This is a genomic window from Bifidobacterium sp. KRGSERBCFTRI (genome assembly GCF_025908335.1).
On record NZ_CP109653.1, the window covers coordinates 2778890 to 2836560 of the forward strand.

The following is a 57671-nucleotide window of genomic DNA, read 5'->3' on the forward strand; positions in this document are numbered from 1 at the left end:
CCCCAACCACCCCCCCCCACGACACCCACAAAGACACAAACCAATCCACAAACACACAAGGGAGAAACCACCACAGGAGACAACCCCCACCCCACCTTTTCCCCAGACGTGAAAGGAGACGAAACCCACGCCCCAAACGACCCAAATTACGCAGGCTGACACAGCCAAGAACAGGACGCACAACCAAGAAAATCCCTCCAACAGGCGCCCCGCGAACAGACGACCACTGCAGAACAGACGGCCGTCGGGCGGGATGCCGACGGAGCCGCAGGCTCACCGCCAAGAAGCACGCCAGCCCCCGCCACGGCAGTATCGCCCACCGAGGAGGCGGATCCCACAGCAGCCATCACCCGCATCCGTACACCACAGAAAAGTCACCGCAGGTGTTGCGCCTCGAATGCGCGGGCAGAGTTGCTCACACCCAGATTCGTGGAGGAGAAGTGCAAGTTGCGCCCCGGATGCGCGGGGCAGAGTTGAGGAACGTAAGGGAGCGTGCGACAGTGACGAAACTCTGCCCCGCGCATCCGGGGCGCAACACTTGGGGCAATACCGGGGGCAACGCCAGGGGCACAATCTGAGGTCGGCAACATTCCAACCATGCACACAAAACCGCCATATCGTCCCTCGAACCAATGATTCCAAAGGCTCACCACATGCCTCACGCGTGTCGGCGGGGACATTGCACTTGCACTTGTCCGCCAGATGACGTATGTTGTTACTCGCCTCGGGCGGTTGGCGCAGTGGTAGCGCACTTCCCTGACACGGAAGGGGTCACAAGTTCGAATCTTGTATCGCCCACCAGGCTGCACACCGTGCACTGCCTTAGCGGACATAGCTTAGTTGGTAAAGCGCGACCTTGCCAAGGTCGAGACCGCGGGTTCGAGTCCCGTTGTCCGCTCTCTTTTTCTCACTGTTCCAGACGGTTTATGCCAACTCCCCTGCGCATTGGCACATGGCAGAATTCCGGCACTTTGTACCACTTCACCGTGTATCCAGCGCCATGCGCGCAGAACACCGAGTCCGGCGTATGCTCCAGATCGGCCTCCGGGTCGTAGCCTGCCCCATCCACGACCGTCTGCTCGTCATGGCATTCCCTGTATCCGCCGAACATCAGCGCCAGACGCCCTTCGCCGTGCGTATATGCGTTCACGTCCATCGCATAGTCGCGCATTTCGCTCACCGGCGCCGCGCCTTCCACCACGGCAAGCCCATCCTCAATCTGCGGGGCCGCGCTCTCGCCGCCCATCCGCTGCACGTCGCTCAACGCGCGCCCGAGCATCTCCTGCGGCAACTCAAGACGGAACCGGTACCACGGTTCGAGCAGCACGGCATGCCCCGCTTCGCGCGCCTCCATGAGCCCCTGACGCACCGCGCGGTATGTCGCCTGCCGGAAATCGCCGCCTTCGGTGTGCTTCAGGTGTCCGCGCCCGCCGATGAGCGTCAGCCGCATGTCGGTGATCGGCGCGCCGATGAGCACGCCCGGATGCTCGGTCTCCTGCAGATGCTGCATGATGAGCCGCTGCCAATTGCGGTCGAGCTCGTCTTCGCTCACATCGGTGGCGAACTCCAAGCCACTCCCCCGCTCGAGGGGCTCGATCAGCACATGCACTTCCGCATAATGGCGCAACGGTTCGAAATGCCCCACGCCTTCGCCGGGCGCGGTGATCGTCTCCGCATACAGGATCGACCCCGGGCCGAAGGCGATGTCAAGACCGAAACGGTCATGCATCAGCTGTTCGATGATCTCCAGCTGCACTGCGCCCATGAGCTGCACATGTGCCTCCTGCAGCCGCTCCTGCCACACCACGTGCAGGAGCGGCTCCTCGTCTTCGAGCTCGCGCAACGCCTGCAGGCACGCGTGCATATCGTTGCCCCCAGGCAGCAGTGTGTAGGTGAGCACCGGCCGCAATACCGGCTGTGCCGCATTGCGCGCCGCGCCGAGCCCTTCGCCGGGGAATGTGTGCGCCGGTCCGGTGACCGCGCACACCGTGCCCGCGGGCACCGACTCGACCGTGGTGAATTTCGCGCCGGAGTAGACGCGCACTTGGTCCACTTTCTCGGCGCCGCCCGCTTCGGGCAGCATCATCTTGGCGGTGAGCTCGCCACCGGTCACTTTGATCCAGCTCAGGCGATTGCCCTGCCGGTCGTGCGAGATCTTGAACACGCACGCCCCGAATTCGGCAGTATAGTGCGGTTCGCGCGTGAAAAACGCAAAGCCTTCCACGAACTCACTGATGCCCTGCATTTTGAGCGCCGAGCCAAAATACACCGGCACCGCCGCGCCGTCGGCGATCAATGCGCGCACTGTGCGCACGTCGATGCCGCCTGTCTCGAGATATTCGTCCATCGCGGCTTCGCTCTGCATCGCGAGCGTGTCGAGCTGACGTTCGGACAGCGCATCCGCCGCGCCGGTGAAATCGATGCACGCGTCCGAACAGCGCGCGTGCAGCTGTTCGAGGATGCGCGCGCGGTCGGCGCCCGGCGCATCCATTTTGTTGACGAACACGAACACGGGCACATGGTAGCGCCGCAGCAGCCGCCATAGCGTAAGTGTATGGCCCTGCACGCCGTCGGCCGCAGACACCACGAGAATCGCGTAGTCGAGCGCCTGCAACGTGCGCTCGGTCTCCGCGGAAAAATCGACGTGGCCGGGGGTGTCGAGGATTGTGAGCTCCGCTTCGCCGACGCGCATCACCGCAGGCTCGGTGTAGATGGTGATGCCGCGCGCGCGTTCCATCGCATCGGTGTCGAGGAACGCGTCGCCGTGGTCCACACGGCCCAGTCTGCGCGTGGTGCCAGTGGCGTACAGCAGTGCCTCGGACAGCGTGGTCTTGCCGGCGTCCACATGCGCCACGATTCCCGTTACGATCCGCTTCACCGAAGTCTCCTTTCCGTGCGCAATGTGCGTCATGCCACCCCGAACACGCCACCGTGCACGGTGTAGACGAGACCGCACACACCCAACACCACGATAAGCGACAATACAACCCAGCCCCTATGCGAAAACAGCTGGCGCAGTGGCACGCCAGGGCGGCGCTGCCGGCGCGCCACCACGAGCAGCGGCAGGCCAATCGCATACAACGCGCACGCCATCATCAGATACCGCAGGCCCGCGGAGTAGACGAGGAACAGCGAGAACAGCGTGCCGAGCACGCCGGTGGCGAGCGCACGGCGGCGGGCTGCCGCACTGGGGAATGCCGGGGGCTCACGTACGGCGATTTTCCACAGATACACGCAGCACAGCAGGTAGCATGGCATCGCCATGACCGAGGTGATGGAGATCATGACATCCCAGGCGTCGCCGTTGACGAAATGGCAGAGAATGAGCAGCAGCTGGCAGGTGACGGCGGTCCACACCAGGCCGGTGGATGGGGCGCCGAAGCGGTTGGTGGCGAGGAAGGACCTCGGGTAGATGCCATCGCGCGCGGCATACAACGGCATCTGGCTGATCATGATCATCCAGACGAGCCATGCGAACACCACGGAGATGATCACGCCGGCATTGACCATGATGGAGCCCCCCTGGCCAAAGCACTGTTCCATGATCACCGACATCGAGGGATTGGGCATCCGCGCCACCTGGCCGGAGGAATATACGCCGAGCGGCAGCAGTGAAACGAGGATGTAGAGCACGAGCACGGTGAGATAGCCGGCGGTTGTGGCACGGGAGACGTCACGCGGATGGCGCGCCGAACCGGAGACCACGACCGCGCCTTCCATGCCGATGAACAGCCATAGGGTGACGAGCATGGAGTCGCTCACCTGTGCACCGATACGGTGCACGTCGAACCCGAGCGGCGTGCCTTGGGCCCCCAGCCCCCAGAACCCACGCAGGAATACGCCGGTTTTGAATACGGCGGCGAGGGCCACCACGAACACGATGACCGGGATGATCTTGCACACGGTGCCGGCGACATTGATCAGTGCACCCGTTTTGGTGCCGAGCAATGCCACGGCGAGCATGAGCCACAGAATCAGCGACGAGCCGATTGTCGCGGCCACATTGTTGCCGTTGGTGAACGTGCCGGGCATGAAGATGTCGAGCGTGGACATGATGAGCACGCCATAGGCCACCAATGAGAAGCAGTTGCACAGCCAATACCCGTAGGCCACAAGAAAGCCGACGAAATCGCCGAATCCGCTGCGCGCGTAGGAGTACAGGCCGTCTTGCATATGGGGTTTGACGTGGGTGAGCACACGGAACGTGTTGACGATGAACCACATGCCCACGCCGGTGATCGCCCATGCCACGATCTGGCCTCCGGCGGACGCATGCTGTGCCATGTTCTGCGGCAGGCTGAAGATGCCGCCGCCGACCATCGCCGACACCACAAGCGCGAACAGGCCGACGAACCCCACTGTGCTGCGCGGCCCCGCGGCCGCCGCACCGGAACCCTCCACCATCGCCGGCGCATTGGATGCGTGTTGCCCGCTGTCCGCCATCGTCAATCCACTCCTGTTGTGTGCATGCATGCCGACATCAGAGCGTAACAGATAGTTCGTTCCGCCCGGCCGGTTGTGCGCCCGGCGCAATGTGCCATGGTGTCACACCCAACCGCGCACCGCGTAGAAGCGCAGTGTGCACAGCACATCCACGAGGATGTCGTTGAGCGGCCCGGCGGTGTAGTCGACCATGGCGTAGGACGCATACCCGTCTTCGAGACGCCATATCGTGGCGCATGAAAACCCGTTGGCTGCCGTGCCATGGAACCGCAGCAAGGCCGCGTTCGGCGCCGCGTGTGCATCTGCGCTGTGCAGTTCGAACGCGCAGGGGTCTTCCGCGCTCGCGGCCACACGCACCGGCGGTGCAATTCCGAGCTGAGATTCAGGCAGCACAATGGGCGCGATCCGCACGATGCGCTGTTCGAGTAGATCAACAGTCACGGCAGGCGGATTGCCGACGGTGCCGATGAGGTCCCGGTAGGCGTAGGCGATGCGCCGTGCGGCTGACGCAGAAGGCGTGTCCGCGCGCATCGTCGTCAGGATGCGCTGCGACTTTGGCGCGTCGGCCGCTTGCTCGATGAATGTGGCGGTCAGGCCTTCGGCGTCATAGTCGCAGTCGAGCGTGACCACGTGCCCATGGTTCGCGCGTGCTTGCATGTGCAGTCGAGCGTGGTCATCCGGACCGTCGCACAGGCGCATCAGTGCGGCGGTGAGTTCGTTTTCTGAAGGCATGCACTCCATATAACAGTATCCCGCCTCCAAACGAGGCGGGATACTGTTGCAATATAATTCCCCATGTGAATTACACGGTGTGGGGCCGTATGACTCACACGCTTATGGTTTCCTCACCAATGGGAACAATATATGGGGAATCGATCAGCCTTCCTTGGCTTCGGCTTCACGTTCAATGGCTTTGTCCACATTGGCTGCGGCCTTGTCAAGGTCCACGTCCGACTTGGCGTCGTGCTTGGCGGCCCTTTCGACGTCCTTGATCGCATCCTTCTCCTGATGCTCGGCCTTATGCACGTCCACATCGGCCTTAAAGTCATCGAACCTCTCTTTGAGCGTTTCGTGGGGCTTCTTTTCGTCTGCCATAACGACCACCTTTCGTGTGAGTAGTCTGTAGCCCATCTGGGCCTATCCCCATTACACCGCATCCCGCATCTCGCCGTGCCAAGCGACGCTACAAGCGTATATTCGACCGTCATTTTTTGGCGATTCCGCATGGCATTGGCTTGCACGCCAAAACACGATGGCAACATGCATTATTCCCGTTTTCCGCGCAGCACCGAAGCCCCTATGCATATGGGGAACGCGGTGTTAGGTTGAGGGCAGGCGCGCAAAGAGACGCGCCGAACATCCATCACAACCATACGCAAGTCCCGAGGTGCCATTGTGTTCCATCCCCGTTTTTCACACCCGTCCGCACACGTCACCGCCGCGGTCGCTTCCATCGCGGCGCTCGGCATGCTGCTGGCCGGCTGCGGCACCAGCGGCGGCACCGGCTCCCCCAGCGCGCAAGGCTCATCAAGCACCGCAACCACTTCGGTGATCACGGTGAACAACGTGGAACCCTCCGCCAACCTCTTGCCCGGCAACACCAACGACATGGCCAGCTGGAAGGTCGTGACCCAGCTGTTCGAAGGACTCGTCACGTTCTCGGACGACGGCGAATTGATCTACGCCGAAGCCGAATCGATTACCCCGAACAGCGATGCCTCACAGTACACGATCACACTGCGCGACGGTCTGCGGTTCTCCGACGGCCAGAAGATCACCGCGCAGACCTATGCCAAGGCGTGGTCGTTCGCCGCGAACGCCGCGAACGGGCAGCTCGGCGCCGCGATCTTCTCCACGATCCAAGGCTATGACGCGCTGCAAGACACCAATGGCGGCAACGACGCGCAATTGAGCGGACTCAAGGTGGTGGACGACCACACCCTGCAGGTCACGCTCAACGCGCCCGACTCCTCCTTCCCCTACAAAGTGGGCGACGTGGCGTTCCTGCCCATCCCCGAAAGCGCATACGCCGACGCCAACGCGTTCGGCGAACACCCGATCGGCAACGGTCCCTACATGCTCAAGCAATGGAACCATGATTCGAGCATCCAGCTTGTGCCGAACCCGAAATACACCGGACCGCGCACACCCAAGAACGGCGGCGTCACCTTCGAGCTCTATACCGACGTGCAAACCGCGTATGCGGATGTGGAATCAGGCAATCTCGACGTGATCGACACCATCCCCACCTCCGCGCTCGCCACATACCAGCACGAAAACGGCATCCAGGCCTTCAACAAGCCGGGTCCGGCGTTCCGTTCGTTCACCATTCCGCAGAAGCTCAAGCATTTCTCCGGGGAGGAAGGACGCCTGCGTCGCGCCGCGATCAGCCATGCCGTGAACCGCGCCAACATCATCGAGAAGGTGATGTACGGCACCGCGACCGTGGCCACCGATTTCACCGCGCCGACGATCGCCGGTTATTCCAAAAGCCTCAAAGGCGCCGACGTGCTCGACTACAACACCGAAACCGCCAGGAAACTATGGAGCCAGGCCGATGCAATCAGCCCGTGGAGCGGCACGTTCCGCCTCGCCTACAGCGCGGACAGCGGCGACAAGCAGCGCGTGGAGGGCATCACGAACTCCATCAAGAACGCCTTGGGCATCGACGCGCAGCCATACATCATCCCCACGCAGAAGGAGCTGAGCAGCGCGATCCACGACCGCACGATCAACGCGGCATTCCTGCAGGGCCTGCAGTCCGACTACCCATATCCGGAAGGCTACCTGATGCAGGCCTACGATTCGTCAGCGGCCGACGGCAAGGGCCTGAACAACGGCGATTACAAGAGCACGGCCTTCGACAAACTGATCGATGACGCCGCGCGCCAAACCAACGTGGATGATGCGATCAGCTACTATCATCAGGCTGAAGAGGTGCTGTTCAAGGATCTGCCGGTGATTCCGCTGTGGTATGCGAATGTGACCGCGGCGGCCGGCGAGCATGTGCAGCATGTCGGATTCAATTACATGGGCGTACCGAAGTACAACGAAATCACGAAGTGATGGCATATGGGAGCAATTGCGAACGATGAGATGATCACCGCCAAAGACGGTCAACAGCACAGTTGGAAATCGGTCAAATTGCTCATCGCCACGCTGATTGTCAGCACGCTCGGCGACGGCTTCTGCGGTGTGATGATGGCGGTCGCGCTCCCGAACATCTCGGAAACCTACCATGTGAGCATCGCCACAGCCAACTGGGTGACGGTTGGCTATGCGATCGTCGCGGCCACGGCGGTGATGACCGCCGCCACTGTGCTCGCGCGCATCGGCTTGAAGAAACTGTTCTTCTGGAGCCGCGTGCTGCTCATCGTCAGTTCGCTCATTGGCCTGTTCTCCCTGAATTTTCCGATGATGCTCACGAGCCGCCTGATCCAGGCGGTTGGGTCGGGACTCATGTTCCCAACAATCAACACGGTGATCATCCGTGTGGTACCAGCCAAGATCTCTGGCCGTGTGGTGTCGCTCAACAGCGCCATCATCGGTCTGGGCATCGCGGTGGCGCCGTTGCTCAGTGGCGTGTTCCTGACCTATGTGAGCCTGACGTCGATGTATGTGGTGCCGTTGGCGGTCGGCATCATCTCGATCCTCATGGGCGCGAAGTTCATGTTCGACGTCGAACCGCGCAAGCAGCATCCGATCGACGTGCTGTCGATCGTGCTCTCGTTCGTGGGCTTGGCCGCGCTGATGATGGGCTTCTCTGAGCTGACGCACCGCCCGCTGTTCGCCGTGCCGATGCTCATCGCCGGTGTGGCGGTACTTGTCTGGTTCGCGGTGCGCCAATTCCATTTGGATGTGCCATTGCTCGACCTGCACCCGATGAAGCATCTGTATGTCTCGCTTGGTGTGCTCATGTATATGGCCGGCGCGATGGGCCAGCAGGCCGTGTTGTTGCTGTTGCCGCTGTACTTGGAGCGCGCGTGCGATTACACGCCGTTCGTGGCCGGCTGTTTCCTGCTCATCATGACGTTGTTCTATTCGGGTTCGGTGATTGTGGGAGGCAAGACCGTGGACCGTTCCGGCATGTGGCCGGTCGTCTCGAGCGGCTTCCTGCTCATGGTCATCGGCCTGTTCGCCACGTTCTTCGCGGCCCCCACCAAGATCGCGTGGCTCGTGGTGCTCATCGGATCCGTTGTGGTTGTCGGCGACGCGCTCATCAACGTGCCCGACAAGGATGTGGTGCTTGAGGCGCTGCCCGACAATACGGTGCCCGACACGAGCGCGATCTTCTCGACCGGCAACCAGATCGCGGGTTCGATCGGGTCAGCGCTGTTCGTCGGCGTGCTTTCCGCCGATGTACTCAGGCAGACCGCGGAAGGCGTCAACCGCCATGCCGCATACGCGAACGGCTTCCAGCATTCGATCCTCATCGCCGCGATCTTCGAGGTGGCCATGTTGCTTGTGTCGGTATGGTATTCACGCGAGATGGTGAGGCACGGCCGCGCCAAGATCAACCAGACAGCCTAACCGGCCAGCCAGAGGCTCCGCCACGGAGGTACAAGGAATGCCGGGACCCGTATCGAGGGTCCCGGCATTCGCATATGCGGCATCCTTATGCGGACGGCGCATCCCTTCAGTCGCTGGCGGCCTCCTGCTGCTCTTCCACGCCGACCTCGGCCTTGAGGCGGGCCAGCTCATCGTCCACCGATGCGGAGCCGCCGGCAAGGTACTTGTTGGCGATGTCTTCGTTGCTTGCCTGCGTGTTGAGCTCAGCCGTGGCGTTGGCCTCATTGAGCATGCGGTCGGCCTTCTCCTCCATGCGCTCGAACGCGGCGGTGCCACGGGAGGCCTTGGCGGTCTTCTCGGTGGCTTCGTTGACGTGCTGCTGCGCGTTGGCCACGGAGACCTTGGCGTGCACCGCGGCACGGCGTGCCTGCAGGCTGTTGATGTCGTTGACCAGCTTGTCGTGCATCTGACGCATCTTCGCCGCATTGTCTTCGGCGACGGTGGCGGCGGTCTCGAGTGAAGTGAGCGTGCTCTCATACTGCTGCTTGGTGGCGAGCAGTTTGCGGGCATCGTCGTCGTTGCCGGCCTTGACCGCGGCCTTCGCGGCCGCCTCGTACTTGGCGATGTCCGCCTTGCAGTCGTTGACCTGCTGGCGTGCGTTGGTGGCCGCGGCCATGACGCTCGCGGTCTCCTTCTTGACCGACGCGAGGTCTTCGTTGAGGTCAAGCAGCATCTGGTCGACCATCTTCGCCGGATCCTCGGCCTTGTCGAGCAGCGCATTGATGTTTGCGCGCATGATGTCGCCGAATCGTTTGAGAATAGCCATGGCTATTGTCCTTTCTGTTCCTGACCAACCTGATCGTTGTGATCTGCCTGATCATATTTTTCCAAAATCGGATCGCGCGCCTCTTCGAGCGGTGTGGTGACCATACGCTCCACATACTGCTCGTGCTCGCGTTTGCGTTTGATGAGCATCCATGTGATCACGGCGCCAATGGCAAGCATGCCGATCACAATGACTGCGATGATCACCCACTTGTGCACATCGTTCTTCGTGGTCGTCTTGGTCATGATGCGGTCCGCAGTCGAATCGAACGTGGCCACGATCGCGTCATCGGTGGACCGGTCGCTGTACCAGTACTCATCAAGGTACGTCCAGAATATCTCAGTGGCCTGGGCGTCCATGATGCTCGAGACGTGCTTGCCGTTGACGAGCGTCATATACCCAACGTCGTTGTCCACGTCCTGCTCGGCGAAATACACAAACAGCAGCGTGTCCTCATTGTCGATGTGGTCGTCGTACCATTCGCGCGCCCATGCCTGTTTCTCATCATCGGTCTTCAGCTGCGGATTGTATTTGGCGAACAGGATGTACGGCTGTATGCCGGTCTTGTCGTAGAACACCTTGAGGCGTTTCGCCGCGGATGTGCGGTTCTCGAACCAGCCGAGCTGGTCGTCGATGCAGTTCGAATCGTACGGCAGCCCTGAATCGAGCTTGGTGCGGTTGTACGTGCTTTCCGGCACCGTCACGTTGTAATCATTGCGGTTGGGCTCATTGTTCGAGCAGCTGGGCATCATGAAAATGAGCAGGAAGATGACGAGCGCGGCCAGGATGCCGATCAGTGGCATGAGTCCGGTGAGCCCTCCATTGGGCTTTTTCCCGCCGTTGTTGTTGCCTCCGAACGGCGTTTGCATGGTGGGCGGGGCCACCGGCGGCCCACCGGCCGGCGAGAACGGCCCTTGCCCCGCGCCCGGCGCACCCGTGCCGAAGGGGCCTGCCGAATATGGACCGGGCGTCTGCTGGCGGCCGTAGTTCGGCTGCTGCCCCATCGCGTCGAAGATCTCTTCAGGGAATGGCATGCTGCGACGGCCGTAGCGGTTGCGGGTGGAACGCCGCCCTGCGTTGTAGCCACCTGCCATGCCTATGCCGGCCGCCCGGAACAGATCGCCCACATCGAATCCGCCCGAGCCAGTGGACCCGCTGGACTGCGGGAATCCGGCCGAGCCACCGCCCCCGGCGCGCCGGCCCGAACCCGGCATGCTCGGCCGATGCCCGCTGGACATGCGTGAACCACCGTCGTGGCCGCTTGACGATCGGCCAGACCCTGAACCGGCACCAGCTCTTGGCATGTGAACATCCTAACCTCGTTGTGAGTATTGGTATCAATATAGCCGATGTGCCGGCAGGCTGCCCGGTTGTCTCATCGTTTTATTGCGCACAATGAACATGGTTGCCCTATACATGCTCAGTGTGCACGCACTCCACGCCGGCGTTTTCGCGCGGCGGCGCACCACGATCGCCACGGCGATCGCAAGCGCGAACACGGAGCCCCCCCCCGCATGCGCGGTCCGTGTGAAGTTCATACCTGCCTCAAACAGACCCACATATCTCGCGCGTCGGGTTTCACGCATGTCGCGAAGTTTCTCATACCGCACGCCATCGAACTCGTAACCCATCGTTGCAACCTCCAAATCTCGAGGGTGTTACAACAATCACTAGAATTCACCTCTTCCTCATCGAAAGCGCCATAATCGAGAGAATCCAAGTCTGTGCTTGCTACCCCTCATCATAAGCAAAAAATAATCCTCATTTTCCCCTCTGCAGGTGAACGAAAAACGACACCGGTGCGTCGCACTTTTTTCGTGCGTCGCACCGGCGTCATCGAGCCCTGTGGGCAGGTGGTCAGTGGATCACGCCTTGGCCACATGCACCCCGAGGGCGTCGCCTTGCTCAACCTGCATCGACGTGGACAGCGTCTCCGAGCAGATCAGGTCGCGGAACTGCTCCACCTTCGGCAGGTCACCGGAAGGCACCGTGAGCGTGAGCGCGATGCGGTCGGACACCTCGAGGCCGGCCTCCTTGCGCGCATCCTGCACCGCGCGGACCACGTCTCGCGCATAGCCTTCGGCGATCAGGTCACCGGTGAGCTCCAGATCGAGGATCACGAATCCACCACTGGGCAGGATCGACGATGCGGAATCGCGCCGTGCCGTGGCGTCCGCCTCTTCCACGCGTCGGGTGATGTCGTATTCGTCGCCCTGCAGCGTGATCTCGCCGTTCGGCGTCTCGATCACCGGGTCGCCGGTTACAGGGTCGGCATGCCAGTCACCGCTCTTCGACGCCTTGATCGCGAACTGCACCTGCTTGCCCAGGCGAGGGCCGGCGGCACGCGCATTCACCTTGAGCTCGTCGATGATCTTCAGACCATGCTCGGCGGCCTCATCCAGCGTCGAATAGTCGATCGCCTTGATGTTGAGCTCGCTCTTGAGCAACGCGTCATATCCATCGACCTGCGAAGGATCGTCGACGACCACGGTGAGCTTGGCGAGCGGCTGGCGCACGCGCATCTTATGCGCCTTGCGCAGCGACAGCGTGGACGAAACGATCTCGCGCACCTTGTCCATCGCCTCGACCAGCGCGCCGTCTTCAACGAGCACCTTGCCGAGCGCGGTATCCACACCGGTCTGCGGATCAGTCAGATACGGCCAGTCACCCAAGTGCACCGAGTCACCGCCGGTCAGACCACGCCACACGGCCTCCGCCTCCATCGGGGCGAGCGGGGCAAGCACGCGCATGAACGCCTCAAGCACCGTATACAACGTGTTGAACGCGTTCTCATCCTCGTTCCAGAAGCGGTCGCGGGTATTGCGAATGTACCAATTCGTGAGCATGTCGATGAAATCCGCCACCTCGTCGCAGGCATCGGAAATCTCGAAGTTGTCCATATGCTCGGTCACGTTCGCAATGAGTTTGCGCGTGCGGGCGAGCAGATAGCGGTCCATCTGCGGCAGACCGGGCACCTCGTCGGCACGCAGCGTGCGCGCGTCATAGCCATCGCCGTGGTTCGCCGCATTGGCATACAGCGTGAAGAAGTAATACGAGCTCCACACCGGCAGCATGATCTGGCGCACCGTGTCGCGAATGCCGTCCTCCGTCACGATGAGGTTGCCGCCACGCAGAATCGGCGAGCTCATCAGGAACCAGCGCATCGCGTCGGAACCATACTTGTCGAACACGCCGTTCACATCCGGGTAGTTGCGCAGATGCTTGCTCATCTTCTGACCGTCGTCTCCGAGCACAATGCCATGGCAGATCACGTTCTTGAACGCCGGCTTGTCGAACAGCGCGGTCGCCATGACATGCAGCAGGTAGAACCAACCACGGGTCTGGCCAATGTATTCGACAATGAAGTCGCTCGGGAAGTGGTGCTCGAAGTACTCCTTGTTCTCGAACGGGTAGTGGTACTGCGCGAACGGCATGGAACCGGACTCGAACCAGCAGTCGAGCACATCGGTGATGCGGTGCATCGTGGACTTGCCGGTCGGGTCGTCCGGGTTCGGGCGCGTGAGATTGTCGATCCACGGGCGGTGCATGTTGATGTTGCCGTCCTTGTCACGCGGGTAGTCGCCGAAGTCACGCTTGAGCTCGTCGAGCGAACCGTACACGTCCACACGCGGGTACTTCGGGTCGTCACTCACCCACACCGGGATTGGCGAACCCCAGAACCGGTTGCGCGAGATCGACCAGTCGCGCGCATTGGCGAGCCACTTGCCGAACTGGCCGTCCTTCACGTTCTCCGGAATCCAGTTGATCTGCTGATTGAGTTCGAGCAGGCGCGGCTTGATCTTGGTCACGCTCACGAACCAGCTGGAGACCGGCTTGTAGATGAGCGGTGTGCCGCAACGCCAGCAGTGCGGGTAGGAGTGCACGTAGCTCTTCTCCTGGAACAGCAACGCGCGCTCGGACTCCGGACGCTCGGCGAGCGGACCGTCACCGGCGCGCAGATTGCGCAGGATCGGCAGATTCGCATCGAACACGAACATGCCTTCGTAGTCCGGGCACAGCGACGTGAAGCGGCAGCCAGAGTCGAGCACATCGACGCTCGCGATGCCGTGGGCGTTGAGCGTGTTCATATCGTCTTCGCCGTATGGTGCCTGATGCACCAAGCCGGTGCCTTCCGTGGTGTCGACGTAATCGGCGGTCAGGATCTGGTAGGCGTTCGGACCGGGGGTGCCGCCTTCGGCCGTGGCCTGCTCGCCCGCGAAATACGGGAAGACCGGGTAGTAGCGCCAGCCCACCATGTCGGAGCCCTTGAGCTCGCGCACCACCTCATAGTCCTCGCCGAGCTCCTTGTTGTAGGAACCGAGCAAGGCCTTGGCGAAGTAGAACTTCTTGCCGGCGAACTTGCCTTCCTTGGGGCGCACCTCCACGTAATCGATGTCGGCGCCCACCACAATCGCGAAGTTCGTGGGCACGGTCCACGGAGTGGTGGTCCAGAACACCGCGTAGGCGTCGTCTTCGTCACGCAGCTTCACCGCGACCGAAACGGTCGTGTCCTGACGGTCCTGGTACACGTCGGCGTCCATGCGCAGCTCGTGCGCGGACAGCGGCGTCTGGTCCTTCGGGCAGTACGGCAGCACGCGGTAGCCCTTGTATGCCAGGCCTTTCTCGTACAGCGTCTTGAACGCCCACATGACCGACTCCATGTACGGGATGTCGAGTGTCTTGTAGCCGTGTTCAAAATCGACCCAGCGCGCCTGGCGGTGCACATAGTCACGCCATTCGTTCACGTATTTGAGCACGGAGGCGCGGCAGGCGTCGTTGAATTTGTCGATGCCCATCTGCTCGATCTGGTCGACCGAGTCGATGCCGAGCTCCTTCTGCGCTTCAAGTTCGGCGGGCAGGCCGTGCGTGTCCCAGCCGAACACGCGGTTGACGCGCCGGCCCTTCATGGTCTGGTAGCGCGGCACCACGTCTTTGGCGTAGCCGGTGAGCAGATGGCCGTAGTGCGGCAGTCCGTTCGCAAAGGGCGGGCCGTCGAAGAACACGAACTCATTCGAGCTGTGCTCACCACTGGGGTTTTCGTCGATGGATTTCTGGAAGGTGCCGTTGGTGTCCCAATAACGCAGCACATCTTGTTCGAGCTGCGGGAAGTCGGGATTCGGCGCGACGTTCGCGCTTTGTTCGCCGACCGATGCCTTGGGATACACGTGCTGTGGTGTTTCGCTCACCATTGCTCCTCATCTTGCAGGATCTGTCTTTTCCTGCGAGGACGATGGCTCCGGGCGGATTGCTTGCCAACCCCCGCGCCACCGCGGTACCACCTCGCTTGCCACGCGGGCGTGCATGCACGCGTGACCGCTTGTGTTCGGCTGTACGGGCCGACCCCGTCGGTTCTACTGGGTCGGGCGGCGCCCCGCCCGGCTGTTCTTCCGAAGGCTCCCCGCTGATGACGGATCACTGCCTGGTTTCTTGCGCCACTATACCAGCAACGCGGGAACGAATGCGACCCCGAAACACGAATGACCCACCCCGGCACGCCTTCCGTTCGACTCACACACCCTCACGCATGCGGCGTGGTGTGCCCTGGGGAATGGGGCGGCTCGATGGGCGGGCCATTGCAGGGGAACACGAATGATGGTTGGTCTGGTGTTCGCGGCACTATGTGCCATCGGTCACTCGGGGACTTCCATGTGCTGCCAGGTGTCCGCGGACTCGAACAGCAGGTCTTTCTCGTTCTGTTCGGCGACCTTGTGCTTGTGGGCGGTTGCACAACCCTCGGCGTCCACTTCCGGCTCGCCGGTTGCCGGATCGGCCTGCGGCTTGTCCGTTTCGCTGACCACCTCTTGAAGTTCTTCGACTTGTGCGGCGTCGAGTCCCTTGAGTCCTTCCGCTTTCTTGGGTTCGGTTTCTCCTTAACAATCGACTCTCGTCGTCGATGACGATATGCTCACTATAGCGTCTTTTCCACTGCCCCACGCGCAGCGTCTCACGTTTTCCCAATCAGCACAACACCATAAGCGCTTCAGTTACTTGCGTCATCGGTGAGGTAGAAATCGCGCAGTGCACGCAGGTCGGCCTCACTGAGCCCAATCGCCGTACGCAGGTAGCCGACGGGGCCGCCGAACGATGCAGTGGCGTCGATATACGTCTGGAAATAGAGCGGCGAGGCGACGAGGAACTCGTCGATGTCCGCATGGGCCTTGGGGCCGAGCAGTGCTTCGAAGGTGTCGACGAACGCCGGCATTTCCGTGGACATGTAGAGGTTGGTCTGCAGGTAATCGTCGCGGATCACGTCTTCAGGCACTTCCAGCGCGGCCAGAATGAGTGCCGCCGCGATGCCGGTGCGATCCTTGCCCTGTGTGCAGTGGAACAGGTAGCCGCCCGGCTCGTCGATGAGCAGGCGGAACATCCGCTTCCAGCACGCGACCGCGGCGTCGTCGAGCACGAGGCGCGGGTAGAGGTCCTCGATGAACGTGCCCGGGCGGGTGACGATGTCGCGCAGCTGCAAACGCAGCGCCTTCGTCTCGCGGAACGTGGGCAGTGCGTAGAACGACCAATCCTCGAGCAAGCGGTCTGGCTTCAGGTCGCGTTCGGGATCGGTGCGCAAATCGATGACGTTCGAGATGCCCCTATGCGCCAGCGTCTCCAGGTCGTCATGGCGCGCATCGTGCAGGTTCGCCGAGCGCACCAGCAGTCCCGGGCGCACCATGCGCCCTTGCTCCGTGTGGATGCCGCCCAGATCGCGGCAGTTCTCCACGGTGGGCAACGGCAGTTTGCGTGACACTACGCGCATAGGGCTCCTCTCAGGTGGGTCAGCGACTCACTTGTCTTCGAGATACGGGTCTTCCCACTGGTTTTCGTTGTCGGTCTCCTCGGGGCGGTCGATTGCGAGCTCCTCGCGTTGCGCCGCATCCTGCTTGGCTTCCTTGGAGGCATCGCTCACACCCACCTCGTTTTCCGGAATGTCCTCATTCGGCTTGCCGGTGATCGGGTCGGTGTACGGATGGTCAGTGTCGCTGACAATCTGCTCCATCTGCTTGACCTGATCGGCGCTCACCGCGCCAAGGCCTTCGTGTGTGTTGGTGTCTGGAATGTTCTGTTGCTCTGCCATGATGGCTCCAATCTCGAGAGCGGCGCGGGTGCGTGTCGCCCCGCTTCCTATCCCCCCACTATAGCCTCGTACAAAAGGGGCGCCCGGCGGACTTTGCCCAGTGGGGAACATGCGTGCAGGCCCAGCGTATAAGGAAGCCCCTTGCCTATGTGTGGCAAGGGGCTTCGTACGTACGCCGGTGTCGATTCGCCCGGCATGCACTCCCCTGCTGGGGCGCATGCGCGGGCGGTTCGGCGGATCAGTGGGTCTGGTGGGTCTCTTCGTGCTCGGCGACTTCCTTCTTGTCGCCCTTTTCCGCACGGGAGGTCTCCCAGCCTTCCTTGACGTCCTTGAGCTTGTCGGTCAGATCGCCGACGCTCTTCTTGATGTCTTCGAAATCATCCTTGTGCTCGTCGATGCGGGCCTTGATCTCTTCGAAGTTCTCCTTCATCTTGTCGCTCATATCAACCATGGTGACCTTCCTTTACTGGTAAACGGGTTGCCTGCTATCCATTACAGCACGTTGGGGCCGGTTGCGCAGATAGGGAAATCGCCGCGCGCGGCGTCCCGCACATACCAAAGCGCGGCCGTGCATTGCACACGGCCGCGCTTTCGCTTTACCGGGGCCCGCTACTCGAGTTCGAGCGAGCCAGTGTACAGCTGGTAGTATTCGCCCTTTTCCTCCATGAGCTCGTCGTGCGAGCCGCGTTCGATGATGCGGCCGTGGTCGAGCACCATGATGACATCCGAGTTCCTGACCGTGGACAGGCGGTGGGCGATGACGAACACCGTGCGTCCCTTCATCAGGTTGTCCATGCCGGCCTGGACCACTTCCTCGGTGCGCGTGTCGATCGACGATGTCGCCTCGTCGAGGATGAGCGCTGGCGGATCGGCGACTGCAGCGCGCGCAATCGAGATGAGCTGGCGCTGGCCTTGCGACAGGCCGGAGCCATCGCCGGAGAGCACCGTCTGGTAGCCGTCGGGCAGCATGCGGATGAACGAGTCCGCATTGACGAGCTTCGCCGCGGCGATGCATTCGTCATCGGTCGCGTCGAGCTTGCCATAGCGGATGTTGTCCATCACCGTGCCGGTGAACAGGTTGACGTCCTGCAGCACGATGCCGAGCGAACGCCTCAGGTCCGGCTTCCTGATGCCCTTGACGTTGATGCCGTCGTAGAGGATCATGCCTTCCTGGATGTCGTAGAAGCGGTTGATGAGGTTCGTGATCGTCGTCTTGCCGGCGCCGGTCGCGCCCACAAGCGCGATCTTCTGGCCAGGCTTCGCGAACCACGTGATGTCATGCAGCACTGGCTTGTCCGGGTTGTATCCGAAGGTCACGTCGGTGAAGCGCACGTCGCCGCGCAGCAGCGTAAGCCTGCCGTCGGCCGACGTGACCGCCTCTTCATGCGCCTCCTCGGCCACTTCGGCCGCGCGCTTGCTGAGCCTCTTCGCGGCTTCGCGCGAACGCGTGCCGTCGTCGCTCGCCTCGCGCTTCCACGCCCAGTGACCGGTCTTCTTCGGCGTCTCCGTCATCGTACGGCCGTCCGACGCGAGCTCGACGTTGACGAGCGTGACCGTGCCATTGTCTTGCTCGGACGGCTCGTCCATCAGCGCGAAGATGCGCGAGGCGCCGGCGAGCGCCATCATGACCATCGTCATCTGCTGCGAGACCTGGCCGATCGGGTTCACGAAGGACCGCGACAGCGTGAGCAGCGAGATGATCGTGCCAATCGTGAACGCGGCTCCGGAGAAGCTCAGGTTGCCCCAATTGCCAAGCGCGGCGAGGCCGCCGAAGATCGCGGAGAGCACATAGAGCAGATAGCCCATGTTGCCGACGACCGGCATCAGCACGTTGCCGTAGGTGTTCGCGCTCGCGCTGGCGTGGTACAGGCGCTCGTTGCGGTCGTCGAACGACGCCTGTGTGGCGTCCTCGTGGTTGAAGACCTTGATGACCTTCTGCCCGTTGACCGACTCCTCGACGAAGGCGTTCACGTCGCCGAGCTCCTGCTGCTGCACCACGAAGTAGCGGCCCGAACGGCTCACAATCACGCGGATGAGCAGCAGGAGCAGACCGGTGAACACAAGGACGAAGACCGTGTAGGGAATCGACAGGTAGAGCATCGCGATGAGCGCCGCAAGCGCGGACACACCGGATGCGAACATCTGCGGCAGCGACTGGCTGATCGCCTGGCGTAGCGTGTCGGTGTCGTTCGTGTACCGGCTCATCACGTCGCCATGCTCATGCGTGTCGAAGTACGAGATCGGCAGTGTCTGCATGTGTTCGAACATCTCGTCTCGAATCTCCTTCATGACGCCCTGTTCGACGCCGACGAGCAGATACGAGTACAGCCACGCGCTGAATGTGCCGAGCGCGTAGAGGATGCCCATGAAGATGAGCGCTTGGATGAGCGGCGCCCAGTCCGGGACGCTCTCCCCTACAAGCGGCATGATATACCGGTCGATCAACGCCTGCAGGAACAATGCCGACCCCGCCTGCGCGACTGCGGACACGATGATCGCGATGATGATGACCACCATGCGCACCTTGTATGTGAACACGTATTTGAGCAGTCGCTTGAGGGTGCCCTTCTTCGCCTTCTCACGCGGCATGCCTTGCGCGCCGTTCGCCTCGGGCATGCGCGCGTCGTCATTGAGGGTCTCTTTGTCGGTGGCAGAAGTCTGTGCCACCGTTGCCGCCGCTGCACTCATCGTTGTTCACCTCCCTTGATTGCTTCGATGTCTTGCGCCATATGCGCTTGCTGCTCGCGTTCGCGCTCCTTCTGCCGCGCGATGACGTCGCTTGTGCGCATGTCTTCGTTGTAGTCGGTCGCGAAACCGCTCGCCTCGGCCTCTTCCTCGTGCAGGTCCTGCGATTCCTTGTCGAGGTCCTGTTGGCTGTGCTGCTGCGTCTGCGATTCGTAGATGCTGCGGTATTCCTCGCAACGCTCGAGCAATTCCGCGTTCGTGCCCTGGTCGAGGATGCGGCCTTCGTGCATGACGACGATCTTGTCGGATTCCTCGACGGACGCGACGCGCTGCGCGATGATGATCTTCGTGGTGTTCGGGATCTCGTGGTGGAACGCTTCGCGGATGAGCTTGTCCGTCTTGGTGTCCACCGCTGACGTCGAATCGTCGAGGATCAGGATCTTCGGCTTCTTGAGCAGTGCGCGCGCGATGCACAGGCGCTGCCGCTGGCCGCCGGAGACATTCGTGCCGCCCTGCTCGATGTACGTGTTGTACTTGTCGGGGAATTCCTGGATGAATCCGTCGGCCTGCGCGAGTTCGCATGCATGGCGAATCTCCTCGTCGGTCGCGTACGGATTGCCCCAGCGCAGATTTTCCGCGATCGTGCCCGCGAACAGCACGTTCTTCTGCAACACCATCGCGACCTCATCGCGCAACGCTTCGAGTTCGTAGTCACGCACGTCGACGCCGCCCACTTTGAGCGCGCCGGAGGAGACATCGTACAGGCGCGGGATGAGCTGCACAAGCGACGTCTTCGCGGAACCGGTGCCGCCGACGATGCCGATCGTCTGCCCCGAACGGATGTGCAGGTCGATGTCATCGAGCACCGGGCGTTCAGAGTGTTCGGAATAGCGGAACGACACATGGTCGAAGTCGATCGAGCCGTCGGCCACGGTCGTGATGGGCTCGTCCGCCTCGCGGATCGTGCTCTCCTCGGTGAGCACGCCACAGATACGTTCCGCGGATGCGCGCGAGATGATGACCATGACGAAAATCATCGAGAGCATCATCATCGCCATCATGATCTGCATCGCGTACGTCACGAGCGCGGTCAGGTCGCCCGTCGTCAAGCCGAGCGCGGCGTTGTTGCCGGACGCGACGATCTGGCGCGCGCCGACCCATGCGATCGCGATGAGCGACGCGTACATGCACAGGTTGAACAGCGGCGAGTTGATCGACAACAGCTTCTCCGCCTTGCAGAACTGCTCGTAGATCTTGAGCGAGATGCGGCCGAACTTCTTGCCTTCGAAATCCTCACGATTGAAGGACTTGACGACGCGCACGCCCTGCAGGTTCTCGTCGACGACGTTGTTGAGCTCATCGTACGTGTGGAAGACGCGTTCGAAGATCGGGTGCACGACGATGATCAGGCCGAACAGGCCGACCGCGAGCACAGGGATGCACGCGAGGAACACCATGGAGATCTGCGGGCTGATGCGGAACGCGAAGATCCATGCGACGATGAGCATGATCGGCGCGCGCATGCCGACGCGGATGAGCATCTGGTACGCGTTCTGCACGTTCGTCACGTCGGTCGTGAGCCTGGTGATGATCGAGCCCGTCGAAAAACGGTCGATGTTCGCGAAGCTGAACTGCTGCACCTTCTCGAACTCGTCATGGCGCAGGTTCTTGGCAAAACCGGAGGAACCGATGGCCGCGAACCGACCGGACAGGAAGCCCGCGCACAACGACACGACCGCGCAGGCGATCAGGATGCCGCCGTACTTCCAGATGTCCGGCATGGATTTGCCGCTGATGCCCTTATCGATAAGAATCGCGATGACGGTGGGGATGGCGATCTCTATGACCGCCTCAACAATGACGAATAGCGGCGAAAGCAGGCTCGCCGTGCGGTATTCCCGAAGGGACTTCGCCAATGTCCTGATGACATGCGCCTTGGATGGCGTGGTGTCAGTTGCCGTGGTAGTGCTCATGCTGCCTCATCTCCTTTCTGCTGCTGGTGTGTGGCGTCTTGCCTGGTACGTGTGGCCGGCTCAACCGCCGTGCGCTCGGAGCCGACAAGCCCGGTCTCCACCAAATTGGCACGCATGCGGGCAAGGTCGTCCATGAACCGTTCCTGCTCGTCCGGGGTGAATCCAGTGAACAGCGTCGTCTCCAACTGGTGCGCGGCGCGCATGATCTCCACAACAAGGTCGGACGCGGTGGGCGTGAGCTCGATCTTGCGCACGCGCGCATCCCAATCGACGGCGGAACGCGTGATCAGCCCCTTCTTTTCCATGAGTCCGAGCACTCGCGACGCGGTGGAGCGAGTGATGGAGAACGCCCGTTCGATGTCGTATTGGAACACATCCGAATCGCGGTGTTCGTGCAGATACTGCACGATGGGCATGTTGGCGCCCGACATCATGGAGTCCGGGGGCACAATGCCGTTCCAATACCGGCCGATGAGATTGTGGAGCGCCTTGATTTCGAGGCTCGGGCGCAGCATGCCCGGCGAATTCACACCTTGCACCCGGTCCATGCGCGCTCTCCTCTTGCCGTGATATTTCGACGCGGGAATATTGCGATGCCACAACGTCGCTACTGCAACAGAACACTATAGATTGTTCCGTATACAACAGTTGCAGATACAACTAGACTATGCCGACAGTGAACCCGTGCAACAATCGCGCGTCACCGCCTCCACATATGCAAGCGATCCGCGCCCTACAGCACGCAGGTCGCGGATCGCGCACATGATGGGCCAGTGACTACTGCCGACCCGTCACATCAGTGGATTCACTTGACTTCGTTTTCGGAAACGAAGGTCAGGAAGTCATCGGCCTGCGTGCGCAGCGCCTCTTGATCGGCACCAGTCATCGCCCAGTCGCCGGTCTCGACGGCCTCGTCCGGCACGGACAGACCGACCTCGACCGGGAAGAGGCGCATGCCGGCGTCCTCCAACAGATCGCCGACCATGATGCGCGGATGCAGCTCCTCGAAACCGCCGACACCGGAAATCGCGACCGGCTTCTGGTCGAGGACGTTCTTGCCTTCTTCATCCTTCGTGGACGGCAGCGACAGCCAGTCGAACAGGTTGCGCAGCGAATCCGGAATCTCCTTCTTGTACTCGGAGACGACGACCCACACGGCGTCCGCATTGCCCAGCTTGTCGCGTACGGCGAGCGCGGCTTCCGGAAGCGGATACTCCGGGTCTTCGCCGGCGAGCGGCAGATCCTCGTAATCAATGGTGATCGCTTCGGCGCGGTCGCCCACAATGCCCATGATCTCCTTCGCGAGGTCCGCCTCGAACGAACCGTCGGTGAGCGAAGTCTCAACAAACGCAATAGTCGGCTTGTCTGCCATGTCTCCTCCTTATGCCCCGGCCGGCGGCATGGTGGTCATGCATGGCCCGGAGCTGTGAACTGGTATCCATCATGGTGCGTCGACGTGTGCGGCGCACCCGGAAATAGCCACAAGTGAACAAAGCGCGGAAGGGCGCGCAATGGTATGCGCGGACGATCCACTGCCCGGGCGATACTGGTGGCGTGGCACAATCCCCCTCGCACCCAGAGTCCCCGTACGCGCGCGGCACGCGCAGCTACACCATGTCGCGCATCCGCGGCAAAGACACGTCGATCGAGAAGACGGTGCGCTCCTATCTGTTCGCGCGCGGGTTCAGATTCCGCAAAAACGACAAGCGGTACCCCGGGCACCCCGACATCGTGCTGCCCAAGTACCGCACAATCGTGTTTGTGAACGGCTGTTTCTGGCACATGCACGAGGGGTGCGAGTCGTTCCATATGCCGAAGTCGAATGTGGAGTTCTGGGCGGCGAAGCTCACGCGCAACCGAGACCGCGACCGCCGGCAGCACGAGCAGCTGCGGCAGATGGGATGGCGCGTGATCGACGTGTGGGAATGCGAGCTGCGCGGCGACGCACGCGAAGCGCGGCTCGAGCGACTTGTGGGGCAGATTGCGGAAGGGGTGTAGATTTGTGGGGGCTGCGCGCAGGTGCTAACATCTAGGCGGCAGGCGCGGATTGCTGCAGTGTCACTTCCACGCTTGAGGCTATGCGCCAATATGTATGTTCGGTTACTCGATTGCCCTCTCTAGAGCGTTGTCGCGCAATCTGCCCCGTCACGAAGTTCAGTGATGGCTGTTGGCGTCTGAGCTCACCCATGAAAACCCGTAGGAGTCGCCGGAGATGGTAGTTGATGGCTGAGGTCAGTCACGGGAGTCCAATAATCGCGTCCCGCATGGCTGTCGATGTCTGACCATCGACACCAACAGCCGTGCGGGTGACATAAACAGCGAATTCGACATGGCCGTGGTCCTGCCACCGCTACGGGTAGTACCTTCTTCGCTACGGGTAGTGCTCCTCCCGCTACGGGTAGTGATTCCTCGCGTAACCTCCACCTACAATCGTTGAAATATGGCGGATCATAGTGACGAGTGCGCCAGAAAAGCACTACCCGTAGCAGAAAGAACACTACCCGTAGCAAAAACAGAAACTGCTGCCATCCCAGAAGGCGGTAACAGACGATAAGAGTGGTAGGTGCATTTTGACCCGGACCAGCCAATTATGGCATTACGCGAAAAGCAGCGAAGGAAGCGGTTCCCAAGAGCCAATAACGGGTTCGGAGGAAACCGCTCAATACGACTCTACCTCAATCAATGGGACCTAAACCAGCAAAAGAGCGCAACCGTTAATCATATGGTTTTCGAATCATCCTTATGCAGGCAGGCCCGCTAGCGTCCGCCATGCCAAAACACATAGCGACTCTGCGGCTCCTAAAATGAAATCATGAGTACTGAAGCAACGGAAAGATCACACATCATCCCCGCACATGCGGGACAAAACAGCATGTGACGCGTAGCGGCGCATTCCATCTCCCACAGTATGCTCGGCTGCGTTCAGTGATAGACATGATGGTCATTGATCAACCATGATAAAAGCATTACGATGACAGGAGGTATGTGGGATAATTGAGTCATGTCTGTGAAGGAATCCGATGTTGAAATGGTGCGTGCCGCGAAGGCCGCGCGCAATACGCGCAATCTTGCCCTTGCCCTCCATTCCGCTGAGATGGAGGGCGGCCATGTATCGGATGTGCTCCTGCATGAAGCGCATGATTACGCGAATGGGCTGATTGACGCCGCGACATTGGGCCTTCGCGTATGTGCCCGGTACGGTCTGAACGACAGATAATACATACCGATGAGCGAACCGGTGTTCGATCCGTATCTTGTTCCTGGTACGGATTTATTGCGCAATCTTTCCGGTGCGCACACGCAACGGGAATTGGCGGAGATCGAGCATTCGCTTGTCACGGCGAGGCACTGGAGCTGATGGATGATCTTCCTGTCCCAGATGGCACAGTAGCGCAGTTGCGTTCCATCCACAGGTTCCTATCCCAGGACGTATATGACTGGCCAGGGAGATCAGATCATACTCAAAATCGGCCACGCCTTTCCCGCCAAGAGTGATTACACCCACATGATGTCAATCGTCCATCCAAGTATGCAGCACATCACTCATAGCGACAATGGCACCATTTCCACCGGGTATGCATGCACATGAATATCCAGTACAGCGAACACACGTCGAGCCTCGCTCAGACTCGCCAAACCACTATCGCGCAGCGAGTACGCAGCCTGAATGCTGACATGCGCATCCTTCGCCAGCTGCTCCATACTCAGGTGCCGGTCATCCACCGCCTCACGCACACGGCGTGCGACAGCTTGCGGAGTTGGCAGATAATCCACATGCACCACTGGACGATGTACTGCATCAGCATATGCCGTCACATCATTGTATTGGCTCAAATCTAACGTCGTGTGCATGTCAGCGCATCCTCCGCGAATATGATAGTACGCAACTTTTCGTGATTCATCTTCGATGCTAGAGCCGTATGAGCTGCCCGCGCAGTAACCAGTACTCAGGGCTCTTCGCCTGTGTGCCATGCCGCTGGAACAACATGCAATATCGCAGACCTTGATCTCGGAGCCATCGGCACAATTCCGCATACAGGGCTACCGTTGAATCGGACAAAGAGTCCTGATCAAGATGGAGAGCATTCTCACCTACATAATCCAACGCATAGGAACGTATGACTGAACGATACTTCGCAAGCGTCCAAGATTTTTCTGTCAATGGAAGGACGACATGCCAGCTGGGACCGCCACCGGAATCATGACGGATGAAACCAGCCGTCGGACTTGTCTCGTAGTGCACTGATCGATACACGGGGCAATTCGAGAAACCGAACAATGCACACCAAGCACGAGCATTATCAGTCCTAGAAGGTACCTTTAGCCCAGTGGGCGTATGGCTATCTTCCGTGCCTGCAAGTTCGTCAACATTCGTCAATCCAAAAAGTCCCGAGTGCACTTTCTCTGCGGTACGTGCAGTTATAATCGAGGCGAGTTTGAGCAATCGCATCGTCACAAACTCATTTCCCCTGTTGCGCGGAGTCATCTCCCATAGGCTGGCTCCGAATTTCTGCTGAATTTCAGGCGTAGCTTTGGTTCGATTCAAAGACCAATATGATGGTTCTCCCAACGCTCCGATATAACGTTCATCCAAAGTCGTCCGCAATGAATCAATAGCATCACGTCGATCTCGTTCGAGCGCTACCCATTCCTCGCGACCGGCTACCGTACCGATGCGAGGGCTGAGCGTAGCTACAGTTTTCCCTTTACCTGCATAAGAGCCACGTGCATTAAGCCACTGCGACTTATGCCAGCGTTCGGCATGGGCACGCACGATATGAGCGCATTCCATCTCGGTTATTTCGTCATTTGTCTCCACCATCAGGGTGTGCCGTCCGCTCCACCACAATCTACAAATGCGGTCTTCCACGGCATCTTCAAGTATGGACGCCAACCCAAAACCAAGCATGTGTGAAAACGCATCATCGTAATCGGCAGGAATTCGCAGAACGCTCATTAATCATCGTCCTTCCATGGATATCGTCACATCAGCGGCACGAAGCAAAGTTTCCAGAAAAGCGATGCCCCACAATCCGTAACGCTCATTCGTTCGTTCCATGATGCTCTGCCAGTACCCTGCATCAAATAACTCTTCTGCTGCGGAGCGGATGGCATGTATGGTCTGGGAGCCATCGCCATTCTCTTCGGAAACAGTCTGGATGATTGCATCTGGTATGACCTGTTGAGCATTCATCGGAAACATGGAACGTCCATGACCATGAGATGTCCCCGCAAGTCTAGTCACCAATTCCTTGTCATGAGCCTGCAAAGATTCTGAGTCAAGAGCCCAGCATTCAGCGGCTGAACGTTGTTCATGCCGCCATCCGTCGAGCCTCAACTCGATGCGCTTGGCACGTTCCCAGGATGAGGAACGATACATACTTTTGGCCAATGGCTCGGCTGGCACATTGGGCATGCGATATCGTAGCAATGTTTGGAAACGCGGATCTTTCTTCCCGTCATCATGGTGTAATCCGGCAGTTCGTATATCAGCAACAAGTCGGGAATCAAAGCCCAGCTTTGCGGCGAATAGCTCTGCGCGTGACCCTACGGATTCCTGATGGCTTCCCGGACCATCAAGCAGCACAGGACCTTGGCGATTAAAACGCCCAATTTCCTGCAACTGGTCTCCATCTGCTGCATCCGAGGACTGCAGCACTATGAATACTGAAGAATCACTTGAATCACCGTCGATGAATCCATCTACGAATGCGATTCTAAAACCGTGATTATTAATCGCACAGGAATTCAACGCCTCTTGCAGATTTGGATACTTCGAGACATCAATCCCCTGATACTCGGCTTCAACAGTCTCATCAGTATCAGTTTCTGCGCGAAGCACCTCAGACAGTTCCTCATATAGTGCAGGTTGTTTCTCTCTATTCGCATGAAGGACAGCCATCGATTGCTGGCATTTGTTGAATACATCCCCCGGCGACGTTATTTCGTCCTGAAGCTTTTTTGAATGTTTATCGTCCTTGCTAAAGGGATCGAGCATGGGAATCCCCTCAGAAAACACTCTGGCTCCGTCATCGACAATGAGCACATCTCCCGAGCGCAAGGTTGGATCTGAATCTGCCTGCCCATCTAAAAGATGTACAGCATTACCGTTCTCGCTTGAATTCGTGCGCATGATGAATGCTCGGCGCCCTTTTAATTTGTTTTGCAGAGCATCCAGCATTGCATATGATGTTACCGGGAATAATTCACGCGAATCCGGAGGTGTGGTTGCCAACAGACGCTGTGCAAGATAATCATCCTGCGGAAGAGTACGGATAACTACCGCAACATCTGGCGTGACTCGATCAGCTAAGTCATCCCTTAACCACAAGTCAACATCCGCAGGATACGGGCGCCCTGCCGCTCTATGCTCAGCAAATACATCTTCGCTGGTATGGGACAGATTCTCAACATCCCACCATTCCAACCGCTGAAGTACCATACGTTCTAATTGCGCAGGAGCAGGCGGTTGAAGGACAGATGACCATGCCGTTAGTCCCTCCACAGGTAGCGATTCCAGCCACATCTGAGCAGCTGTTAGGTCTTCCTTCATATAGGGGCCACGAATCTTTCCACTGTTCTGACAGCATATGACGACTGGACCTTCTGGTCGCAATCCTCGTCGATTCACTCGACCGGCACGTTGAACGAGAGATGCGGCCGGAGCCAACTCACTAATCATTCCACTGAAGTCAGCGTCAATACCTGCCTCAAGTGTCTGAGTAGCAACAACGAACTTCAGACCTGTCTGCGTAATCGCAGATTGGTCACCTCGAATTGCATCATAGAGAGGTTCCGTGGAATCCAATCGTTGCACGAATTGATCTCGCTCATAATCACGCATAGGGCCAACGAATGCACGAACTGCATTGTCACCGGCATCCTTCCCCAATGCTTCCCTGAGCCTCCTAACTACTTCGCTGGCACGCGGAACCGTGTTGACGAAACATACGACCACCCCACCAAGGCGCTCCTGCAATGCAATGCTTTCCTTAGCCATGCAGGTGGCGATCTGCTTGTCATCAACTGAAAGAACTTGTATAGGGCGCGGCGTCCGCAATCTCCTGCGTAGCTCTAAATCGATTTTGAAATCAGCTTCCTCCACACCGCAGATGCTCTGTTCATCTTGCAGATTGGATATATTCTCCCCTGAAGGGGTGGCTGTTGTCACAACAACTTGGAGAGGAGAGACCGGCAATGGCTCACCTTGGCGAATACAGGCTTCAATTCTTGGAATCTGTTGAGCGGTGTATGCGAATTGTCTACTCAGTTGCGCTTCATCCACTACGATGACTGCATCATAGGCAAGCAATGCAGCCTCTATAGGTTTTGCCGCATCGCTGACACCATATCCGCTGAATAGCAGTCGACTGCCAATCATGTCAGGAGTACCACACAGTATCTGGCATTCGAGCGGTTTATACCGCCAAACGCGCATATCAGCCTTATCATCAAGGCCTCCGCGCAAGCGTTGTGCAGAGCAGACGACCTTACCCTGTTCCTGACACTGGAAAGCTAGCTGGTCAAACGTCCACTGTCGATCCATTAGTTCCGAATACTGCCTCGCATACAGACCGACTGCAATGAGCTTAAGAATCTCAGATTCCGTGTCATCGTCTAATGACGCAACATCGTTGATGCGAGCGCATGCAGCCGAGGCTTCCAAATACTGATCATCCACGATGCCACGTCGATTGACCGTCACTGCCATACGTCGTGGAACGGCATCCAATGAAAGGCTTTTCAGCAGATGATTCAGTTCTTTCGGCAACGGAATATCATCCAATGCAGCGAGCCCTGCCAATGCATTGACAAAGAGGTGCACGTCGATGACGGCAGTCTTCCCAGAACCGGTCGGTGCGGATATCAGTTTCATCCACTGTCCGTTATTGACGACTTCACGCATCAAACGCGTCTGCCATAAATATGGCTTACGCCCCTGATGCAACGATTCCACGAAAAGATCATACAGTTCTACGAGCATCTCGTTTGGGGTTGTTGCATTCATCTCCATTTCGGTTGCCCTTTCGTTGTGAAACAGCTTTCGGGACAATCCATAGGAATGAGTAAGCCCCCGCCAAAGTGCCTGCTCTGCCCGATAGCGAGAATCTCATCTTTAATCACATTCTCAAATGCAATCAATCCGGTCGATGCCGTAATCATGAAGCCCTCACGCATTCTGTGCACATAATCCCCCATATCTGGGCGAGCCACGGTACGCGCTGCAAGAATACGTACAAAAGAATCTCCTGCAGTCACTGCATCAATGAGATCCCAGTACTTACCCCTGCCTCTTTTTTCGGCAATTTGCCCACGGAACACGTTCCGAAATACGTGCCCTATGGAAACCGCAAGATTGCATTCCGCGGTCCACGACCTGCTTTGTCCGGCGGGGCTTTTTTCAGCTTGTGTTTCATTGACCGAAAATGGCATAGGTGACCATATTCGATGCATGCCATCCCTTGGTTTACTCCACAGATGCACCCCTTCTCCAGGGATTGGATTCCCTAATCGGAGTGCAGGCTTGCTGTGTGAATAGTATATTCTGGAGTTGGCCAACGAACGTACTAGCGTACCCAATTTCCGCAATTCCCCAGCATCCATTTCGCTGGGAATCATCAAAATGAAGGCAGGAAGAGACTCTGCGATTCTCTGGTCTGCAATCAACGACGCATAATCTTTCCGCAGAACTTGAATGGCGATGTTATTCGCCGGACGTTTAACCATAGAATCGGTGGACCACCGACCGGTCAGATATGGACTAACATCCGTACCCCAACGTCGCACTAATAAGCGGTGCAACGCCACACACCATGCAGTCAATTCATCATCCCGAGGATTCCACGCCGAAGCATTCGACTCCACGCGCGCGGGAATGATAATCATACGAGTCCATGGCAGCTGTACTGCCGACTTGGCTTGTTTCTGAGGGCTGTAGGTACTGCGATGTACACACTGCAATCTTTTCTCAGATCTGACTTCTGTGTCTTTTTTTGTGGATGAATCCTTCGGAATCTTAGAGGCTGGATGTGGATTAGCCTGAGTGTAATGCTCCATCAGCTCCTGATGAAGCCCCGGCGCAGGGCAAGGCAATTCGCGCGCACGCTCGACTTCCATCAATGATTGTGATTCCGGACGCAGCATATACGAATCAGGAAGGGGGAAATCAAATCCCTCCTCGACAGTAATACGTACAGGACTTCCAGCGCCACCCAAGAATGGAATCTCCCAACACAAATCTGCAATTGTACTGCACTCTTCGTCGTCTGGGCCATTTTTCCACTCGAGGATCATATCCCCTTGTTCATCAGTACGGTACATCACAGCCGACCGGGCCCGCTCCGCTTTGGGAGCTTTGTCTGCTTTACGCCTATAAGCAATGGCATTATGGGAGGTTGGAGATTGCGAAACTATCTCCGGAAAACGAATCGCTTCCGGCGGATTCGATTCCAACCATTCGAGTGCTGCGTTCAAACGCTTGTCAAGCATACCCTGTGAATTTTCAGATGAAAAAACGGTATGTGCGGCTGATACCATTGCCTGATATAAACGCATGGGAGTTGGAAAAGATTCCTTCTCCCCATATTCGCTTGCTCCTTGATAGGAAGCAAGAAGGAAGTGGATACGAATCGCGAACGTCATAGCGCCATCTTCCGGTTATCATCTATCATCGTCGTCAGCAGCGCTTGCAGATTCAATCACTGCAGGGTCGCCTTGCACAGTGATAATTTGCCCATGCCAATCAATGCCTGCCTTTTTCTGAGCTTGTGCATATGCCTGAGCCAACAGCTCATCGGCGTCTTCCAGCGTAAGCATCTCCAAATCATCATGTTTACCGCCACGACGATCCAGAACGGTTTTCGGCTCATCAGCTTCCACAAGGAAGCAGTTTTCCCGTAGATGCAATTCCGCATTGCTTCCAACCATCGCATTGATCAACGCTGCAGCCAGCAGTACACGGATAGCTTCATCACCCTCTGGCCCTTTACCGAAGCGCATAGCCCGAAGCATGGAGAAACTCAGGACATGTGTGCGCGTAATACTACGAACTGCGATGCCATCAAGAGCATTTGCATCAGTTGATGGGGGAATCGCACCAATGACGATAGTTGAGCCATCCCCGCTACTCGCGAATTTGCTGAGCTTCTTGTCATTCATTGTTCCTTTGATGCGCTCAGCAATTTTCTTGGCTTCATTTTTGGTTAGATGCACTCCGGCTGCAACTGGATCAATACGCGCGCCTGCACGATGAATTGGAGACTCATGCGTCTGATCAGCAAGCACCGCATAAATCTCACCGTTGAAGCTGGCGGGAATACGCAGTTGGTTCTTGTTTCGTGTTGAGTCCCAGCACCCAAACATCACTGTCACTGGGGAAATCGCCAGCATTGCAGACAAATCCTCCAAGGAGGAGTTTCGTGCCGCCATGTACTTGACTTTGTCGGATTCACTGAATTCAGCGATGCGAATATGCGCGTCCACCGCACGATGTGGCAATTGAACATCATCGAAATACCTGACGCTGCTTTCGTCTCCTGGGATCATCTCATAACGTACGCGAACTTGGGGCATCTTACTGAAAATCGGATGGCCAACTTCAATCGCTCGGCTGATGTAGTCTTCCAAACGATTGGCCTGTGATGTTCTAGAATCAATGAGCACAGTATCAACACACTCATCATTCACCCAGCGCTTCTCGTACACATACGTCGACCCATTACCAGCAGTGTATTTTGCAGGAGCTACGATACTACCCATACCTGCTGCCGGTGCGAGCGACGTTACTTCCGTCAGCGCATTCGAGCCCCCAATTTTTGCCGCTTCATTCAAGTCTTGTACTGTGAGTTTGCGCATCATTGCTCTTTTCTCTACATGTTTTAGTGAGATCGATTCACTACTCACACATCGTACCATCATCGTTAAGCAGCACCAAATCAGCATGCATACAAAGAAGCTCCGGGGCCACAATAGCCCCAGAGATAGATGGAATCAAACGAGAGGTCGATCACTACAACATCCCTCAATGAAGCTCCGGAGATTTGCCACGCTGAACAGCAGCACACCGCTGCCCACGAAAACCATTACTGCAATATCCGCAATAACACTTCGGAGAAAACACCATCATACATCCTGACACACATCGACATAGGCGATTGTGTAAAAACTCACGAATCCGGCAAATCCATCAGCTACATACATATGTACACCGATACAACTCAAGATCCCGACATTCTCGTTTTCCCTAATCGTTTTTCACACCAAACCAGCACTCAAATCACTGTCGGCACTCTCACATCTTCATAGTTTCGCGATCCTATAAAAACAATCGACTCAGAAGTCTTCGCATCATCCAGCCGAGCTATAACCACCGAATCTTCCGCACCATTGATTAACGTATGAAGTCGCTCTTCCATCCTCACAAGTCTTACCTCCCGCATTTCCATGAGAAAAACGCTGTACTGCAACCTGTTCCCATAACTCTGCAGCAGCTTGGAGACACGAATCCTTCGAGAATCATCCTTGATGTCATAAGCAATGATGTACCGCTGCATCAAATTATTCATGTAATCACCCCTTAACGCACTCGTATTCCCCGATAACGCTCAAGGCTGCCCTCCAATCGCCCCAGCACCATGCGTGCCTGTATCTCCACAATCCTGCGCCATGATGCCCGATATGCATAAACCGGATGCTTCAATTCCGTTGCCATCCGTCGTTCATACGCACCGATCAGGGTCTTACGAGTCTCATCACGTAACCGCACAGAGCCCATCACATTAGCGAATCCATTTCGCTTGATTTCCCCATTGTTCACAACCGTCTGCACAACGGAATCCGCAATGGGCGCACGAAATTCCTCCATAAGATCGAGGGCAAGAGCCGGCTTATTACGTTTACTACTGTGCAGAAAACCTGCATGTGCATCAAGTCCACAAGATACAATCGCGCGAATACAGTCGCTCAACAAAAGAGAGTAGGTGTAATCCAGTAATGCGTTAAGAGGGTCAGGCGCAGGGTGTCGCATTCGTTCCAACCATGGCCACTCATTTCGCTTATTCACGCTGATAAGATGATGAAATTGCGAAAAGTACAACGCAGCAGCTTGCCCCTCCAAACTTAGAATATCCTGTATACGATTGGCATTCACCACTGATTTCTCTATATGTTTCATATCAAACAAAACATTGTTGTTTTTATCGGACCGTCGGAGCAATACTATTTGATTGTGAATTTTTGCCGATATGAACTCACGAGCAAGATCCAGTCGCCCTTCGTGCGAAGCGACATGTTGAGCGACACGAGTCTCTCCATTGGGCCCATAGGAAGAAACCGACCAACCCATCAGTCGACCTGTTCCACTGCACCAGAGAATAGGGATATTACGCCACATCAGCTCTCTCATCAAACCACTTGATACATCTACATTCCCGTGTATCTGGAGAGCCTGAATCGAATCCAGGGGAACCGAGGTGATTTCATCACCATTTTTGGAGACATGCATACGTCCTGACTTCAAGTAGGCACGTGCGCCAGGCGTCGCTAGATGAGTAACCGCATGATCCGGCACTTTCACCATAATACGATGTTCCGGAATGTTATGCGCGCGTTCTTCAGGTAGACAGATACCTGCATGCGAGCAACGCATGCACCGCGGATCATCCTCAAAAGGCAATGGAGCTGTTTCACACTCAATAAGCTTACGAACCTCCTGCACGGAACCGTAAGCCTCCTCGTAATCGGATTTTCTTAGTTCAACAGGAACAATCCGATGGTGCGAGGTAAAGAATATTTCAGTCCCATCTACTCGATAACCCATATCCTCCATGCATGCAGCCTGCAAGGCGAGCTGTATACGCATGGCATGTGTCACATCCATACTCCTACGCACGGGTGTAGCTTTATATTCACGGATAATCACACCGTTGTCTTCATTCAACCGGACCGCATCTAATCGCCCCGACAGTCCCCACCCCTGATGATTCACATTAACTGCCCTATAGTCAGTATCCCCGCGGCCACCGTTGGCGTCATCCACTGCACGATGGTCATGAAAACCGCGCTCCATCTGTAACGACTCAATCTTCTCACCTTGGATTTCTAACCATGCCCTTCGTGGACAAAAGATAAAGTCACATATGAGACTAATCGGTAATGTATCTTCCAACCCTTCACCTCGCTTCATTGCGTTATTCTCAGCATACTTCATTTTTGCTTAGATAAAAATCGGAGTACATTCCTCAATGAAGCTCCGAAGCCAAAACTTCGGAGATGCCTCCTGATGGATCTCCACGACGTTGCTGGCCCTTCCTCAATGAAGCTCCGAAGCCGAGACTTCGGAGATGCCATCCCGACTGTGGCGGCGGCGTTCGGTGTCGCCCCTCAATGAAGCTCCGAAGCCGAGACTTCGGAGATGACAGTGCGAACACAGTGCAGTCGGTGACGATCGCGCCCTCAATGAAGCTCCGAAGCCGAGACTTCGGAGATTCGGTCTTCTTGAGCTGGTCGGTGAGTGTCTTGAGCCCCTCAATGAAGCTCCGAAGCCGAGACTTCGGAGATGCAACGCCTTCGTTCGCCTCGTGGACTATCGCGGCCCCCTCAATGAAGCTCCGAAGCCGAGACTTCGGAGATCAGGTTCTCGAGGATGCTCACTATTTCCGTGAGGATGATCCCTCAATGAAGCTCCGAAGCCGAGACTTCGGAGATCTATACCCGTATGCAATGCTGTGCGCGTTGGATGCAAGCCCTCAATGAAGCTCCGAAGCCGAGACTTCGGAGATTGGCGCGAGCAGTATCACCACGTGGCTGCTCAACCGCCCTCAATGAAGCTCCGAAGCCGAGACTTCGGAGATAACGGTTCGATGGTTCGCACAGTGAGTTGTTCACTCCCCTCAATGAAGCTCCGAAGCCGAGACTTCGGAGATTTCGTCTCCTCCCTGCGCCGCTGATTGACCTGTTTCCCTCAATGAAGCTCCGAAGCCGAGACTTCGGAGATATTTCAGGCGGCATCAGACCTTGCGGCTGGGATTCCCTCAATGAAGCTCCGAAGCCGAGACTTCGGAGATGCGTGTGGTGGAAAAACCAGCCCGTCACCGAAGCGGCCCCCTCAATGAAGCTCCGAAGCCGAGACTTCGGAGATTCGCAGGTGAATATCGGTGGCGGCGGCTTGTCGTCCCTCAATGAAGCTCCGAAGCCGAGACTTCGGAGATCGGATAGTATCCTGCGTCGCGTCTCCAATGGCGACCCTCAATGAAGCTCCGAAGCCGAGACTTCGGAGATCTGACAGCATCCTCTCATTCCTCTCGAACGGCGAATACCCCTCAATGAAGCTCCGAAGCCGAGACTTCGGAGATTGTTCGCTTTGATGCGTGTGATTGAGTTCGGCTTCCCTCAATGAAGCTCCGAAGCCGAGACTTCGGAGATTTCGGCGCGTGTTCCTCCGCCGTTGCCGTTGTGGTGGGCCCCTCAATGAAGCTCCGAAGCCGAGACTTCGGAGATGAGGTCATGGTGAAGTCGCGTTCGGTGCCGGTCTTCCCTCAATGAAGCTCCGAAGCCGAGACTTCGGAGATCCGCCTCCCACTCCGCCACGCTGAGCGCCATATCGTCCCCTCAATGAAGCTCCGAAGCCGAGACTTCGGAGATAGTAGCCATAATACAGACTGATACACATAGTCTGATAAGCGCTTTTGCGAGAGGTAGACAAATTGACGTGATACAAACGACTGATTTATCTACACAAACTCAACAAATCCTTACAAAGTATTGATGCGAGAGATTCCCCGCTTTATGCTGCATGATGCAGCCCTCGCACGGGATAGCTCCTACCCCTGCCGCACCTCCGGCCACTTCGCGTCGCCCGGCACGTCTGCGAGCGCATCGCCCACACCCAGCACCTCGGCCCAGTAGTCCATCGGCTGGTCGTAGGGCTTCGCGTCTCCCCCGCGCGCCTGCAGCACGGCCTTTGCGGCGTGCACGTCTTCGCCGGTCAGTCCGCTGAAGTACGATTCGAGGCTGGTTCGGCGCTCCACATCGTAGAACAGGTTGCTCACGATCTGCGTGAGCAGTTCCGCGCGCTCGATTGGCAGTGAGTCCCAGTGCCGCATCTCGATGAAGTTCTTCAGGCGCACATCGTTGAAGTGCGTGGAGAGCACATGGTTGATCTCGTACGCGTTGAGCTCGCGGTCCGGGTACAGGTCGGCGGCCGTCGTGTAGAACGCCGTGAACTCAGTGCCGTGCACAGACGCGCCTTCCGCTTCCGGCGTGTGGGTCAGGTCGGCGAACATGAGCGGGGTGCTCAGCACGTCGGCTGCGTAATCCTCCCAGCTGAACCGCTCGTCGTACAGGCCCGGCGTCACGTTGGTGCGCTGCACGTCGAGGTAATCCCACATGCGCTGGCGGCACAACGGCCACGGGTTCGGCGCACCTTCGAAATACGGCGTATTGCGGAAGAACCATGCGAGGATCGGGCCGATCGCGGTGCCGAGGCGCATCTTGTCGATTGCGTCGCGCTCGCTCGTATAGTCGATGCTCACCTGCGTGGAGGCGGATGCGCGCATCATGCACGGTCCGAACTGCCCGATGCGCCCCAAGTACTCGTTCATCGCGGCGTAACGCAGTTTGGGGTTGAGTGGAATGTCCGCGTACGAGCTCTTCGGCTGATAGCCGTAGTTCACCAAGCGAAAATCGAGTTCGTCGAGGATCGGCGTGGCTTCGCGCATGAACTGCCCGTGCAGTTCGAGCAGATCCTTGGGTTTGCGCAAAATGCCGATCGACGTCTCGATCTGCCCGCCCGGTTCGAGCGAGATGGCGATTCCCTCACGCGCGAGCCCGACGAGATGATCGTCCTGCCAGTACTCCTGCGCGGAGTCGTAGTACGGGCGCAGACGGCGCAGCAGTTCTTCCACGCCGTTCGGCTCACCGTACGTGACCGCCGTGTCGTCGGCGTTGTGCACGGGCAGATGTTCGATCTCCACGCCGAACCCCCCGGTCCCCGGCGCGGAGCACCCCTCCTCGAAGAAGCGGACAAGGCTGCGCACGTGCCGCGGGTTCGGCTGAACCAGCAGGTGCGCGTAGGAAACTCGTGGTGCTGTCATAAGTGCCCATACTAACGCGCGCGCATATGGACACGGCGCGCTTGTTCTAAAAAATCCCTATAACGTGCGCAATTCACACACTGCTGCGTCCGGCTGCGGCGTTCTTCTTCGCCGCGGCGATCATCAGTTTGATGCGATTGAGCTGGTTCGCCTCACTCGCGCCGGGGTCGTAGTCGATCGAGACGATGTTCGCCTGCGGGTAGAGCCGGCGGATCTTGCCGAACATGCCACGGCCCGTGACATGGTTCGGCAGGCATGCGAACGGCTGTGCACAGATGATGTTGGGGCAGCCCGATTCGATGAGCTCCACGATCTCGCCCGTGAGCAGCCAGCCTTCGCCGGCTTGCACGCCGATCGAGGTGACGGTCTGCGCCTTGGCCACGAGCTGGTCCATCGGCAGGTCTTTCTCGAATTTGCCGCCGCTCGATTCAAGCGCATCGTTCACAGGTTTCATGTAAGTGTGGATCACACCTTTGAACGCCGTGTACAACGCTTTGTTGCGCCCCGTGCCCAGATTGTGCTCATTCCAGTCGTTGATGTACGGGCGCATCGTCATGAAGTCGATGATGCCGGGCACCACGGCCTCGCAGTCCTGTGACTCGATCACTTCGACAACGTGGTTGTTGGCATCGGGCTGGTATTTCACCAGGATCTCGCCCACCACGCCGACGCGCACCTTGCGTTCGACGTCCCGCAGCGGCAGCGCGTCGAAGCTCTCCACGATCTTCGCCACGAGTTTCGCGTACGGCCAGTACGCGCGCCCGTACAGCATCTTCGCGGTCTTCGACATGCCGTGGTTGAGCAGTGTCTCGCGCACGATCACGTTCCACCGCTCGTACAGGCGGTTCGCGGAACCCGGATTCGCCTCATACGGGCGCACGCGGTACAGGCACTTCATGAGCAAGTCGCCGATGATGAGTGATTTCGCCGCACGGTGCAGCAGCGGGACGGTGGGGGTGAACCCGGGATTGTCCACGAATCCCTGCGTGGAGATTGCGATCACCGGGATCTGCGGGTAGCCGGCGTCGACGAGCGCTTTGCGAATCAGCGCGAAGTAGTTCGTGGCGCGGCACATGCCGCCGGTCTGCGAAATCGCGAGCGCGGTGCTGTCGGGATCATACCGCCTTGATTTGATGGCTTCCACGAGCTGGCCCACGGTCATGATCGCCGGGTAGCAGGCGTCGTTGTTCACATATTTGAGGCCGGTTTCCACGTCGGTTTTGCTGGCGTGTTCGAGCACGTCGAATTTGTATCCGGAGGCGCGTATGGCCGCTTCGACGAGCCGGAAGTGGATGGGGCTCATCTGCGGGGCCACGATGGTGTAGTCGCGGCGCATGTCCTTGCCGAAGGGCACGCGGTTGGCGTAGGCGCTCATGGTGGCGCTTTGCCGGTTCTGCTGGGCGCCGCCGGCTTGCCTCCCCATGACGGCATCGAGCAGGATTTGCCGGCCGGGTGTGGGCGCTGCGGTGCCGGTGTGCCGGAAGGTGCCGGCGCTAGCTGCGGGCGTAGCGGCGCGCTGGGCGTTGCGTTCGCGTTCCTCGACGGCGGCTTTGAGTGAGCGCAGGCGGATTTTGGCGGCGCCGAGGTTGGAGACTTCGTCGATTTTGAGCATCGTGTAGACGTCCGCTTTGTCGGCGAGGATCTCGGACACCTGGTCGGTCGTCACGGCGTCAAGGCCGCAGCCGAACGAGTTGAGTTGCACGAGTTCGAGTCCGGGCCAGGAGGCCACGAACTGCGCGGCGCGGTAGAGGCGCGCGTGATAGGCCCATTGGTTCATCACGCGCAGTGGCATGGTGGTGAGCTTGCGGTCGTTGACGTGCCGGAACCCTTCGCTCGTGTGGGCGGCCGGGTCGGTTTCGTCTTCGGCGAGATATGCGGTGAGCGCGGGCACGTCGTTGGGGTCGAGCCAGCTGACGGAGTCTTCGGAGAGCACGACCATGCCGAGCGAGCAGATCGTCTCGGGGATGCCGTGGTTGACCTCCGGGTCGACATGATAGGGGCGCCCGGCGAGCACGATGCCGCGACAGTTGTGCTCCTTCATGTAGGCGAGCGCGCGCACGCCTTCCTGCTGCACGTCGTGTTTGAACACGGTGTCTTCGGCGTAGGCGGCGGCGACGGCTGCTTCGGCCTCCTCGCGCGTCACGCCGGCCCATGCGAATTCCTCGACGATGCGGTCGACCATGAGGCTGTGCTTGGAGAGGTTGAAGTAGGGGCGCATGAACCGTATGCCGTCTGCGCGCAGTTCGGGCATGTTGGCTTCAATGACCACCGGGTAGTTCGCCACGACCGGGCAGTTGTAGTGGTTGTCGGATTCTGGCACCAGGTCGTCTTCGAACGAGACGCATGGGTAGAAGATCGTGCGGATGCCTTTGTTGAGGAGCCACTTGATGTGCCCGTGCACGAGTTTCGCCGGATAGCAGATGTTCTCGGAGGCGATGGATTCGATGCCGGTTTCGAACAGTTCGTGGTTGGAGCGTCCGGAGATGACGACTTTGAATCCGAGGCTCGTGAGCAGGGTGAACCAGAACGGGTAGTTCTCGTACATGTTGAGTACGCGGGGTATGCCGATTTCGCCGCGCGTGGCTTTTTTGTCGGTCAGACGGCGGTAGGCGAAGGCACGCTTGTATTTGAAATCGTACAGGTTGGGCCGGTCGCTGCGTTTGCGTTTGGCGTCGCCGCCGCGTTCGCACCGGTTGCCGGTCACATAGCGCGATCCGTCGTGGAATGTGGTGATGGTGAGCTTGCAGTGGTTCTGGCACAGTTTGCACACGTCGCGTTCGGTCGTCATCGACAGCTCGTCGAGGGCGGTGCCGTGCAGGATGCTCGAGACGGTGTGGTCCACGCCGTCGATGCACGCCACGTGCACGCCGGCGGCGTCGGTGTCGCCGTCCGTGTCGTCGGCGATGTCGTCGTAGTGCATGCGCGCGGTGAGCGCGGCGCCGTAGGCGCCCATGAGTCCGGCGATGTTGGGGCGCGTCACCTCGCGTTCGGTGAGCAGTTCGAACGCGCGCAGCACAGCGTCGTTGAGGAACGTGCCGCCCTGCACCACGACCGTGCTGCCGAGCTCGCCCGAATCGCGCAGTTTGATGACCTTGTACAGTGCGTTGCGCACGACGGAATAGCACAGGCCGGCGGCGATGTCTTCGATACTCGCGCCTTCCTTCTGGGCCTGCTTGACGCTCGAGTTCATGAACACGGTGCACCGCGACCCCAGGTCCACGGGATGTTCGGAGGCGAGCGCCGCCTGAGTGAACTCCTCGATCGTCAATCCCATCGACCGCGCGAAGGTCTGCAGGAACGACCCACAGCCGGACGAGCAGGCCTCGTTGACGGCGATCGAGTCAATCACGCCGTCGGTGACCGCCAGATACTTCATGTCCTGGCCGCCGATGTCGATGACGGCGGTGACGCCCGGGCTCACCATTTCGGCACCACGGTAGTGGGCCATCGTCTCAACCACACCCTCGTCGAGATGGAGACCGGTCGTGATCAGACCCTCGCCGTAGCCGGTAGCGCAGGAACGTGCGATCCAGGCATCGCTCGGCAATTCGGACTGGATGCGTTTGACGATCTCGATCGCCGCAGTCAACGGGCTGCCATCGTTCGTCGCATACGACGACCACACGATCTCGCGGTCATCGTTGACCAAGGTCGCCTTGATCGTCGTGGAACCGGCGTCGATGCCCAGGAAGTGCGGGCCACGGGCTCCCTCGAGCGTGCCCACATGCACATGCTCACGGTGATGACGCGCATTGAACGCGTCACGGTCGGCCGCGGTGTCGAACAGCGGCGGCATCGTGGCCGTGTTCGACGGCAGGTTCTTCAGATCCTCCAATGCATTGATAATGTCGTCGAGCGACCGTGCCGGGTACTCGTCGGCATGTTCGATCTGGCCGGGCTCGCCAACGGCGAGCGCCGCACCGTAGGCGACATACAGGTGCGCGTCGGTCGGGGTGATGAACTCGTCCACCTTGCCATCGAGTGCACGGCGGAACGCCTCCCGCAGCTCGCTCATGAAGAACAGCGGGCCTCCCAGGAACACAACGGTGCCGTGAATGGGACGGCCCGAAGCCAGGCCGGCAATCGTCTGCGTGGCCACGGCGGTGAAGATCGACGCGGCAAGATCGGGCTTGGCAGCACCGTCGTTGATGAGCGGCTGCAGGTCCGTCTTTGCGAACACACCACAGCGCGATGCGATTGGGTACAGCGTCTGGTAATACTTCGCCATCTCGTTGAGACCGGCGGCATCGGTGTCGAGCAGCGTCGACATCTGGTCGATGAACGCGCCGGTGCCACCCGCACACGAGCCGTTCATGCGCTGTTCGGGGGTCGGCTTCAGGTACGTGATCTTCGCGTCCTCGCCACCGAGTTCGATGATCACATCCGCCTGCGGGATCGCCTCGTCGATTGCGCGCGTCTCCGCGATCACCTCCTGCACGAACGGCACATGCACGGCATCGGCGAGCGCCAAACCGCCCGAACCGGTGATGGCCAGGCGCACGGGCTCATCTGCGCGACCCAGTTCGGCGAGATGGGCACGGATGTCACGCAACAATCCCTCCATCGTCGCGCGCACGTTCGCATGATGACGACGGTAATCTGCGAACAGGGTGGCATCGAGGGAGTCGGAATCGTCTAGCACGACCGCCTTGACCGTGGTCGAGCCGATGTCCAGACCTATGCGCAGCGGGCGTGGTTCGGTGTTGAGGGTCTGAGAGATCGACGAAGGTTCTTGCACCAGAGAAGCCATCATTACCTCGTGTTTCGTGCGGTATTCAAGTTTGGTTGGCATGCCGGAAGCGGGAGCTCTGTTTTCTCGCGTGCTGGCAGCCATAATCTCACTATTCTACCGAATCGTCCCTACCGATGGTCACGACATTCGGCATGGTTTGTCGGTTTTCCACACCGTGTGCGCAGGTGTGGAAATCTGCGTGGAAATAAGCAGTGAGAATAGTCAGGAGCGGGCTGCGGGAGGATAGGCTAAGATGGAGAGATGATAGGCAGTCGCAGGGTCTGGGAGTGTGCGATGAGCAAGGAACGAGTGGTGGCGTTCACCGATGCGGTGCTGGCCATCATCATGACGATTCTCGTGTTGGATTTGGATAAACCGGATCCGCTGACGTGGTCGGGATTCGGGAAGTTGTGGCCGCAGTTTCTGGCCTACGCGTTCTCGTTCTTCTGGCTGGGATCGATGTGGGTGCACCTGCACATCGAATGGAGCGGCGTTAAGCTCGTCGACCAGCCGGTGTTGTGGACGAGCATCACACTATTGTTCTTCTGCTCGCTCATCCCGTATTCGACGAGCTTGGTGGCTGGCAATGTGTTGTCCTGGGACCTCGCAATCAAGATCGTGGGCATAATGATCACACTGACCATTTGGCCGCCGGCCATGCTGGTGTTCACACTGGCCGCCGCCATGTTCCTATTCCTCAAAAGCGCCTCGGCCGAGCGCCGCATGCAGGTGAAAATCAAGAAGGACGCGCTGGCGAACAACGGCATGGCCACGCCAGACGACGTCGCCGCCGTAGGGGGTTCAGCGGAAGAGTATTTGGCCGCCATAGAAGCTGCGAAGCAAGCCGCAAAGGAAGCCGACGAAGGAGACAAGCAATGAACACCGCATTGATCACGGCCTCCATCTTCGCTATGCTGGCGGGCCTGCTGCATGTCTACATCTTCGTGATGGAATCGTTCCTGTGGACGTCACGCAGCACCCGAGAGACCTTCTCGATGGGTGCCGACGAAGCTGAACAGACCAAGGAAATGGCTTTCAACCAAGGCTTCTACAACCTGTTTCTGGCCATCATGTCCATTGGCGGCGCCATCGTCCTATGGTGCGGCGTGACCGTGGTAGGCGTGACACTCATGACCGCCGGCTCCGCCTCGATGTTCTGCGCCGCGCTCGTGCTGCTGTGCACCGCGCCAGACAAGCATTCGGCTGCCATCAAGCAAATCTTCTTCCCCGCCCTCACGCTCATCGCCTTGCTCGTGGCCCTCATCCTGTTCGCGTGAGTCTCCCACACTCGTTGCGGCGTAGGAATCTGCACATCTGATTATAGGTAAGATGATTGCAGATTCTTCGACTGAAACGAGGTGCACGATGAGCGATTCCAACGTCGAGCGACCGACGCAGCGGATTGACATGCCCACCACGCAGATTCCAATGCAGCAGGGGTATGCGCCGCCGAGTTATCAGGCGCCCTCCTATCAGCAGGCGAATTATCAACCAGAGAGCGGGGATGGAGGCAAGCGTAGGAGGAGGTGGCCTGTAGTCGTGGCAATCATCACCGTGGTGGCGATCGTGGGCGGCGTGGTCGGCGGCATCATCTACAAGAACAAGCATGACGAGGCGTATGCGCGCTGCCAGACGGCGGTCAGCGAGTTCAGCGAGGCACGCAAGGCGCTGCTTGACACGACGAGCGATTCGCCGGCGTTGCAGAAGCTGGTGCGTAATGCGCTCGGCGTCGACAAGATTCTCGACGCGGCAGCCGATGCGGCGAGCGCGGCGGAGGGCACCGTGGCACAGCAGGGGTGTGCGGCGAACGCGACGATCATACAGCTCAATCTCGTGGCGAACACGCTGAACAGTGCAACCGAATCATTGCGCAAATCGACCGCGCAGATCGTGCGCGGTGCCTCTGCAGACACAGATAACACTGGCGACGAGTCGGAATCTGCGGCGTCTTCCGATACCGAGGACGTCGCGCAGGCCAAGAGGAATCTGCAGGAGGCCATAGACCAGGGGCGCGCGCTGCTCGACACGCTCAAGCAGCGGTATGCGGATTCCGCGGTCGGTAGGCAGCTCACCGCAGGATTCGAAGCGGCGCTCGACCTCGCCCAGGAGAAATTCGACGAGTCGGGCATCAAGGATTCTCGCTATTACAAGGCGGCGCAGGCCACGCTCGACGAGGCGACGAACGCGGTGAACGCGTGGATTGACCGGCAGGCGCAGAAAGCGGACTAGCTGGCGTCGCCTTCGCCGGCGGCACGCTCCTTGCCGTAGATTTCGGGAATGAAACGCTCCTGGTCGTGCAGTTTCGCCCACACCACCGGCTTGCCCTGCCTGAACGACTCCTGCACGTCGAGAATGCGCTGGTTGCGCGAACCGCGGAACTGCAGCAGTGAATCGTGCAACGTCTTGATATAGCGGCCGTCAACGAGAATGTCGATTTCATGAAGCAGGTCGAGCTTGTCTTGCGTCTCGCCGTCGCGCATGAGCTCCTCCCATGTGTAGCCGGTCCAGCACCAGATGTCTTTCGTATGGCCGAAACGCTCGCGGATCTTGCGCGCGAGCGGCAGCAGCACGCCGGTGTTGAGCAGTGGTTCGCCGCCGAGGAACGTGATGCCCTGCACGAAGCTCTGCGCCAGGTCGTCCATGATCTGCGCCTCGAGCTTGTCGTTGTATTCGTGACCGGCCTGGAAATCCCAGATTGACGAGTTGTAGCACTCCACGCAGTGGAACGGGCAGCCGGAGACGTACAGCGAGCAGCGGATGCCTTCGCCGTCGGTCATGAGGAAGCGCTTGTAGTCGGCGATCATGTTGTGACTCATGCGATTCGTCCACTGACCAGGCTTCGGATTGTTCGACATCGGCGTCGGGATCGCCGGCCCGCGCCCCGTCTCACCGGCCGCAAAGTCGTGCAGTCTCGGCTTCCCCGTGCTTCGCCACGTGCCGTTCGCGGAATCATTCATATTTGCAGCCTCTGCCATGCCAGCTCCTTCCCTGCCATCCAAGCATATGTGGTGGATACGCCTCGGTACACGTGGTAGATGCGTCCCGTATATGTGCCGTTGATGCGATATGTGCCCCATCGACTCGCGTTCGTTCGCTTGCGTACCCTGCATCTCCCCTGCGTAACACCTCCCCTTACGTAAAAAGGGACAGATTTGGGCACTTGGATGTCCCAAATTACGCAAATGAAAACGCCTGCGTAAGAAGGGACAGATAGGCGCCTTCGGCTGTCCCAAATTACGCAAACAAAGGACCATACAAACGTAGGACACAACGAGAAGGCGGACCCGCAGGCCCGCCTTCTCATGATCGGTGATGCTTACTTGGTCTCCTCGAACCATTCGCGCGTCTCGCCGTCGGCGAGCGTGACATGCCCGGTCTCGCCGGCCATGTGCTTGACGCGGTGGGCGATCTCCTCGTGACGGCCATGCACCATCGGGCGCTGCACAGGGTTGCCCAGGTATCCGCAAGTGCGCTTGGTCACATTGCACTTGTCGGGGTCGGAATTGCCGCATTCGGGGCACTTGAAGCCCTCCTCCGTCGGCGCGAAGTCACCTTCGAAACCGCAGACGAAGCAATGGTCGATCGGCGTGTTCGTGCCGAGGTAACCGATGCCGATGTTGTAGGCGTAATCCCACACGGCCTCGAGCGCCTTCGGGTTGGCCTGCAGGCACGGGAACTCGCAGTAGTTGATGAAGCCGCCGGAGGCGTAGTACGGGAAGTCCTTCTCGTAGTCGAGCTTCTCCATTGGCGTCGGCTGCAGCCATACCGGGTAATGGAACGAGTTCGTGTAGAAGTCGTGGTCGGTGACGCCCTCGACCTTGCCGAACTTCTTGCGATCCATGCGGTTGAAGCGGTCGGTGAGTGACTCGGCCGGCGTCGAATACACCGAATAATGGTAGCCTTCGGCCTTGCTCCACTGCTTGCACAGCTCGTTCATGCGGCGCACGATGGAGAGGGCGAAGTCCTTGCCCTCCGGATCCCATGCGTGGTCACGCATCCAATCCTTGCCAAAGAACACGGCCGTGGCCTCATACAGGCCGATGTAGCCGAGTGAGACGGTGGCACGCTCGTTGCGGAACAGCTGGTCGACGTTCTCGTTGGTCTCCAGGCGGCCGAAAGCACCGTAGCGGAACAGCGTCGGGGCGTTCACCGGCGTGGCCTGCTTGCAACGCATGATGCGGAACTGCAGGGCCTGGTGCGCCACCTCCATGCGCTCGTCGAAGATCTTCCAGAAACGCTCGACGTCGCCATGGGATTCGAGTGCGATGCGCGGCACGTTCACGGTCACGACGCCGAGGTTCATGCGGCCGTCCTCAACGTCCTTGCCGGTCTTCGGGTCGATCCAACCCTGCAGGAACGAACGGCAGCCCATCGGCGCCTTGAACGATCCGGTGATCTTCACGATGTTGTCGTAGAACACGACGTCGGGGTACATGCGCTTCGTGGCGCATTCGAGGGCCAGCTGCTTCAGGTCGTAGTTCGGGTCACCCTCGTCGGCGTTCACACCGTGCTTGACGGTGAACACGAGCTTCGGGAAGATCGCGGTGTGGCGCTCCTTGCCCAGTCCACGGATGCGGTTGAGCAGAATGGCGCGCTGGATCTCACGGGCGAACCAGCTCATGCCGAGACCGAAACCGACGGTGACGAACGGGGTCTGGCCGTTCGAGACACGGTTCGAGTTGATCTGGTATTCCATGGTCTGCATGGCGTCATAGATCGCCTTGCGCGTCATGATCTTCGCATAGATCTCACGAATCTGCTCGAGTTCCGGGGCGTTCGTGTCGAAGGCCTCGTCGGCCGGCAGCGGCTCGCGGTTCTCGAAATGCAGCCAGCGCGGCTCCTGCGCCTTGAGTCCGGCCACCATGTCGCGGGCGACCTCGATCGGCGTGGAATCCGGGATCATCGCGTGCGCCATGTCGAGGTTCTTCACATAGTCGCGCTTGGCGTACTCCTCGAGCATCTCGTCGGCGCGGTTGACGGTCTGGCCGCCGTACTGGGCACCGGCGATGTCTTTGATGATCTGCGTGATCTGCGTCGAGGCGGTGCCGATCGACTTCGGCGAGTCCATCATCGCGTTGCCGAGGGCGAAGCCGTGCTTGAGCATATCGCCGAAATCGGGCAGCGAACAGTTGTTCATCGATGTGAACGGCGAGTAATCCGCATCATGGAAGTGAATATCGCCCTTCATATGCGCGTTGGCGACGGCGTCAGGCAGCATCGAGAAGGCCGAGGCTTTCGAGACGGCGCCGGCGAGCAGATCGCGCTGCGTGGCATAGACGTTGGAGTCCTTGTTTGCGTTCTCGCGCACCAGCGATTCGTCGCGGTTGACCAAACGGCTCACCGCTTCGTTGATATCGGTGGCCTTGGCACGTTGGATGTCTTTGTTCAGGCGGTAGTTCGTGTAGGTGCGCGCCACCTCGTACAGATGGTCCTCGATGAGCGCGTGCTCCACCAGGTTCTGGATGTCTTCGATCTTCGCAGGGCCGTTGTAGCGTTCGCGGATCTCGCCTTCGATCTGGTTCGCGATGTCGAGGATCATGCGCTCCTCCTGCGGACCGACCTCCTTGTCGAGATCGGCGAACGCAGACTTCACGGCAACCACGATATTGACCGGATCGAAGTCGACCACGCGGCCATCGCGCTTCTCAACCAGCACCCTGTCAGTGAACATGCCCTCGAACACATCGTCGCCATCACCAACAACGGTCCGGCTCAGTGTGTCACCCAGAATCTGAGTCTCCATCGATACCTCCAGAACGCTTTCGCTCATGTATTGTGATTCAGGTTGCAATCACGCAGACGTGACTGCCATCTCATTCGCCTCTACGAGCTTACACAAATAGCCGACACTAGATGTAGTACGAAACGCCGCGCAAAAGACCAACATGTTGTGCTTTCCTTGGAAATCCGACCAAAAATCGATGTGTGAGAAAACTCACGTTTTTTCGGATTACGCCACTCGCGTGAGATGCCTGGATGGCGTGAACCGTTCGAAACTGCGGCGTGTTTCGGCGTGTTTCAGTCGTCCTGAGATTGCGATTCGCGACACGCTGCGGGAGCGGGCTTTACTAAATTCGCGAACGGGAGGAATCTAGACTCATGGTTTTCAACAACGGATACCAAACCGGGTATCGACAGGGCTATGCACCCGCGCCAGCGGCCGGGCCGAATGAGCTGCCGCGCATGGCGGCGCAGACGACCGCGGAGAATCCATGGCCGGTGAGCATGGTGAGCCAGAAGTTCCACAGCGCGGTTGAACGATGGCCCGCCGTGTGGATGGAGGGCCAGATCATCGAAATCAACACACGACGCTCAGGATCGGCCTATCTCACGTTGCGCGACAACGACCAGGACGTCTCGATGAGCGTGCTCGGCTTCGGTGCCTTCGCCCAGATGGCGCGCGACTACAAGCAGGGCGATCGCGTAGTGGTGCACGGCAAGGCCGATCTGTACGTGAAGAGCACACGGTTGAGCCTGCGCGCCGACATGATCAAGCGCGTGGGTGCCGGCAATCTGCAGGAGCAGATCAACCAACTGCGCATGCGACTCAAGGGCGAGGGCCTATTTGATGAGAGCCGCAAGGTGGCATTGCCGGAGTTTCCGAAGAACATCGGGCTGATCTGCGCCCCGCAGGCACGCGCGGAAGGCGACGTGGTGATGAACGTGAACCTGCGCTGGCCCGGCGTGCGGTTCACGATTGTGCACGCTCATGTGCAGGGCGAGCAATGCCCGCCGGACATCGTCTCGGCGATCCAGCAACTCGACGCCGACCCGAATGTGGACGTGATCATCGTCGCGCGCGGCGGCGGCAGCTTCGAGGACCTCATGGGGTTCTCCGACGAACGCGTGGTGCGCGCCACGGCGGCCTGCGCGACGCCGATCATCTCGGCGATCGGCCATGAGGACGACTGGACGCTCATCGATCTGGCGGCCGATGTACGCGCCTCCACACCGACCGATGCCGCCAAGCGCGTCGTGCCGGACGTGCGCGAGCAGCAGCAGCTCATCACCGAGGGCATCAATCGCATGCGCACGTTCATCGCGAATCGCGCGGGCAACGAGGAGCGCCTCGTCGAAGGCTATGCGAACCGGCCGTCGCTGACCCAGCCGCTCACCATGCTCATTCCCCACGAACGCGACATAGCGGACGCGGTGAGCGCCATGCGCAACGGTTTGCGCCGTATTGTGGACGAGGAGCAGATGCAGGTGGAGAGACTCGCCGCGACCCTGCGCGCGCTGAGCCCGCAATCCACGCTCGACCGCGGCTATGCGGTGCTGCAGAACGCCGATGGCGCGATCATCGACGACGCCTCGCAGGTGCAGGTGGGCGACGAGCTCACACTCACCCTGCGTCGCGGCAAGGTCGTCTCGCAAGCACAGGCCGTCTACGATGAGTGAAAGACGAACACCAAGGAAACGAATACCGAACGGGAGGAATGACATGGCGGAAGACATGGAGATCACCGAAGTGAGCGAAACCGAACCGCAGACCGCATCGAGCCTGAGTCAGGAGGAGCGTGAGCGCATCGCACAGCTGCCGTACGAGCAGGCACGCGATGAGCTCATCCAAGCGGTGCGTGCACTTGAGAACGGAGGCCTGAGCCTTGAGGACTCCATGAAGCAATGGGAGCTCGGTGAAGCACTCGCACAGCGCGCACAGTCGTTGCTGAGCACCATTCGCGCCAAGCTCGACGCCGCCCAACAGGCGCAGGCGCAGACGGCGAACACGGCGGGGACCCAGTCGAATCTGGAATCCTGATCAGTGACGCAGGCCGGAGACGTCCACCGTGGCGAGCAGCGCGCGGTGGTCCGAACCGGGGATCGTCAGCGAGTTGACCTGCCCGATGGTCACGTCCTTGCTCGTCACGATGTGGTCGATTCCGGCGAACGCGGGCAGGTACTTCCTGTCTGCCGGCCAGGTGAACACCAGTCCGTGGCCACTCACCTCGGCGGCATCCTGGAAACGGGTGCCGAGCATGTCGCGGAACACGGCGTGGTCCCAAGTGGAGTTGAAATCTCCCATCAGAATATAGTCGGTGTCAGGGTGTTCGTTGAGCTGCTTGAGCTCGGCGATCGACCTGCTCCATTTCTCGAATCTGCCCTCCGTGGGCGACTGCGTGTGCACGGAGACGAACCGCACCGGAATCGCCCCGTTGTCGAAGCCCACTGTGCCGCCGGGCATATAGGAGGCGATGGAATCGACGTCGGTCTGGCTCGGATTCTCGAACGGCAGCGCGGAGAACAGCGCGTTGCCGAAATAGCCATCGGCGCTCGAGGTCTGCGAATACGGCAGCAGCTGCGAGATGCCGGCCTCCTCAAGGCGCTTGAGGAAGTCCGGCGTGGTCTCCTGCAACGCCAACACCTCCACATGGTTGTCGCGCACGGCGTTCACGATTGCGGCGGCATCGGCATGCCCCTTGTACACATTGCAGGTCATCAGGCGCGCCACGGCGTCGGCAGTGTCGGCACGCGGCAGCGACTGTGAAGACAGCGCGCTTCCCGAAAGCGGGGTGCCGTTATGGTAGAACGGCAGCTGCCAGCACACCTGGATCGCCAGGCATACGCCGGCCACAATCGCGGTGACCCAGCGCGTGGAGATCAACGCCAACACCAATGACACCACCGACACAATGGCGAACCATGGCGTGGCGGCGAGCACGACAGACACGTATGGCAACGTCTGCAAATCAACCGGCAGCAACCGCAACGCACAGCTGCAGAGCGACGCCAACGCCAATAAGCCGGCAATAGCCCCCAACACCCTGTGTTTGCGCATCATCGCCATATATATGCTCCATTCCCTTGTCGCCGGCTCGACCGCCCTCCCGGCCATTTTCCGCTTCTGCGTGCCAAGCCTAGCCGATGCGTGTCACGAGCGGCATATCCGATGAGATGATTTCGCTTGAAATCGGTTCGCCGTGTTGAATACCGTGCGTCGTGTTGTATAATGGTCATTCGTTGCCCTGGTAGCTCAGTGGATAGAGCACCGCTCTCCTAAAGCGGGTGTCGCGCGTTCGAATCGCGTCTGGGGCACTTTGTTTTTCCGACGTCGCATGCCGTAAATTCGAGATACACGCGTGCCGCGCGCCCGCCATGCAGTAGAGTCGCTAGAAAACACGCCGACGAAAGAGGCTGGCATGGCGATTGAGGCACATTGCGGCACGCTGAGCGCACTGACGCTCGCACTCCCCCGTTCCTGCGCGGTTCCCGAGTCCAGGGGAACGCTGCCGAAAGGCATGTTCGTGGCGAAAGTGGCCGTCTCGGCGAAAACGAAGCAGCATCTCATCCACGCCATCGACGGCATCACGATGCTCGCCATTCTGCGCGCCGCAAACACAGGCGTGGAACAGGGGCGCCGGATTCCCGAAGTACTGGTAATCGGCCTGCGGCTCGCCGACGGCATCGAGGAGGCGCCGCATGACATCGTCGAGCTCATTCAGGCACAGCGCAAATCGGGCATCGTGTTCGTCTGCGTGCGCAACGTGGAATTCGAAGGCGCCATGCGCGAGGAAGCATGTTTCGTCGTGCGTCGCCCATTGAGCGAACGCAGTGGGCATGCACCCACATTCCATGAATTCGCGAGCGCATGGATTCCCTCCGGAGAAGCCCTGCTGGAGATTGCGGATGCCGCTGCCACCACCGACGACCTGTGGGATTCGCTGTGTTCGCAGGTGATCTTCGGCAGCACGGATTTCGCCGATCTCGACGCGCGTATCGTACGCGCGAGCAGAATCGCCCAATTGCGCACGCAGATCGCCAAACTGGAGGGCGACCATGCCAGGGCGAAGACGCAGGAGCGGCGCAACGAGGCGCATGCCAAGCTGCGCAAGGCCCGCGCCCAGCTCGAGTCCCTCGAACAGTTGTAGCCGAGTCGTGCCCATTCAACGGCGCAACGAGGCCACGAAATCGCCCAGACGCTCGAATCCGACCTCCAGATCGCTCATCGATGCGGCATAGGAGAGCCGTACATGCGTGCTGCCGGTGGCAGGTCCGAAATCACCGCCCGGCGTCAACGCCACATGGGCCTCATGCAACGCGCGTTCGCAGAAGGTCTGCGCATCGAGGCCGGTGGAGCTGATGTTGAAATACGCGTAGAACGCTCCGTTCGGCACCACTTCCAACGGCAGTCCGATGCGGGCGAGAGCGTCCACCACGAATGCCCGGCGTTCCAGCAGTTCCTGCCGGCGCTCCTCGCATATGCGCAGCGACTGCGGTGTGAAGCAGGCCAATGCGGCGTACTGCGACGGCGTATGGGCGCCGAGGAAGAAGTTCGTGGCCAGATTGTCCACCGCATCCAAAGCGAACTCGGGAACCACCATCCACCCCAAACGCCAGCCGGTCATGCCGAAGAATTTCGAGAAACTGCCGCACACCATGGCTTCAGGGTCGACGGCGAGCGCCGACTCCACACGGCTGCCGTCTGCCTCCACGTCGGTCAGGTCCAAATAGGTCTCGTCCATAATGCGCCATGCACCATGGTGTGCCGCGTACGCGCATACGTCACGCAATACGTCGGGCGCGATCGTGGTACCGGTGGGGTTGGAGGGCGACGTGATCATCACCGCGCGTGTGCGCTCGCTCCAGTATTGCCGGACGAGCGGCTGATCGAGGTGGAAGCGCGTCGCCGCGGACGTGGGCACGTCGACCACCTTGCCGCCGAAGGACCGCACCAGCTCGCGGTTCGACGGGTACGACGGGTCTGCGATGATCACCTCGTCGCCCTCGTCGACGCTCAATGCGGTCGCCAGCAGCAGTGCCGCCGAACCTCCTTCGGTGATCACGATGCGTTTCGGATCGACTTCGACGTCATGCGCCGTCCGGTAGAACCGCGCGATCGCCTCACGGAGTTCCGACAATCCCATGGAATCCGAGTACGGCAGTGGACGGCCGTCATACAGGTCGCGCATCGCCTCACGCACTGGTTCCGGCGCACCGTAATCGGGTTGCCCCAGACTGAGGTTGATCACATCGACACCTTGCGCGCGCAGACGCTTCGCCTCATTGCTGATTCGCATGCCCATGAACGGCCTGGCCAATGCCGCGCGTTTCGCAAACGGCGGCCGCATGTTCTGCCGTTGCGAATCCTTCGTCTGTTCGTCTGCACCTGTCATATGACACTCCTTCGCCCTGAGCTGCTCACTGTTGCCCAGTATCTGCCGTTTCGCCGCCGTTTTCAACCGCTCCCTCTACGGGCGCATCCAGAATCTGCGATGCCAGCGATTGCAGGCGCGCGTCACGCGACTGCCGTTCCAGCTCGCATTCCCATACGTCGATCACCCGCCAGCCCATGGCCCGCAGCTGCTCGTGCTGGGCTCCGTCGCGCTCGCGGTTGCGCGTGAGCTTGGCCGTCCAGAATCCCACGTTCGACCCCGGCATCTTGAATTTCGGGCAACCTTCATGCATATGCCAGAAGCAGCCGTTCACGAAGACGATTGTGTGGTATTTCGGCAGCACGATGTCGGGATGGCCCGGGTAACGCCTGTCGTTCTTGCGGAATCGGAATCCCCGTGCGAACAGATAGCTGCGCACGAGCCGCTCTATTGACGTGTCCTTGCCGCGAATGCGCGACATCGTGTAGCTGCGCGTGCCTCGCGCGTATTTGGAATCGCCAGAATCTGCAGATGTGCCCACGCAACCATTATCACCGGTCCCGCGGATCGCCGAACGCACACGATTCCTTCACATAGTGAGCAGACTTCGCCGTTCGCATACCGTTTCGCGGACGATTCATGCAACCGTGACAGTATGGAACAACAATATGGTGGAGGGAAACATAAGGAGGCACCGTGGGATTACGTAATCGACACACCCAGCCGGTGTATTACAACGAACTGTACGATATTGAGGATTTCATTGGCACGAGCTGCCTGAACAACGACGATCTGCATGCGCCCACGTTCCTTTGGGATTCCTCAATCTGCGAGGAGTCGCGTGACGACGACGCCGAGCGTCTGGGCACGCCGGTGGCGCCCACGGACGAAGCGGAGACGGTGATGACGCTGTCGATGCAATGGTATTTCGACTCGCTCGCCGCCATTGTGCCGGGTGCGCAACGCACGGGTGACGGCATCGAGATGCCGCTTCGCGATATGCCCACCTTCCGCATTGATTCGCAGGCACTGCAGGGGGTGAGCTGCGTGGTGGGCAACGCGGTGGCGAGCAACCATTGGCTCGACGCTGTGAACAATCTGGCACGCGCGCTCGAAATCACCGCCGAGTTCCTCAACAACTGCGCCGACCGCGACAACGAGGGCCTGGACTTCCTCGAAGACACGATCATGCAGGTGCAGGTGTACATGGATTCCGTGGCCCGCAATGCGAGCCCGGACGTCGCGGCCACCGCGCTGCGCCGCATCACCGACGTCGCCTGCAGCAAATACTTTCATTTGAACGCCACGAAGATGATCGAGCTGCTCTCGTGCACGCTCTCCTTCGCCAGCTACGACGACACACGCGTGCTCGCCTACGAGTCGCTGGAACGCGCAGTGGACTACATGCGCGCGAATCTCGACGAGATGGATAATTTCGACACCCCGTCCGGCTCCTCGCATGCCAGAAACGCCGACGACGGGGCATCGCCCAACAGAAGCGACCCGCATGCACAGGCCGCTCCCACCGACGACATTGCCCAAGTGAACGAGCAGTTCGAGCAGATGATGGCCGCCGAGTTCGATGCCGACGACGACCTCGGCATCGTAGTGCCGCACGCCGATTCGGACGATGAGATGGCGCTGAATCTGACATTGGATCCAGAGGCCTTCAACCGCCGTCTGCATATCTACGCACGTGAGCAGTTCGAACAGGCAGTGCAGTTCCTGCGCCACGACCTGCTGCGCATCAGCGGCGACGATGCGGCGGCCGACGAGTTGCTGCGCGACCACACCGACATGGAACCGCTGGCCGATATGCTGGCGCTTCGGCTCATCAGCACGAAGCGCTTCCATGAACTGTTGAGTCTGGCGATCCGCATCGAACGCGAACGGCCGAACCAGCAGATCATGCTGTTCCCGGAGACGCTGGTGCCATACCAGTGGGATTCGATCCGAGAGATCGCGCTGCAGGGCATCGACAACCGCGACGAGCTCAAGCGCATCTACCGCGAACGCATCGTCGAGGCCTACGACCCGAGCGATACGCGCGCATTGGCGAATCTCAACGCCCTATGCAGCGAGGAGGGCGACTGGGACGAGCAGGTGCGCCAGATCGTCGAGGAATATGCGAACGGCGAAGGGCGCTACGCGCGCAACGTGATCTACGAGCAGATGCTCATCGCCGAAGACATGGTCGAGGAGGCCGTCGAATACGTCGAGCATTTCCCCGAGGCCAAGGAGGATCTCGCGCTGCTGCTGTGGTGACGCATCGGCATGGGTGCCGCAGGGCGTCTGGGCTCAGCGGCGCCGTCCGGTGTGCTTGCCTCCCACGCCTCCACGGCCTGCCGGACCCCATGGGCCTTCGCCAGCTACCTTGAGCGTGCCCAGGTGGTGGCGCATCGCCACGAGCATGATATGGGCGTCTTCCAGCCCCAAATGCCGTTCATGGCTGTTGCCGTCAAGCGCTCCTTGACGTTTCGCATATGCTTCCAGGGTGTTGTCGCCGTGCGGGTGGCCGGGCGAGGGAACGGAGCCGGCATCCCAATGGCGGCTCATCGGCATCGTGTCGAGAATGGTGATCTCGCCGTTGCGGTATGCCTCGGCGTAGCCTTCCACGTTCGCCATGAAGAACCGGTGTTCGAAGGTGGCGTTGTGCGCCACATACGGTTGTTGCATGAGCCGTTCCAGCAACGCCTGCTGCATGCGCGGCCATTCGTCGAAGATGGGCTCGCCCGCGATTTTCGTCACGTCAATGCCCGTCAGCTGCGCGATGAACGGGTTCGCCACCTCGGCACAGCGCAGCGGCACGCCGAACGACAGGCGCGACTGATCGTATGCACCATCCGCGGCATAGTCGGTCTCGCTGTAGACGTCACGTGCTTTCGCCCCCTCCGGCGCCGGCGTTTGCAGATTCATGCGCTCGAAGCCTACGTCGATGATGTAGTCGCGCCATGCGCTTGTGCCCGTGGTCTCTATGTCTATGCCGAGCACCGCGTCCACATCGCGTCCCGGCAGATATGCCATGCGCCAGTCATACTGGCTGTCCGAACGTCTTGGAGCCGCCGGACGGCTCGTCTGCCCCGATTCCTCGGACAGCACCTTGTCGTCGGTGAATGACGACAGACTCGCCTGCTGCATCATCTGCGACCCCGCCTTGCGCTGGTTCATCGCATGGTTGCGCCGTTGCGCGCGCTCCTGCGCAAGTTGGGCGGAACGGTCCACGATCTCGTTCGCATGGGCGTCCTCATTGCCGTGCAGCACAACGAAGGCGGTGCCCCGCTCGAATCTGCGCTCCACATTCCACAATCTGCGCACCTTGCCCTGCTCCATGATCAGCGTGATCTCGTCGTTGAGCCTGCGATTGGCGTACGCAAGCGCGCGGGCGAGCCGGAACGAATCGAGATTGCGGTCGAAGTCGCCCATGAACACGCTCGTCACGTTCTCGAGAATCGCCTCGAGCCGCTCGCGAATCGCATAGTCCTGCATGAGCAGGGCATGCGCGTCGTACTCGTCATGCACCAGGTCGAGTCGGGCTCCGGCACCCACGCCCGCAACGAAGTCGAGCGAGCACACCCAATCCCAATCGATGATGCGTTCGTCGGCGTCGCGCTCCATCACGGCCGCCCATTGCGTCACGTCGTGTTTGCTCGCCTCGAGCCACTGCGTATTCTGTTCGTAGGTCATGTGTTCATCGTAGGCCAATCATGCCCGATTGTGTAGCACGGGGAGGCGTTGTGGATATCTCGGCGCATTCGTGCACCTGTGGATGACGAAACGGGGCCGCCCACCGCATGTGGACAGCCCCGTGGATAACCTCTTCCTCACAGCTCGAAGCCAAGCTCCTTGGCCGCCTGCGTGGGCACCGGATCCTGCGCCCAGAAGTCCTCGAGATTCTCGACCGTGGTGAGCGAGCGGATCTCCGCCTGGTCTATGTACAGCTCGCCGCTCAAATGGTCGGTCTCATGCTGGAAGATGCGCGCCGGCCAGCCATGCAGGTGTTCCTCATGTTCCTTGCCGTCCTCATCATGCCAATGCGCGATGATGTCGAGGTAGCGTTTGCGCACCGCCTGGTAGCCGTCGAAGCTCAGGCACCCTTCGTAGAAGGAGCGCGTCTCCTCACCTGCCGGGCGATAGACGGGATTGATAATCGCGTGGAACGGGAACTCCGCTATCTCGCGCGGATCGCCGTCATCATCACCGTTCGCGTGGTCCTCCACCACTGCAATGGCAAGATTGAGGCCGATCTGCGGACC

43 protein-coding genes, 3 tRNA genes and 1 CRISPR repeat array (1 of these 47 cut by a window edge) are annotated in these 57671 nt (G+C 59.5%); of the genes, 15 read left to right on the forward strand and 31 right to left on the reverse strand.

The features are described 5' to 3' along the window. Positions 1-726: 726 nt before the first annotated feature. Both OGI63_RS11960 and OGI63_RS11965 read left to right on the forward strand, forming a co-directional pair. Positions 727-801, forward strand: a tRNA-Val gene (locus tag OGI63_RS11960). Between the two features lie 24 nt (positions 802-825). Continuing rightward, positions 826-898, forward strand: a tRNA-Gly gene (locus tag OGI63_RS11965). Positions 899-907: 9 nt separating this feature from the next. Here OGI63_RS11965 and OGI63_RS11970 read toward each other — a convergent pair. The 4 genes from OGI63_RS11970 to OGI63_RS11985 form a co-directional block, all read right to left on the reverse strand. Beyond that, positions 908-2878, reverse strand: coding sequence for an elongation factor G (locus tag OGI63_RS11970; RefSeq protein ID WP_004218182.1), 1971 nt, complete (start codon positions 2876-2878; stop codon positions 908-910). Positions 2879-2907: 29 nt separating this feature from the next. Next, a complete protein-coding gene (locus OGI63_RS11975) occupies positions 2908-4443 on the reverse strand; it encodes a basic amino acid/polyamine antiporter (protein WP_004218183.1) in 1536 nt (511 codons plus the stop codon). Between the two features lie 102 nt (positions 4444-4545). Next, a complete protein-coding gene (locus OGI63_RS11980; protein ID WP_004218184.1) occupies positions 4546-5175 on the reverse strand; it encodes a hypothetical protein in 630 nt (209 codons plus the stop codon). Between the two features lie 144 nt (positions 5176-5319). Continuing rightward, the gene (locus tag OGI63_RS11985) at positions 5320-5538 is read right to left on the reverse strand and encodes a hypothetical protein (protein WP_004218185.1); all 219 of its coding nucleotides are present in this window, start codon (positions 5536-5538) and stop codon (positions 5320-5322) included. A 300-nt stretch (positions 5539-5838) separates the two neighbouring features. On the opposite strand from OGI63_RS11985, the gene OGI63_RS11990 reads away from it, so the two are divergent. Then, a complete protein-coding gene (locus tag OGI63_RS11990) occupies positions 5839-7509 on the forward strand; it encodes a peptide ABC transporter substrate-binding protein (protein ID WP_004218187.1) in 1671 nt (556 codons plus the stop codon). A gap of 6 nt (positions 7510-7515) precedes the next feature. Further along, on the forward strand, positions 7516-8973 hold the full coding sequence (locus OGI63_RS11995) for an MFS transporter (protein WP_004218188.1): 1458 nt from the start codon (positions 7516-7518) through the stop codon (positions 8971-8973). 106 nt (positions 8974-9079) lie between these two features. On the opposite strand, the gene OGI63_RS12000 is transcribed toward OGI63_RS11995, so the two are convergent. The 11 genes from OGI63_RS12000 to OGI63_RS12050 form a co-directional block, all read right to left on the reverse strand. Then, a complete protein-coding gene (locus OGI63_RS12000) occupies positions 9080-9778 on the reverse strand; it encodes a PspA/IM30 family protein (protein ID WP_004218189.1) in 699 nt (232 codons plus the stop codon). A 2-nt stretch (positions 9779-9780) separates the two neighbouring features. Continuing rightward, positions 9781-11016 (reverse strand): hypothetical protein, encoded by a 1236-nt coding sequence (locus OGI63_RS12005; protein ID WP_004218191.1) that lies wholly within the window; start codon positions 11014-11016, stop codon positions 9781-9783. Positions 11017-11643: 627 nt separating this feature from the next. After that, a complete protein-coding gene (gene ileS / locus OGI63_RS12010; RefSeq protein WP_014710616.1) occupies positions 11644-14964 on the reverse strand; it encodes a mupirocin-resistant isoleucine--tRNA ligase in 3321 nt (1106 codons plus the stop codon). A 444-nt stretch (positions 14965-15408) separates the two neighbouring features. Further along, a complete protein-coding gene (locus OGI63_RS12015) occupies positions 15409-15576 on the reverse strand; it encodes a hypothetical protein (protein ID WP_004218194.1) in 168 nt (55 codons plus the stop codon). Positions 15577-15758: 182 nt separating this feature from the next. Then, entirely contained in the window at positions 15759-16529 is a 771-nt protein-coding gene (locus OGI63_RS12020; RefSeq protein ID WP_004218195.1) for a tyrosine-protein phosphatase, read from the reverse strand. 27 nt (positions 16530-16556) lie between these two features. Next, on the reverse strand, positions 16557-16847 hold the full coding sequence (locus OGI63_RS12025; RefSeq protein ID WP_004218197.1) for a hypothetical protein: 291 nt from the start codon (positions 16845-16847) through the stop codon (positions 16557-16559). A 238-nt stretch (positions 16848-17085) separates the two neighbouring features. Further along, positions 17086-17298, reverse strand: coding sequence for a hypothetical protein (locus OGI63_RS12030; RefSeq protein ID WP_004218199.1), 213 nt, complete (start codon positions 17296-17298; stop codon positions 17086-17088). 158 nt (positions 17299-17456) lie between these two features. Beyond that, complete coding sequence (locus tag OGI63_RS12035) at positions 17457-19463, reverse strand: ABC transporter ATP-binding protein (RefSeq protein WP_171021305.1); 2007 nt, start codon at positions 19461-19463, stop codon at positions 17457-17459. Positions 19464-19531: 68 nt separating this feature from the next. Further along, positions 19532-21505: an ABC transporter ATP-binding protein gene (locus OGI63_RS12040; protein ID WP_004218201.1), complete on the reverse strand. Its 1974-nt coding sequence runs from the start codon at positions 21503-21505 to the stop codon at positions 19532-19534. Beyond that, a complete protein-coding gene (locus OGI63_RS12045; protein WP_004218202.1) occupies positions 21502-22053 on the reverse strand; it encodes a MarR family winged helix-turn-helix transcriptional regulator in 552 nt (183 codons plus the stop codon). The genes OGI63_RS12040 and OGI63_RS12045 overlap by 4 nt, the downstream gene beginning before the upstream one ends. 257 nt (positions 22054-22310) lie before the next feature. After that, positions 22311-22877, reverse strand: a complete 567-nt coding sequence (locus OGI63_RS12050) for an NADPH-dependent FMN reductase (RefSeq protein ID WP_004218203.1) — start codon at positions 22875-22877, stop codon at positions 22311-22313. 155 nt (positions 22878-23032) lie between these two features. Here OGI63_RS12050 and OGI63_RS12055 point away from each other — a divergent pair, with 155 nt between their 5' ends. From OGI63_RS12055 to OGI63_RS12065, 3 genes are all read left to right on the forward strand, one after another. Beyond that, entirely contained in the window at positions 23033-23503 is a 471-nt protein-coding gene (locus tag OGI63_RS12055) for a very short patch repair endonuclease (protein WP_256161675.1), read from the forward strand. 1003 nt (positions 23504-24506) lie between these two features. Further along, entirely contained in the window at positions 24507-24722 is a 216-nt protein-coding gene (locus tag OGI63_RS12060; protein WP_004218205.1) for an antitoxin VbhA family protein, read from the forward strand. 9 nt (positions 24723-24731) lie between these two features. Continuing rightward, a complete protein-coding gene (locus OGI63_RS12065; protein ID WP_004269217.1) occupies positions 24732-24863 on the forward strand; it encodes a hypothetical protein in 132 nt (43 codons plus the stop codon). 185 nt (positions 24864-25048) lie between these two features. Here the strand turns inward: OGI63_RS12065 and OGI63_RS12070 are convergent, their stop codons facing one another. From OGI63_RS12070 to OGI63_RS12110, 9 genes are all read right to left on the reverse strand, one after another. Beyond that, the gene (locus OGI63_RS12070; RefSeq protein WP_012619748.1) at positions 25049-25357 is read right to left on the reverse strand and encodes a helix-turn-helix domain-containing protein; all 309 of its coding nucleotides are present in this window, start codon (positions 25355-25357) and stop codon (positions 25049-25051) included. Positions 25358-25415: 58 nt separating this feature from the next. Then, complete coding sequence (locus tag OGI63_RS12075; RefSeq protein WP_004269218.1) at positions 25416-26462, reverse strand: hypothetical protein; 1047 nt, start codon at positions 26460-26462, stop codon at positions 25416-25418. A 3-nt stretch (positions 26463-26465) separates the two neighbouring features. Beyond that, the gene (locus tag OGI63_RS12080; protein WP_004218209.1) at positions 26466-29519 is read right to left on the reverse strand and encodes a hypothetical protein; all 3054 of its coding nucleotides are present in this window, start codon (positions 29517-29519) and stop codon (positions 26466-26468) included. After that, positions 29510-31147 carry a type I-U CRISPR-associated protein Csb2 gene (gene csb2, locus OGI63_RS12085; RefSeq protein ID WP_012754398.1) on the reverse strand — a complete coding sequence of 546 codons (1638 nt, stop codon included), beginning with the start codon at positions 31145-31147 and terminating at the stop codon, positions 29510-29512. The genes OGI63_RS12080 and csb2 overlap by 10 nt, the downstream gene beginning before the upstream one ends. Before the next feature lie 18 nt (positions 31148-31165). After that, a complete protein-coding gene (gene cas7u, locus OGI63_RS12090) occupies positions 31166-32362 on the reverse strand; it encodes a type I-U CRISPR-associated RAMP protein Csb1/Cas7u (protein ID WP_004218212.1) in 1197 nt (398 codons plus the stop codon). A gap of 413 nt (positions 32363-32775) precedes the next feature. Then, positions 32776-33069, reverse strand: a complete 294-nt coding sequence (cas2, locus tag OGI63_RS12095; protein WP_004218214.1) for a CRISPR-associated endonuclease Cas2 — start codon at positions 33067-33069, stop codon at positions 32776-32778. 11 nt (positions 33070-33080) lie between these two features. Next, positions 33081-34712: a CRISPR-associated endonuclease Cas4/Cas1 gene (locus tag OGI63_RS12100; protein WP_004218219.1), complete on the reverse strand. Its 1632-nt coding sequence runs from the start codon at positions 34710-34712 to the stop codon at positions 33081-33083. Between the two features lie 28 nt (positions 34713-34740). Continuing rightward, positions 34741-36145: direct repeats of the CRISPR family, unit length 36 nt; unit sequence CCCTCAATGAAGCTCCGAAGCCGAGACTTCGGAGAT. Between the two features lie 179 nt (positions 36146-36324). Continuing rightward, positions 36325-37596 (reverse strand): glutamate-cysteine ligase family protein, encoded by a 1272-nt coding sequence (locus OGI63_RS12105; RefSeq protein ID WP_004269219.1) that lies wholly within the window; start codon positions 37594-37596, stop codon positions 36325-36327. 73 nt (positions 37597-37669) lie between these two features. Continuing rightward, positions 37670-42346, reverse strand: coding sequence for an acyl-CoA dehydratase activase-related protein (locus OGI63_RS12110; RefSeq protein WP_004218225.1), 4677 nt, complete (start codon positions 42344-42346; stop codon positions 37670-37672). Between the two features lie 243 nt (positions 42347-42589). On the opposite strand from OGI63_RS12110, the gene OGI63_RS12115 reads away from it, so the two are divergent. From OGI63_RS12115 to OGI63_RS12125, 3 genes are all read left to right on the forward strand, one after another. Beyond that, positions 42590-43207, forward strand: a complete 618-nt coding sequence (locus OGI63_RS12115) for a TMEM175 family protein (RefSeq protein WP_014482306.1) — start codon at positions 42590-42592, stop codon at positions 43205-43207. Further along, complete coding sequence (locus OGI63_RS12120; protein ID WP_004218228.1) at positions 43204-43605, forward strand: DUF1304 domain-containing protein; 402 nt, start codon at positions 43204-43206, stop codon at positions 43603-43605. Before OGI63_RS12115 ends, OGI63_RS12120 begins: the two co-directional genes overlap by 4 nt. 88 nt (positions 43606-43693) lie before the next feature. After that, the gene (locus OGI63_RS12125) at positions 43694-44557 is read left to right on the forward strand and encodes a hypothetical protein (RefSeq protein ID WP_014483187.1); all 864 of its coding nucleotides are present in this window, start codon (positions 43694-43696) and stop codon (positions 44555-44557) included. Here OGI63_RS12125 and nrdG read toward each other — a convergent pair. Then, the gene (gene nrdG, locus OGI63_RS12130) at positions 44554-45285 is read right to left on the reverse strand and encodes an anaerobic ribonucleoside-triphosphate reductase activating protein (RefSeq protein WP_072633051.1); all 732 of its coding nucleotides are present in this window, start codon (positions 45283-45285) and stop codon (positions 44554-44556) included. The genes OGI63_RS12125 and nrdG overlap by 4 nt on opposite strands. A gap of 359 nt (positions 45286-45644) precedes the next feature. Then, on the reverse strand, positions 45645-48071 hold the full coding sequence (gene nrdD / locus OGI63_RS12135; RefSeq protein ID WP_004218231.1) for an anaerobic ribonucleoside-triphosphate reductase: 2427 nt from the start codon (positions 48069-48071) through the stop codon (positions 45645-45647). A 356-nt stretch (positions 48072-48427) separates the two neighbouring features. On the opposite strand from nrdD, the gene xseA reads away from it, so the two are divergent. Together xseA and OGI63_RS12145 are read left to right on the forward strand one after the other, a co-directional pair. Further along, positions 48428-49726, forward strand: coding sequence for an exodeoxyribonuclease VII large subunit (gene xseA, locus OGI63_RS12140; protein ID WP_004218232.1), 1299 nt, complete (start codon positions 48428-48430; stop codon positions 49724-49726). A 43-nt stretch (positions 49727-49769) separates the two neighbouring features. Beyond that, a complete protein-coding gene (locus OGI63_RS12145) occupies positions 49770-50087 on the forward strand; it encodes an exodeoxyribonuclease VII small subunit (protein ID WP_004218233.1) in 318 nt (105 codons plus the stop codon). Here the strand turns inward: OGI63_RS12145 and OGI63_RS12150 are convergent, their stop codons facing one another. Then, a complete protein-coding gene (locus OGI63_RS12150) occupies positions 50088-51113 on the reverse strand; it encodes an endonuclease/exonuclease/phosphatase family protein (RefSeq protein WP_004218235.1) in 1026 nt (341 codons plus the stop codon). 175 nt (positions 51114-51288) lie between these two features. Between OGI63_RS12150 and OGI63_RS12155 the strand changes: the two genes are divergently transcribed. Then, a tRNA-Arg gene (locus tag OGI63_RS12155) sits at positions 51289-51361 on the forward strand. A gap of 104 nt (positions 51362-51465) precedes the next feature. After that, entirely contained in the window at positions 51466-52194 is a 729-nt protein-coding gene (locus tag OGI63_RS12160) for a DUF4391 domain-containing protein (protein WP_004218236.1), read from the forward strand. A 15-nt stretch (positions 52195-52209) separates the two neighbouring features. Here OGI63_RS12160 and OGI63_RS12165 read toward each other — a convergent pair whose 3' ends face one another. Further along, positions 52210-53439, reverse strand: a complete 1230-nt coding sequence (locus OGI63_RS12165; protein WP_004218238.1) for a pyridoxal phosphate-dependent aminotransferase — start codon at positions 53437-53439, stop codon at positions 52210-52212. 25 nt (positions 53440-53464) lie between these two features. After that, entirely contained in the window at positions 53465-53998 is a 534-nt protein-coding gene (locus OGI63_RS12170) for a very short patch repair endonuclease (RefSeq protein ID WP_004218240.1), read from the reverse strand. Between the two features lie 116 nt (positions 53999-54114). Here OGI63_RS12170 and OGI63_RS12175 point away from each other — a divergent pair, with 116 nt between their 5' ends. Next, positions 54115-55683, forward strand: a complete 1569-nt coding sequence (locus tag OGI63_RS12175; protein WP_004218241.1) for a hypothetical protein — start codon at positions 54115-54117, stop codon at positions 55681-55683. Between the two features lie 33 nt (positions 55684-55716). Here OGI63_RS12175 and OGI63_RS12180 read toward each other — a convergent pair whose 3' ends face one another. Both OGI63_RS12180 and OGI63_RS12185 read right to left on the reverse strand, forming a co-directional pair. Further along, entirely contained in the window at positions 55717-57102 is a 1386-nt protein-coding gene (locus OGI63_RS12180) for a hypothetical protein (RefSeq protein ID WP_004218242.1), read from the reverse strand. Positions 57103-57239: 137 nt separating this feature from the next. Further along, positions 57240-57671, reverse strand: partial view of a peptide deformylase gene (locus OGI63_RS12185; protein WP_004218243.1) — the 3' portion only. Its footprint extends 222 nt past the window's final position; the window shows 432 of its 654 coding nt (coding positions 223-654); the start codon falls outside the window, past its right edge; the stop codon is at positions 57240-57242.

Bases quoted from the DNA above. Each gene is read 5' to 3' on its own strand.
- OGI63_RS11975 (WP_004218183.1), bottom strand. From the start codon at position 4,443: ATGGCGGACAGCGGGCAACACGCATCCAATGCGCCGGCGATGGTGGAG.
- OGI63_RS11980 (WP_004218184.1), bottom strand. From the start codon at position 5,175: ATGCCTTCAGAAAACGAACTCACCGCCGCACTGATGCGCCTGTGCGAC.
- OGI63_RS11985 (WP_004218185.1), bottom strand. From the start codon at position 5,538: ATGGCAGACGAAAAGAAGCCCCACGAAACGCTCAAAGAGAGGTTCGAT.
- OGI63_RS11995 (WP_004218188.1), top strand. From the start codon at position 7,516: ATGGGAGCAATTGCGAACGATGAGATGATCACCGCCAAAGACGGTCAA.
- OGI63_RS12000 (WP_004218189.1), bottom strand. From the start codon at position 9,778: ATGGCTATTCTCAAACGATTCGGCGACATCATGCGCGCAAACATCAAT.
- OGI63_RS12005 (WP_004218191.1), bottom strand. From the start codon at position 11,016: ATGTCCAGCGGGCATCGGCCGAGCATGCCGGGTTCGGGCCGGCGCGCC.
- OGI63_RS12020 (WP_004218195.1), bottom strand. From the start codon at position 16,529: ATGCGCGTAGTGTCACGCAAACTGCCGTTGCCCACCGTGGAGAACTGC.
- OGI63_RS12025 (WP_004218197.1), bottom strand. From the start codon at position 16,847: ATGGCAGAGCAACAGAACATTCCAGACACCAACACACACGAAGGCCTT.
- OGI63_RS12030 (WP_004218199.1), bottom strand. From the start codon at position 17,298: ATGGTTGATATGAGCGACAAGATGAAGGAGAACTTCGAAGAGATCAAG.
- OGI63_RS12035 (WP_171021305.1), bottom strand. From the start codon at position 19,463: ATGCCCGAGGCGAACGGCGCGCAAGGCATGCCGCGTGAGAAGGCGAAG.
- OGI63_RS12040 (WP_004218201.1), bottom strand. From the start codon at position 21,505: ATGAGCACTACCACGGCAACTGACACCACGCCATCCAAGGCGCATGTC.
- OGI63_RS12045 (WP_004218202.1), bottom strand. From the start codon at position 22,053: ATGGACCGGGTGCAAGGTGTGAATTCGCCGGGCATGCTGCGCCCGAGC.
- OGI63_RS12050 (WP_004218203.1), bottom strand. From the start codon at position 22,877: ATGGCAGACAAGCCGACTATTGCGTTTGTTGAGACTTCGCTCACCGAC.
- OGI63_RS12060 (WP_004218205.1), top strand. From the start codon at position 24,507: ATGTCTGTGAAGGAATCCGATGTTGAAATGGTGCGTGCCGCGAAGGCC.
- OGI63_RS12065 (WP_004269217.1), top strand. From the start codon at position 24,732: ATGAGCGAACCGGTGTTCGATCCGTATCTTGTTCCTGGTACGGATTTA.
- OGI63_RS12070 (WP_012619748.1), bottom strand. From the start codon at position 25,357: ATGCACACGACGTTAGATTTGAGCCAATACAATGATGTGACGGCATAT.
- OGI63_RS12075 (WP_004269218.1), bottom strand. From the start codon at position 26,462: ATGAGCGTTCTGCGAATTCCTGCCGATTACGATGATGCGTTTTCACAC.
- OGI63_RS12080 (WP_004218209.1), bottom strand. From the start codon at position 29,519: ATGGAGATGAATGCAACAACCCCAAACGAGATGCTCGTAGAACTGTAT.
- csb2 (WP_012754398.1), bottom strand. From the start codon at position 31,147: ATGACGTTCGCGATTCGTATCCACTTCCTTCTTGCTTCCTATCAAGGA.
- cas7u (WP_004218212.1), bottom strand. From the start codon at position 32,362: ATGATGCGCAAACTCACAGTACAAGACTTGAATGAAGCGGCAAAAATT.
- cas2 (WP_004218214.1), bottom strand. From the start codon at position 33,069: ATGAATAATTTGATGCAGCGGTACATCATTGCTTATGACATCAAGGAT.
- OGI63_RS12100 (WP_004218219.1), bottom strand. From the start codon at position 34,712: ATGAAGTATGCTGAGAATAACGCAATGAAGCGAGGTGAAGGGTTGGAA.
- OGI63_RS12105 (WP_004269219.1), bottom strand. From the start codon at position 37,596: ATGACAGCACCACGAGTTTCCTACGCGCACCTGCTGGTTCAGCCGAAC.
- OGI63_RS12110 (WP_004218225.1), bottom strand. From the start codon at position 42,346: ATGGCTTCTCTGGTGCAAGAACCTTCGTCGATCTCTCAGACCCTCAAC.
- OGI63_RS12115 (WP_014482306.1), top strand. From the start codon at position 42,590: ATGATAGGCAGTCGCAGGGTCTGGGAGTGTGCGATGAGCAAGGAACGA.
- OGI63_RS12120 (WP_004218228.1), top strand. From the start codon at position 43,204: ATGAACACCGCATTGATCACGGCCTCCATCTTCGCTATGCTGGCGGGC.
- OGI63_RS12125 (WP_014483187.1), top strand. From the start codon at position 43,694: ATGAGCGATTCCAACGTCGAGCGACCGACGCAGCGGATTGACATGCCC.
- nrdG (WP_072633051.1), bottom strand. From the start codon at position 45,285: ATGAATGATTCCGCGAACGGCACGTGGCGAAGCACGGGGAAGCCGAGA.
- nrdD (WP_004218231.1), bottom strand. From the start codon at position 48,071: ATGGAGACTCAGATTCTGGGTGACACACTGAGCCGGACCGTTGTTGGT.
- xseA (WP_004218232.1), top strand. From the start codon at position 48,428: ATGGTTTTCAACAACGGATACCAAACCGGGTATCGACAGGGCTATGCA.
- OGI63_RS12145 (WP_004218233.1), top strand. From the start codon at position 49,770: ATGGCGGAAGACATGGAGATCACCGAAGTGAGCGAAACCGAACCGCAG.
- OGI63_RS12150 (WP_004218235.1), bottom strand. From the start codon at position 51,113: ATGGCGATGATGCGCAAACACAGGGTGTTGGGGGCTATTGCCGGCTTA.
- OGI63_RS12160 (WP_004218236.1), top strand. From the start codon at position 51,466: ATGGCGATTGAGGCACATTGCGGCACGCTGAGCGCACTGACGCTCGCA.
- OGI63_RS12165 (WP_004218238.1), bottom strand. From the start codon at position 53,439: ATGACAGGTGCAGACGAACAGACGAAGGATTCGCAACGGCAGAACATG.
- OGI63_RS12180 (WP_004218242.1), bottom strand. From the start codon at position 57,102: ATGACCTACGAACAGAATACGCAGTGGCTCGAGGCGAGCAAACACGAC.